At 61.5% G+C, this 57,671-nt stretch carries 50 protein-coding genes and 1 pseudogene (2 of these 51 cut by a window edge); 27 read left to right on the top strand and 24 right to left on the bottom strand.

What is annotated here, in order from left to right; all coding sequences use genetic code 11:
- Nucleotides 1-901, top strand: partial view of a 2-hydroxyacid dehydrogenase gene (locus PR017_RS26135; protein ID WP_111221012.1) — the 3' portion only. Its footprint begins 26 nt before the window's first position; the window shows 901 of its 927 coding nt (coding positions 27-927); its start codon lies off the left edge, out of view; it ends in the stop codon at nucleotides 899-901.
- A 182-nt stretch (nucleotides 902-1,083) separates the two neighbouring features.
- Nucleotides 1,084-2,085 carry a sulfate ABC transporter substrate-binding protein gene (locus PR017_RS26130; RefSeq protein ID WP_111221011.1) on the top strand — a complete coding sequence of 334 codons (1,002 nt, stop codon included), beginning with the start codon at nucleotides 1,084-1,086 and terminating at the stop codon, nucleotides 2,083-2,085.
- A gap of 68 nt (nucleotides 2,086-2,153) precedes the next feature.
- On the opposite strand, the gene PR017_RS26125 is transcribed toward PR017_RS26130, so the two are convergent.
- From PR017_RS26125 to PR017_RS26080, 10 genes are all read right to left on the bottom strand, one after another.
- The gene (locus PR017_RS26125) at nucleotides 2,154-2,480 is read right to left on the bottom strand and encodes a DUF1236 domain-containing protein (RefSeq protein ID WP_111221010.1); all 327 of its coding nucleotides are present in this window, start codon (nucleotides 2,478-2,480) and stop codon (nucleotides 2,154-2,156) included.
- Between the two features lie 156 nt (nucleotides 2,481-2,636).
- Nucleotides 2,637-3,587 (bottom strand): ADP-ribosylglycohydrolase family protein, encoded by a 951-nt coding sequence (locus tag PR017_RS26120; protein ID WP_240539024.1) that lies wholly within the window; start codon nucleotides 3,585-3,587, stop codon nucleotides 2,637-2,639.
- A gap of 174 nt (nucleotides 3,588-3,761) precedes the next feature.
- On the bottom strand, nucleotides 3,762-5,477 hold the full coding sequence (locus PR017_RS26115) for a glycerol-3-phosphate dehydrogenase/oxidase (protein WP_111221009.1): 1,716 nt from the start codon (nucleotides 5,475-5,477) through the stop codon (nucleotides 3,762-3,764).
- Nucleotides 5,474-6,247, bottom strand: coding sequence for a DeoR/GlpR family DNA-binding transcription regulator (locus PR017_RS26110; protein WP_111221227.1), 774 nt, complete (start codon nucleotides 6,245-6,247; stop codon nucleotides 5,474-5,476). Before PR017_RS26110 ends, PR017_RS26115 begins: the two co-directional genes overlap by 4 nt.
- Nucleotides 6,244-7,776 carry an FGGY-family carbohydrate kinase gene (locus PR017_RS26105; protein WP_111221008.1) on the bottom strand — a complete coding sequence of 511 codons (1,533 nt, stop codon included), beginning with the start codon at nucleotides 7,774-7,776 and terminating at the stop codon, nucleotides 6,244-6,246. Before PR017_RS26105 ends, PR017_RS26110 begins: the two co-directional genes overlap by 4 nt.
- A gap of 172 nt (nucleotides 7,777-7,948) precedes the next feature.
- On the bottom strand, nucleotides 7,949-8,842 hold the full coding sequence (locus PR017_RS26100; protein ID WP_111221007.1) for a DeoR/GlpR family DNA-binding transcription regulator: 894 nt from the start codon (nucleotides 8,840-8,842) through the stop codon (nucleotides 7,949-7,951).
- Between the two features lie 307 nt (nucleotides 8,843-9,149).
- On the bottom strand, nucleotides 9,150-10,109 hold the full coding sequence (locus PR017_RS26095; RefSeq protein ID WP_111221006.1) for a D-ribose ABC transporter substrate-binding protein: 960 nt from the start codon (nucleotides 10,107-10,109) through the stop codon (nucleotides 9,150-9,152).
- 69 nt (nucleotides 10,110-10,178) lie between these two features.
- Complete coding sequence (locus tag PR017_RS26090) at nucleotides 10,179-11,279, bottom strand: ABC transporter permease (RefSeq protein ID WP_111221226.1); 1,101 nt, start codon at nucleotides 11,277-11,279, stop codon at nucleotides 10,179-10,181.
- 23 nt (nucleotides 11,280-11,302) lie between these two features.
- Nucleotides 11,303-12,847, bottom strand: a complete 1,545-nt coding sequence (locus PR017_RS26085; protein WP_111221005.1) for a sugar ABC transporter ATP-binding protein — start codon at nucleotides 12,845-12,847, stop codon at nucleotides 11,303-11,305.
- A complete protein-coding gene (locus PR017_RS26080) occupies nucleotides 12,844-13,500 on the bottom strand; it encodes a DUF2291 family protein (RefSeq protein WP_111221004.1) in 657 nt (218 codons plus the stop codon). The genes PR017_RS26085 and PR017_RS26080 overlap by 4 nt, the downstream gene beginning before the upstream one ends.
- Nucleotides 13,501-14,187: 687 nt before the next feature.
- On the opposite strand from PR017_RS26080, the gene PR017_RS26075 reads away from it, so the two are divergent.
- The 11 genes from PR017_RS26075 to PR017_RS26025 all read left to right on the top strand — a co-directional run bounded on the left by PR017_RS26075 (nucleotide 14,188) and on the right by PR017_RS26025 (nucleotide 25,228).
- On the top strand, nucleotides 14,188-15,153 hold the full coding sequence (locus PR017_RS26075; protein ID WP_111221003.1) for a sugar-binding transcriptional regulator: 966 nt from the start codon (nucleotides 14,188-14,190) through the stop codon (nucleotides 15,151-15,153).
- Nucleotides 15,154-15,227: 74 nt separating this feature from the next.
- The gene (locus PR017_RS26070) at nucleotides 15,228-16,796 is read left to right on the top strand and encodes an FGGY-family carbohydrate kinase (protein WP_111221002.1); all 1,569 of its coding nucleotides are present in this window, start codon (nucleotides 15,228-15,230) and stop codon (nucleotides 16,794-16,796) included.
- 82 nt (nucleotides 16,797-16,878) lie between these two features.
- Nucleotides 16,879-18,390, top strand: coding sequence for a glycerol-3-phosphate dehydrogenase (locus tag PR017_RS26065; RefSeq protein ID WP_111221225.1), 1,512 nt, complete (start codon nucleotides 16,879-16,881; stop codon nucleotides 18,388-18,390).
- A gap of 64 nt (nucleotides 18,391-18,454) precedes the next feature.
- Nucleotides 18,455-19,387 carry a sugar phosphate isomerase/epimerase family protein gene (locus tag PR017_RS26060; protein ID WP_111221001.1) on the top strand — a complete coding sequence of 311 codons (933 nt, stop codon included), beginning with the start codon at nucleotides 18,455-18,457 and terminating at the stop codon, nucleotides 19,385-19,387.
- An 81-nt stretch (nucleotides 19,388-19,468) separates the two neighbouring features.
- Nucleotides 19,469-20,236 carry a triose-phosphate isomerase gene (locus PR017_RS26055; protein ID WP_111221000.1) on the top strand — a complete coding sequence of 256 codons (768 nt, stop codon included), beginning with the start codon at nucleotides 19,469-19,471 and terminating at the stop codon, nucleotides 20,234-20,236.
- 39 nt (nucleotides 20,237-20,275) lie between these two features.
- Nucleotides 20,276-20,728, top strand: coding sequence for a D-erythrulose-4-phosphate isomerase (derI, locus tag PR017_RS26050; RefSeq protein ID WP_111220999.1), 453 nt, complete (start codon nucleotides 20,276-20,278; stop codon nucleotides 20,726-20,728).
- A 110-nt stretch (nucleotides 20,729-20,838) separates the two neighbouring features.
- Nucleotides 20,839-21,339, top strand: a complete 501-nt coding sequence (locus PR017_RS26045) for a hypothetical protein (protein WP_111220998.1) — start codon at nucleotides 20,839-20,841, stop codon at nucleotides 21,337-21,339.
- Between the two features lie 234 nt (nucleotides 21,340-21,573).
- A complete protein-coding gene (locus PR017_RS26040; protein WP_111220997.1) occupies nucleotides 21,574-22,236 on the top strand; it encodes a PI-PLC domain-containing protein in 663 nt (220 codons plus the stop codon).
- Entirely contained in the window at nucleotides 22,233-22,958 is a 726-nt protein-coding gene (locus PR017_RS26035; protein ID WP_111220996.1) for an HAD family hydrolase, read from the top strand. The genes PR017_RS26040 and PR017_RS26035 overlap by 4 nt, the downstream gene beginning before the upstream one ends.
- 18 nt (nucleotides 22,959-22,976) lie before the next feature.
- A complete protein-coding gene (locus tag PR017_RS26030) occupies nucleotides 22,977-24,503 on the top strand; it encodes a glycosyltransferase family 2 protein (protein ID WP_111220995.1) in 1,527 nt (508 codons plus the stop codon).
- Nucleotides 24,504-24,508: 5 nt separating this feature from the next.
- Entirely contained in the window at nucleotides 24,509-25,228 is a 720-nt protein-coding gene (locus PR017_RS26025; RefSeq protein ID WP_206423189.1) for a glycosyltransferase family protein, read from the top strand.
- A 58-nt stretch (nucleotides 25,229-25,286) separates the two neighbouring features.
- Here PR017_RS26025 and PR017_RS26020 read toward each other — a convergent pair whose 3' ends face one another.
- Nucleotides 25,287-25,496, bottom strand: a complete 210-nt coding sequence (locus PR017_RS26020; RefSeq protein WP_133255608.1) for a hypothetical protein — start codon at nucleotides 25,494-25,496, stop codon at nucleotides 25,287-25,289.
- 138 nt (nucleotides 25,497-25,634) lie between these two features.
- Between PR017_RS26020 and PR017_RS26015 the strand changes: the two genes are divergently transcribed.
- Nucleotides 25,635-25,943, top strand: coding sequence for a DUF6074 family protein (locus PR017_RS26015; RefSeq protein ID WP_111220993.1), 309 nt, complete (start codon nucleotides 25,635-25,637; stop codon nucleotides 25,941-25,943).
- 114 nt (nucleotides 25,944-26,057) lie between these two features.
- Nucleotides 26,058-26,495, top strand: a complete 438-nt coding sequence (aroQ, locus tag PR017_RS26010) for a type II 3-dehydroquinate dehydratase (protein WP_111221224.1) — start codon at nucleotides 26,058-26,060, stop codon at nucleotides 26,493-26,495.
- A gap of 44 nt (nucleotides 26,496-26,539) precedes the next feature.
- Here aroQ and PR017_RS26005 read toward each other — a convergent pair whose 3' ends face one another.
- On the bottom strand, nucleotides 26,540-26,857 hold the full coding sequence (locus tag PR017_RS26005; RefSeq protein ID WP_111220992.1) for an ArsR/SmtB family transcription factor: 318 nt from the start codon (nucleotides 26,855-26,857) through the stop codon (nucleotides 26,540-26,542).
- Between the two features lie 334 nt (nucleotides 26,858-27,191).
- Here PR017_RS26005 and PR017_RS26000 point away from each other — a divergent pair, with 334 nt between their 5' ends.
- Nucleotides 27,192-28,415, top strand: coding sequence for an amidohydrolase family protein (locus PR017_RS26000; RefSeq protein WP_111220990.1), 1,224 nt, complete (start codon nucleotides 27,192-27,194; stop codon nucleotides 28,413-28,415).
- Between the two features lie 7 nt (nucleotides 28,416-28,422).
- Here PR017_RS26000 and PR017_RS25995 read toward each other — a convergent pair whose 3' ends face one another.
- Nucleotides 28,423-29,523, bottom strand: coding sequence for an RHE_PE00001 family protein (locus PR017_RS25995; RefSeq protein ID WP_111220989.1), 1,101 nt, complete (start codon nucleotides 29,521-29,523; stop codon nucleotides 28,423-28,425).
- 159 nt (nucleotides 29,524-29,682) lie between these two features.
- Here PR017_RS25995 and PR017_RS25990 point away from each other — a divergent pair, with 159 nt between their 5' ends.
- The 4 genes from PR017_RS25990 (at nucleotide 29,683) to PR017_RS25975 (ending at nucleotide 35,466) form a co-directional block, all read left to right on the top strand.
- Nucleotides 29,683-32,202 (top strand): heavy metal translocating P-type ATPase, encoded by a 2,520-nt coding sequence (locus PR017_RS25990; protein ID WP_111220988.1) that lies wholly within the window; start codon nucleotides 29,683-29,685, stop codon nucleotides 32,200-32,202.
- Nucleotides 32,199-32,606 (top strand): Cu(I)-responsive transcriptional regulator, encoded by a 408-nt coding sequence (cueR, locus tag PR017_RS25985; RefSeq protein ID WP_111220987.1) that lies wholly within the window; start codon nucleotides 32,199-32,201, stop codon nucleotides 32,604-32,606. Before PR017_RS25990 ends, cueR begins: the two co-directional genes overlap by 4 nt.
- 94 nt (nucleotides 32,607-32,700) lie before the next feature.
- Nucleotides 32,701-34,248: a cation:proton antiporter gene (locus PR017_RS25980; protein WP_111220986.1), complete on the top strand. Its 1,548-nt coding sequence runs from the start codon at nucleotides 32,701-32,703 to the stop codon at nucleotides 34,246-34,248.
- Between the two features lie 342 nt (nucleotides 34,249-34,590).
- Nucleotides 34,591-35,466, top strand: coding sequence for a DUF5677 domain-containing protein (locus PR017_RS25975; protein ID WP_111220985.1), 876 nt, complete (start codon nucleotides 34,591-34,593; stop codon nucleotides 35,464-35,466).
- A 28-nt stretch (nucleotides 35,467-35,494) separates the two neighbouring features.
- Here the strand turns inward: PR017_RS25975 and PR017_RS25970 are convergent, their stop codons facing one another.
- The 5 genes from PR017_RS25970 to PR017_RS25950 form a co-directional block, all read right to left on the bottom strand.
- On the bottom strand, nucleotides 35,495-35,920 hold the full coding sequence (locus PR017_RS25970; protein WP_240539023.1) for a DoxX family protein: 426 nt from the start codon (nucleotides 35,918-35,920) through the stop codon (nucleotides 35,495-35,497).
- Nucleotides 35,898-36,674 (bottom strand): molybdopterin-dependent oxidoreductase, encoded by a 777-nt coding sequence (locus tag PR017_RS25965; protein WP_111220983.1) that lies wholly within the window; start codon nucleotides 36,672-36,674, stop codon nucleotides 35,898-35,900. The genes PR017_RS25970 and PR017_RS25965 overlap by 23 nt, the downstream gene beginning before the upstream one ends.
- Nucleotides 36,671-37,528 (bottom strand): cytochrome b/b6 domain-containing protein, encoded by an 858-nt coding sequence (locus PR017_RS25960; protein ID WP_111220982.1) that lies wholly within the window; start codon nucleotides 37,526-37,528, stop codon nucleotides 36,671-36,673. Before PR017_RS25960 ends, PR017_RS25965 begins: the two co-directional genes overlap by 4 nt.
- A 132-nt stretch (nucleotides 37,529-37,660) precedes the next feature.
- Nucleotides 37,661-38,284 carry a hypothetical protein gene (locus PR017_RS25955; protein ID WP_111220981.1) on the bottom strand — a complete coding sequence of 208 codons (624 nt, stop codon included), beginning with the start codon at nucleotides 38,282-38,284 and terminating at the stop codon, nucleotides 37,661-37,663.
- A gap of 727 nt (nucleotides 38,285-39,011) precedes the next feature.
- Nucleotides 39,012-40,433: an ISNCY family transposase gene (locus tag PR017_RS25950; protein WP_111218748.1), complete on the bottom strand. Its 1,422-nt coding sequence runs from the start codon at nucleotides 40,431-40,433 to the stop codon at nucleotides 39,012-39,014.
- A 179-nt stretch (nucleotides 40,434-40,612) separates the two neighbouring features.
- On the opposite strand from PR017_RS25950, the pseudogene PR017_RS25945 reads away from it, so the two are divergent.
- The 7 genes and pseudogenes from PR017_RS25945 to PR017_RS25915 form a co-directional block, all read left to right on the top strand.
- Nucleotides 40,613-40,854, top strand: a pseudogene (locus tag PR017_RS25945) (PTS sugar transporter subunit IIC); the annotation flags it as partial.
- A 152-nt stretch (nucleotides 40,855-41,006) separates the two neighbouring features.
- On the top strand, nucleotides 41,007-41,519 hold the full coding sequence (locus tag PR017_RS25940; protein ID WP_111221222.1) for an RNA polymerase sigma factor: 513 nt from the start codon (nucleotides 41,007-41,009) through the stop codon (nucleotides 41,517-41,519).
- A 40-nt stretch (nucleotides 41,520-41,559) separates the two neighbouring features.
- Nucleotides 41,560-42,513: a FecR family protein gene (locus tag PR017_RS25935; protein WP_111221221.1), complete on the top strand. Its 954-nt coding sequence runs from the start codon at nucleotides 41,560-41,562 to the stop codon at nucleotides 42,511-42,513.
- 92 nt (nucleotides 42,514-42,605) lie between these two features.
- The gene (locus PR017_RS25930; RefSeq protein WP_164498251.1) at nucleotides 42,606-45,071 is read left to right on the top strand and encodes a TonB-dependent siderophore receptor; all 2,466 of its coding nucleotides are present in this window, start codon (nucleotides 42,606-42,608) and stop codon (nucleotides 45,069-45,071) included.
- A gap of 5 nt (nucleotides 45,072-45,076) precedes the next feature.
- Entirely contained in the window at nucleotides 45,077-45,961 is an 885-nt protein-coding gene (locus tag PR017_RS25925; RefSeq protein WP_240539040.1) for an ABC transporter substrate-binding protein, read from the top strand.
- Nucleotides 45,962-45,972: 11 nt separating this feature from the next.
- Nucleotides 45,973-47,937 (top strand): Fe(3+)-hydroxamate ABC transporter permease FhuB, encoded by a 1,965-nt coding sequence (fhuB, locus tag PR017_RS25920; protein WP_240539039.1) that lies wholly within the window; start codon nucleotides 45,973-45,975, stop codon nucleotides 47,935-47,937.
- A gap of 52 nt (nucleotides 47,938-47,989) precedes the next feature.
- The gene (locus PR017_RS25915; RefSeq protein ID WP_111221253.1) at nucleotides 47,990-48,799 is read left to right on the top strand and encodes an ATP-binding cassette domain-containing protein; all 810 of its coding nucleotides are present in this window, start codon (nucleotides 47,990-47,992) and stop codon (nucleotides 48,797-48,799) included.
- A gap of 64 nt (nucleotides 48,800-48,863) precedes the next feature.
- Here the strand turns inward: PR017_RS25915 and PR017_RS25910 are convergent, their stop codons facing one another.
- The 6 genes from PR017_RS25910 to PR017_RS25885 all read right to left on the bottom strand — a co-directional run.
- Nucleotides 48,864-51,212 (bottom strand): xanthine dehydrogenase family protein molybdopterin-binding subunit, encoded by a 2,349-nt coding sequence (locus tag PR017_RS25910; protein WP_111221219.1) that lies wholly within the window; start codon nucleotides 51,210-51,212, stop codon nucleotides 48,864-48,866.
- Entirely contained in the window at nucleotides 51,205-51,687 is a 483-nt protein-coding gene (locus PR017_RS25905; RefSeq protein WP_111221218.1) for a (2Fe-2S)-binding protein, read from the bottom strand. The genes PR017_RS25910 and PR017_RS25905 overlap by 8 nt, the downstream gene beginning before the upstream one ends.
- Nucleotides 51,684-52,535: an FAD binding domain-containing protein gene (locus PR017_RS25900; protein ID WP_111221217.1), complete on the bottom strand. Its 852-nt coding sequence runs from the start codon at nucleotides 52,533-52,535 to the stop codon at nucleotides 51,684-51,686. The genes PR017_RS25905 and PR017_RS25900 overlap by 4 nt, the downstream gene beginning before the upstream one ends.
- Before the next feature lie 148 nt (nucleotides 52,536-52,683).
- Complete coding sequence (locus PR017_RS25895; protein WP_111221216.1) at nucleotides 52,684-54,651, bottom strand: hydantoinase B/oxoprolinase family protein; 1,968 nt, start codon at nucleotides 54,649-54,651, stop codon at nucleotides 52,684-52,686.
- 3 nt (nucleotides 54,652-54,654) lie between these two features.
- Nucleotides 54,655-56,682 carry a hydantoinase/oxoprolinase family protein gene (locus tag PR017_RS25890; protein ID WP_111221215.1) on the bottom strand — a complete coding sequence of 676 codons (2,028 nt, stop codon included), beginning with the start codon at nucleotides 56,680-56,682 and terminating at the stop codon, nucleotides 54,655-54,657.
- A gap of 147 nt (nucleotides 56,683-56,829) precedes the next feature.
- Nucleotides 56,830-57,671, bottom strand: partial view of an AraC-like ligand-binding domain-containing protein gene (locus PR017_RS25885; protein WP_111221214.1) — the 3' portion only. 139 nt of this gene lie beyond the right edge of the window; the window shows 842 of its 981 coding nt (coding positions 140-981); its start codon lies beyond the right edge, outside the window — the gene reads right to left on this strand; the stop codon is at nucleotides 56,830-56,832.

Genomic DNA, 57,671 nt, shown 5'->3' with positions numbered 1-57,671 from the left:
AGGCAGCGAAGACCTGGCTGCCCTCTTCAAGGCGGCACTTCCCGCCCACGAGATCCTCATCGACATGCCGCAACCGGGCGAAGCGCCGATCGACTATCTCGTCGTCGGCCGCCCGAAGGCGGCCCTGATGGCCGCATTGCCGGAGGTGAAGCTCATCCTTAGCCTCAATGCAGGCATCGAGCACCTGTTGCGTTCCGGCGAAATCGCCGCGGAGACGCCGATCGTGCGCATGGTGGACGATGGGCTGGCGGAAGGGATGACGGAATGGGTGCTGGCGGAGGCCCTGTCCTGGCACCGCAACATCCGCCTCTACGAACGGTTCCAACGCGAATTGCGCTGGCAGCCGCAGGCCGAAAAACTGGCCCATGAGCGTGTCGTGACCATCCTTGGCGCCGGAGCACTGGGAACACCGGTTGCAAGACATTTCGTCGCTTTCGGCTTTAACACGCGCGTCTGGAGCCGCAGCGGACGCACTGTCGAGGGTGCGCAATCCTTTGCCGGGAGGGATAGCCTGGTGGCTGCCGTCACCGGCGCCGATATTCTCGTCAACCTTTTGCCCCTGACGTCAGAGACGGAAAACATCGTCGGTGCCGAGCTGTTCAACGCCCAGGCCAAAGGTGGCTTTTTCATCAACGGCGCCCGCGGCGGCCATGTCGTCGATACCGACCTGATTGCTGCTGTCGACAGCGGCCAGCTCAGCGGCGCCGTCCTGGACGTCTTCCGCATCGAGCCGTTGCCGGAGAGCGATCCGTTCTGGCAACATCCCGATATCCGGGTCAGCCCGCATGTGGCAGCGCCCACCCATCCGCGCATCGCCGTGCTGGAAATAGCCCGCAACGTCATGCGTTTCGAGCGCGGCGAGGCCATTCCGCATCTCGTCGACAAGACGCGCGGCTACTGACGCGCGTCAACCTGGGTCGGACAATCGCTCCGGACTGGAGCGCTGCAGCATAGCCATCCCGTTTATGTGAATGCGTGAGCAATATATTCCAAGTCACTGCCAGCGATGCCAATCCATACCTCGTATCGCGAGGTGGGTTGGCATAATTTTGCGGCATATTTCAGTATTTCCCGGGGGTTTTCATGTTTCGGTCCTTGATCTTCGGCGCGGCCTTGGCCGCTGCTCTTTCCGGCGCGGCGATGGCCGAAACGCCGGACAAGATCCTCAACGCATCCTACGATGTTTCGCGCGAGCTCTTCGTCGCGGTCAACAAGGCGTTTGTCGCCAAATACAAGGCCGATACCGGCCGGGACATCACCATCAAGCAGTCCCATGCCGGATCCTCCGCACAGGCGCGTGCCGTGATCGAGGGGCTGGATGCCGACGTCGTGACGTTCAACCAGGTGACCGATATCGACCATCTCGCCGAAAAGGGCGCTGTATCAGCCGATTGGAAGCAGCAGTTTCCGAATGGCGCCTCGCCCTTCTACTCCTTCCCGTCGTTCCTGGTGCGGGCCAGCAACCCGAAGAACATCAAGAACTGGGACGATCTGGTGCGTGACGACGTCAAGGTCGTCTTTCCCAATCCGAAGACATCGGGCAATGCGCGCTATACCTATCTAGCGGCCGTCGCCTTCGCCAAGCAGGCCTATGGCAACGACGATGCCAAGGTCGCTGCCTTCACCAAGAAGCTGTTCAGCAACGTACCGGTCTTCGACACTGGCGGCCGCGCCGCAACCACGACCTTCGTCGAACGGGACATCGGCGACGTGCTGGTGACTTTCGAGGCGGAGACGCGCGGCATCGCCAAACAGTTCGGAGCCGACAAGGTTGCCGTAGTCACGCCGGCGGTCAGCCTGCTGGCAGAATTCCCGGTCGCCATCGTCAACAAAGTTGTCGACAAGCGCGGCTCCCGCGAGGTGGCCAAAACCTATCTCGACTTCCTCTACACAGCCGATGGCCAGCGGATCCTGGCGCAAAACGGTAACCGCGTGAACGATCCCGCCGTCAGCGCAGAGTTCAAGGCCGATTTCCCGGAGGTCAAGTTGTTGAAGGTCGAAGACGTCTTCGGCTCATGGGAAAAGGTTCAGAAAGAACATTTCGCCGATGGCGGCCTGCTTGACCAGTCCTTCGGCAAACACTGAAACACCTCCAGAACGAACAAACCCGCCGGGCAACCGGCGGGTTTCTCATGACTGTTGGTAGCAGCCACTCATGGAATGATCTGCACCACCTTCCGGCTCGAGGGCTCGACGATGACCCTCTGGTTGTTGACGATCGCATAGGCGTAGTTGGCATTGTCCGGCACCGGCACCAGGATCACATGCGACGAGAGCGCCTGCCCAACGACCACGGGCTCCTCCACAAGCGCTGTCGACACCGGGTTAGGCTGCCCCTCGACAAACGAGACCACGGCACCCGGAGGCGCAGCCATCGTCTCGACACCAGCCGCACCCGCGCCGGATGCACTCGCTGCGTAGCCGATAACGGTAAAAGTTGTAAGCGCAAGAGCGCCTGAGACTATCAGGGCCTTAACCATCGTATGCTCTCCAAAATGGAATTGTCATAACGAAAACGGTTGTGGAGCCCTGTACGTTCCACCCGGGAGGCGCAGGAGTCATCACGCTTTGCGATGCGTGTTATAGGAGGTGAAGGGGTGGGGCGATGACAAATTCCCGCGAATCCCGGCCGTAACTCACGCTCCCAACAAACGTCCAGCGACCTCGGTTGCGTCGATGGGCCAATAAATGGCGGGACGCGGGCGGAATACACGAGGATCGCCATCTTCTGGACGACACAATAGGAGAGTTTGGCGCCAGCGCTGAGGAACTGAACTTTCCCCTTCTAATGCACCTATCAATGCCCCTGCTATCGCGGCGTTTGTATCTGTGTCACCTCCCTGCGAAATTGTATCAACGAGACACTCCTCCAGCGAACTTGCATGCAGCAACTGAAAAACGGCATTCTGAAATGCAATCAACACCCACCCTTGTTGCGTGATGAAATCTCTGGGCCGCTCGGTCTTCGCGTCAACGAGCGCCTTCCGTACCATGAAATCCACATCGAGTTCTTCAGCCCAAATTAGGATGTTCTTATATATTTCTTGTGGATCGGAGCCGTACGCAATCGCGTGCGACAACGCGCGCGTAAATAGGTTATTTATCTGCCGGCAAATCGGGTTCGGATGCGTGATGATTGCGTCTTGCTCGGCAAATTTCCCAACTAATTCGGCTGAGAAGCGGGAGCCAAATATTCCGAGTGGTGATACCCGCATCAAGGCCCCGTTGGCCTGACTCGCGTGATCGGGATCATAATTGATTCCCCGATAGACGGTGTTCCCGAAGTCAAACGGCTTTGAGGCAAACCACGTTTCGTAAGCCGTCCTCGCACTGTCTTGTATGTATTTCCCCTCAGAGATGATCGATCTTGCCAAAGCTAAGGCCATCTCGGAGTCATCCGTGGGCTGGCCCGCAATCGTGCACCAAGTTCCACCGTCATGCATTTCGCGAACACCGTTGGGGTAATCGCGGCGTATCTTTTCAGGTTTTTGGAACTCGACCAAGGACCCGAGGGCATCGCCGCAAAGCTGGCCAAGGATGCAGCCCGACGCCCGTGATCGCATTCCCTCGTTTACAGGTCCGTTCATTCGCTGAGCACTCCCGTTCCCACCAACCGGCTATCGTTAGCAGCACGACCCGGTAGAGGGAAGTCGGCACTTTTAGGTCTGCATTGCATCCCGCCAATCAACCAATCAGCAAGCAAAAAGCATCGATCTCTCTTATGATGTAGCAAAATATCCGACACTGACGCGCCACCAACTTCACTTAACCCGCATATGGTTCCTCTTGGCGAGCTGTGTCGTTACCGCCTCAATCTCGGCTGATACCCGTGTCTCATCCCAGCCGCGCATGACGGCTACGTCAGCTGCGATCCGTTGCAGGTCGTTGAGCGTCAGCGATCCGGTGATGGCGAGCGTGGTGCGGCGCATGACGATGTCTGAGAGGTGCTCTACGCCCTCGTTCTGGAGGATGTAGTCGATTTCCGCGAGGCTGTGATCCGTTGAATCCGGCAAGCGGTCGCGGTCCGTCCACTTGCCGCGGTGGCGGGCGATCTCCCTGGCCTTGGTGCCGTAGCGCGTCAGGAGCTGGTCGAGGCGGGGGATGTCGAGGCCGGTCTCGGCGCTTTCCCGCTTCAACCATTCGGCACGAGCCGTGGCGGTGGTCGGAAAGTCCTTGCCGCCGCCTATCGGCATGGCGCGCGTCGTGGTCTTGCGGCTGGCGCCCATGCGCTTGAGGATGGTGTCGGTCACCTCTTCGGCAAAGCCGCGAAAGGTCGTCCATTTGCCGCCTATCAGCGAGATGATCGGGAAGGGGCGGCCCGTATCGGGTTCGGCGACAGGTGCGGAATGGTCGCGGCTGATCAGACCGGGGATGGATGCGTTCGAGGCCGGCAGCGGGCGGATGCCGCTATAGGCGTAGACGATCTGGCTGTGATCGAAGGTCATGCCCGGCAGCAGGCCCCGGAGGCTGTTTATCATATAGTCGATTTCCTGCGGATCGGAGACGACGCTGTCCGGGTTGTCTGCCGGGATATCGGTCGAGCCGACCAGCGCAAGTCCGAGATAGTCGTAGACGAGGCAGATGCGCCCGTCATCGGCCTCGAAATAGATCATCCGGCCGTTCAGCGCCTTCAGCAATTCGTCGTGCTTCAACAGGATATGCGAGCCCTTGGTGCCGCCGATCATCTTCGACGGCGCGCCGAGGGCGGCGTTGACATGGTCGATCCACGGCCCGGCGGCATTGACGACGAGCTTCGGCCGAACGGAAAAGGCTGGGCCGTTCTCCGGCTGGAAGGTCAAAACACCGTCTTTGGCGGATGTCAGCGTCGTGTAGTTCGCCATGGCGGAACGCGGATTGGCCTCGAGGCCATCGGTCACCAGCTCCAGCACCAGCCGTTCCGGGTGGCTGATCTTGGCGTCGTAGTAAGTGCCGGTGGCGACGATTGACTTGGTCATAGCCGGGATGTCGCGCAGGGCCTGCTTTCGGCCGATGAGCTTGTGGCGCGGCATGACCCGGTCGCGCGAGCCGTAGTAGTCGTAGATGGAAAGGCCGATCTTGATGAGGATCGCGCCTCGGCTGCGGGGTGCGCTGGTTGAGCCGAACAGGGTACGCAATGCGGCGAAGATGCCCTTGGTCCAGGAGAAGATCGGAATGATCGTCGGCAGCGCGGTGACGCAATGGGGAGCGTTCTTCAAAAGCAGATTGCGCTCGAGAGTCGATTGCGCCACCAGGCCGAATTCGCCGGTTTCGAGATATTTGAGCCCGCCATGGATGAGCCTGGAGGGTGCTGCGCTGGTGCCTGCGCCGAAATCTGTCTTTTCGACGATCAGGCAGCTGATACCCTGGGCGCAGAGATCGCGGAAGAGACCGGCGCCGTTGATGCCGGCCCCAAGGATGACGACATCGACACTACCATCGGCGGTCATCGTCGCAAGGCGGCTGGCGAAGTCGACCGATGCTGTTTCCGGGGGAGTCATGATGCCATCCTTACGATTTTAAGCCGTACACCGGCCTGTTCAAGCTTTTGCGCTGTTGCATCGGCGATGCCGTCGGTAACCAGCACGGCGTCGAAGACCGTCAGCTCGTCAAACACGTGCAGGGCCATCCTGTCGAATTTGCCATGGTCGACGAGCAGCAGCCTACGGCGGGAAGCTGCCATCATCGCCTGCTTGACCCGCACGACCTGCTGGTCCTGGATGAACCCGGTGGTGCCGGTGATAGCCGAGGTGGAGCAAATCAGGATGTCGGCGCGCAGCCGCGAGATCGCATTCTCGGTGACGAGACCTATGAAGGCGTTGTAGGTGCGGTGATACTGGCCGCCGAGGGAGATGAAATCCATGTCCTCGACATGGATCAGCATCTCGGCGGTCGACACGCTGTTGGTGATGACCGTCAACGGCTTGATCTCGGCCAGCAGCGGCGCCACGGCGCTGGCCGTGGTGGAATCGTCGAGCATCACCACCTGTCCGGCCTCGACATAGTCCAGCGCGGCGCGGGCCAGTGCATCCTTCTCGGCACGCCCGACCGTCATGCGGTAGCGGAACGTGCTCTCATAGATGCCGGAGGGCTGCACGGTGACAGCCCCATGCAGCTTTCGCAGCACGCCCTGCTGGGCCAGCTGCTCGATATGGCGGTGAATGGTCATCCGCGACACGCCGAAATGCGTCACGAGATCATCGATGCGGACCTGCCCGCACTTGATGACATAGTTTGCAATTTCCTCGCGCCGCTCGTCGGCCTTGATCACGCGACGGTCTCCGTCGGCATGCCCAGCCGCTCGATAGCCGGCCATTCCGATTTCAGGGCTTCGGCAAGGCGTGAGTAAAGGGCAAAGCGCTCGTTGAACACGGCGCTGCGGGCGGCATCCGGCTGATAGGTCCGGCTGGTGGCGCCGACGGTCAGATGCGGTTGCTGCGGCGAGGCGTAGACGCCGATGGCCGTGCCGGCACAGAGCGCGGCGCCGAAGGCCGCCGGCTCGTCCGTCGAGGTGACGGTCACCGGCAGGTTCAGGATATCGGCAAACATCTGGGCGAACGCCGGGTTGCGGGAGGCGCCTCCAGTCAGCCGCACCTGGCCGAAGGGGAAGCCGTCGCGGAGGGCATCCACGTGAGTACGGTGATTGAAGGCGATCCCTTCCAGCACCGCCTTCAGCATGTCGCCCCGGTCGTGCCAGCCGTGCAGGCCGAGGAAGCTGCCGCTGGCAAGATTGCCGTAGGGCGAACCGAACAGGTAGGGGTGGAAGAGGATCGTCGAGGGCCGCTGCAGCGCCGCGTCGATCTCGGTTGCCAGCAGCGCATGAATTGAGCCACCCTCAGCGGCTGCGGCGTCCTGCTCCTTCCGGCAGAAGGTGTCGAGAAACCAGTCGTAGTTGGCCGTCGAGGCCGGAGAAATCGACATGGCATTCCATTGGCCGGGCGCAATGGCGTTGCGGCAGAACCAGCGGGGATCGGTGAGCGGCGCTGGCGAGACGACCTCGTTGATCGAATAGGTGCCGGCAACGATGCTGATCACGCCTTCGACATGGCCGCCGATGCCGAGCGCCGAAGCAGTGACATCGTGCAGGCCACAGGCAACGGGTGTGCCCTCGACGAGCCCGGTAAGAGCTGCGGCCCCGGCCGTGACATGGCCGACGATATCACTGGAATCTGCGATGGGCGGCAGGGCACTTTCCACCTGCTCCAGCCCGTAGATGCGCAAGGCCTCGGTCGAATAGGCTTGCGTCCTGACATCGGTGAAGGATGTGCTTGCTTCGGTCCGGTCCGTGCCGATCGTGCCGGAGAGGCAGAAGCGCAGCCAGTCCTTGCAAGCGAGGACGTAACCGATGCGGCCGAACCGCTCAGGATCGTTTTCCTTCAACCAGGCAAGCAGGGCCGATGGCGCGGATGCATGCGGCACCTGGCCGGTCAGGGTCAGCGCTTCGTCGAACAGCGAGCCTTCCGACCAGAGGTCGACAATCCCTCCAGCGCGGCTATCGAGCGAAAGGATGCCGGGGCCGAGCGGCTGGCGGTCGTGGTCGAGCAGATATATCCCGTCGCCGTGGGCAGTCGCGGCAACGGCCTTGATGTCGCCGGACGGCCGGCCGGAAAGGGCTATCGCCTCCGATATCGCCTCTGCTGTCGCCTGCCAAAGGCCTGCCATATCGCGCTCGACAAAGCGCGCGCGGGGTATCGACTGCGGCACCCGGCGTCGCGCCACCGAAAGCTGCGTTCCGTCGATATCGAAGATGACTGCCTTGGTGACAGTCAGGCCGTTGTCGATCCCTAGCAAGCTGGGCATGGTTTTCGCTCCCTTTTACGACCGGGTGCGGGAGCGTCAAGACGAGCGCTCGTACCACAGCTGCAACATCACTGGATCATATAAAAATGGTAAGTTCACGTCAAGTGATGTTACATTTAGCGAAGGTCGAAAAGGTGCATGAGCCGCCTCGTTCCAGCGAAGTGAGTGAAAGCTATCGGGCCTGGGGATCGTATCGCTTCAGCGCGGATGCATGGCTTGAGCCGCGCGTCGGAGCCACCACGACATTGATGCCCTTATCGCGCATGCGGGCGATATGGACCGGCGGCGTACCGTCGTCGACGATAACGATGTCGAAATCGGTAAGCGGCGAGAACACGTGCAGGGCACGCCGGTCGAATTTGGTATTGTCGGCGAGAAGGATGCGGGTGGAGGCGGAATCGAACATCGCCCGCTTGGTATCGACCATCTCGAGAAACTGGTGAAAGACGATATCGTCGGTGATGGCAGACATCGACATGAACAGCGTGTCGGCCCGCAGTTGCGAAATCTCATGGGTCGTCATGCGGCCCATGAAGGCATTGCACCAGTTGTAGTACTGGCCGCCGAGACCGAGCAACGTCAGGTCGCGGATACCCTTGAGATCGTTCATCAACGTCAGCGAGTTGGTGATGACGGTAAGCGGCACGGCAGAGGGCAGGAATTGCGCCATCTGCAGCACAGTCGTGGAATCGTCGAAGAAGATCGCCTGTCCTGGCTCGACGAAGCGCATGGCGGCTAGCGCCAGCGCACGCTTTTCGACCGACTGGCGACTGGAGCGGTAGACGTCGCTGGATTCGATCAGGCTTGTCGGCGCCGCCGAGGCGATGCCCCGCGTCTTGCGCAGGATACCACGGCTGACGAGTTCGTCGAGATCGCGGTGGGCGGTCATCAGGCTGATGCCAAAGCGCTCGGCCAGATCCTCGATGCGTACCGAGCCTTCGGCCATGACGGTCTCAGTCATCTGCTGGCGGCGGGCCAGCTGGCGCGCCAGCCGCGTGTCGCTCGGAACCTGCTCCTGCATCAGCGGATTTTCTGGCGTTTCGTCGGTATCGTCGTGGTCAGCCATGGTCACCGGCCCAGGCCTGTCATGCCGTCGGATGCGGCTACGGGCAACGTCGCAGAGGCAGCACGTACAGCACCCGTCGTCTTCAGCAAATGCGAGGACATTGTCATCACGTTCGGGCCGGCATGCTCGAGTTCAATTGGGCGGTTGTCCCGCCCGGCCCACTATCTATGGCGCGAACAGGACGCCGTCACAAACGGTAATGCGTCGCGACCCGACATGCCAACGGTCTAGGGTGTGGACAAGTCAACCTATTCGCGGGCTTTGGTCATGAAGAGGAGGCGGCCCGAAGGCCGCCCCCGAAGTCGGATTACTCGGACAGGGTGAAGGGTGCCGTGTACTTGGCGATGTTGTCCTTGTTGATGATCAGGCAATCGAAGAGCTGCTTCTCGGTTTCGACACCGGTCTTGCCCGTCTTCAGGAACGAATCTGCCTGGTCGACAGCCTTTGCCGAGAACACGGCGACAGGCTGCAGAACGGTGTACTGCAGTTCTCCGGCCTTGATGGCAGCCACAGCATCCGGCGAACCGTCGAAGCCGCCGACCTTGATGCCCTTGAGCTTGCCGGCTTCCTTCAGCGCAGCGATCGCGCCGAGAGCCATTTCGTCGTTGCCGCTGATGACGCCGGTGATGTCCGGATGGGCCTGCAGAAGGTTCTGCATCTTGTCGTGACCCTGGGTACGATCCCAGTTGCCAACGTCGGAACCGACCTTTTCGAGATCGGGATACTGCGTCAGCACCGTTTCATAGCCGTTGGAACGGGTCGCGGCGTTGTTGTCGGAAGGCGCGCCGAGAAGTTCGACGTATTTGCCCTTGTCGCCAACGGCCTTGATCCATTCCTGCGCACCGAGGGCAGCGCCCTGGGCGTTGTTCGACACGAGCTGTGCCTTGGCAAGACCGGCCTGGTTGATTTCAGCATTGACCAGGAACACCGGAATGTTGGCGGCAACGGCCTTCTTGACGGCACCGACGGAACCGCTGGCATTGGCCGGATCGAGAATGATCGCGACCGACTTGTTGGTGATCGCGGTATCGATCAGGTTGCTCTCGGTGTTGGTGTCACCCTTGTGGGCGCCGACATTCGAGGTGTAGCCGAGCTTCTTGGCTTCAGCCGCAGCAACGTTGCCTTCGGTCAGCCAGTAGGGGTTGGCCGGGTCGTTGACGATGATCGAGATCAGGCCGTCGGCGAATGCCGAAGTAGACGATGCGGCCATAAGCGGTCCGGTGAGAACGACAGCCGACAGCATGAGAAGTCTTGTCTTGTTTAACATGGAAACTTTCCTCCTTGGTTGATGGTAGTGCCGGTTACCCGGAATTCTTCTCGGCTGCGGAACAAGCCTTCACGCTTTACCTCCCAGTTGCGGAGAAGTGGTCTGGCCGCCCGTCGAGACGGGTTTCTTGGCGCGGCGGCTATACTGGATGGCATTGAGCAACACCGCGAGCACGATGACCGCGCCGGTGAAAACCGTCTGCCAGTAGGACGAGATGCCGATGATCACCAGACCGTCGGACAGGAAGCCGATGACGAAGGCGCCGAGCAGCGTGCCACGGATATTACCGCGTCCGCCGGTGAGCGCCGCGCCGCCGATGACGACGGCAGCAATCGCAGTCAATTCGTAGGATGTCCCGGCCGTCGGCCCGGCCGACGTCAGCTGCGAGGACAGGATCAGGCCGGCAATCGAGGCGCATACGCCGGAAAGCACGTAGACCAGGATCTGCACACGCTTGACCGGAACGCCGGAGAGTTCGGCTGCCCGCTCGTTGCCGCCGGAAGCATAAAGCCAGCGACCGAAGGCGGAGCGATTGAGCATGACACTGACGAGGAACGCGATAACGACAAGCACGACGACGCCGAGTGGCACGCCGGCCAACCGGTTGAAGCCGAGCCAATCGAAGCCGGTGTTGCCGAGTTCGGGCTTGCCGCCGAGGTTGTTGTAGGTGAGGCCGTTGGTCATCAGCAACGCCACGCCGCGCACCATGTACATGACACCGAGCGTCGCGACGAAGGCTGGAACCTTGAAGCGGGCAATCAACACGCCGTTGACCAGCCCGACGAGCGCGCCGAGGCAGCAGGCCAGCACGGCGACGACCCAGACCGGGGGAAACAGGATGACGCCGAACACCTTCAGCGTGATGCCCTGCATCATGAAGCCGGCGATGCAACCGGACAGGCCGAGCGTCGACCCGACCGAAAGATCGATGCCGCCGTTCAGGATGACCAGCAGCATGCCGACCGCGAGAATGCCGAAGATGGCGACGTGCGAGGCCATCGTCAGGAAGTTGGCGGTCGAGAAGTAATAGGGCGAAAGCATCGAGAAGACGACGATGATGAGGATCAACGCGAAGAAGGCGCGCCCCTCGAGCAGCAGGCGGCCAAGGTCGAAGCCGCCGCTGAAGAGGCCTGGCTTGGTGGTTGCGCGGGATGGACCAGCTTCGCTCATGGTCATGGCTCCGTTCTTCTTCGTCATTGTTCGATCACCGCTTCGCCAGAGGCGGCCATGATCTGCTCTTTTGTTGCGTCGGACCCGAACTGCGCCGAGATCCTGCCCTTGCTCATCACGATGATGCGGTGGGCGATGCTCAGGCATTCCGAGACTTCCGAGGTCGAAAACACCACTGCAAGACCCTGCGCTGCCCGTTCGGCGAGCAACTTGAAGACCTCGGCCTTGGCGCCGATGTCGATGCCTCGGCTGGGCTCGTCGAGGAGGATGACGCGGGGATGGGTGGCGAGAATTTTGCCGATGACGACCTTCTGCTGGTTGCCGCCGGACAACGAGCCGATCGGCGCGCCGCCGCCTGCCGTCTTGATGTGGACATTGCGGATGGAATCGTCGATCAGCGTCTTTTCGCGGCTGTGCGACAGCAGCATGCCCTTGACGAAAGTGCCGATGCTGGCGAGCGACAGGTTGGTACCGACCGACATCGTCTGGACGAGACCGTCCCGCTGGCGATCTTCGGGAACGAGCGCCAACCCGCGACCGATGCGATCTGCGATGCTGAGCTTCGACACGTCTTGGCCTTCGAGCATCACCTTACCGCCGGTTGACGGGACGCGACCTGCAACGCATTCGAGCAACTCGGTACGACCGGCGCCCATCAGGCCGTAGATGCAGACGATCTCGCCGGCACGCACGTCCAGCGACAGGTTGTCGACCACGGAATAGCCGGTACCCGAGGCATCAGCGACGCTAACGCCGCTGACCGAAAGCGCGACATCGCCAAACTCGTAGCCCGATGGCGGCGAACCGAGATCGAAGTTTTCGCCGACCATGTTGCGGACGATCCATTCGAGGTCGATGTCCTTGACGTCAGCCTTGGCCGTCATCGCTCCATCGCGCAGCACCACGGCATAGTCGGTAATCTGCAGCGCTTCCTCGAGATGATGGGAAATGTAGACGATGGATACGCCACGGCTGGTAAGATCGCGGATGACCTTGAACAGCACTTCGACCTCGGTTGCGCTCAGCGCCGATGTCGGCTCGTCCATGATCAGGATGCGGGAATCGACGGAAAGGGCACGGGCGATCTCGACGATCTGCTGTTGCCCGAGCCTGAGCTCCTCGACGCGGGTCATCGGATCGATATCCTCGTTGAGATCCGCCATCAGCGCCTTGACCTGGCGGGCTTCCTCGGCGAAATCGACACCCATCGGGCCTCTGATCTCGCGACCCATGAAGATATTGTCGCGGATGCTCAGATTGGGCGCCAGGCTGAGTTCCTGGTGGATGATGGAGATGCCACGGTCGCGGGCATCGGTCGAGGAATTGAACACCACGCGTTCGCCATCGAGCACGATATCGCCGGAGGTCGGCGTCACGACGCCTGACAGGATCTTCATCAGCGTCGACTTGCCGGCGCCGTTTTCGCCGAACAGCGTCGTCACCTTGCCGCGACGAATATCGAAGTTTACACCCTTGAGGGCATGAACGTTACCATAGGACTTGGCGACGTTATGCGCCGAAAGAACGATGTCTCCGTTCTGCGGTGCGGGCTTGAGTGCGGCGCTCATTGGACATCCAGCTTGGCCGGCGTGACAAGCCAGCTATTAGGGTTGATGAGCTGGAAGACGCCGACGACCGACACGGTTTTGCCGGTAAGATTTGCTGCGTCGATCTTGGAAAGCACCTGCGCCTTCATTTCCTTGTTCAGCGCCGAGCCGGCATTCTGGTACTCGATCTGGTTGGTAAACTGGTCGAAGGTCACGGTACCAGTGGAATCGCGCAGGTCGGTGCCGTTGATCGCCGGGCCAGTCTGGACACGGATCGTCACCGTGCTCGGAACACCGGGAACCGCAACCGTATAGATGCCGGATTTGGCAGCACCGACGACGCCGGTGAATTTGACTGAAATCTCCGGCCCTACGCCACCGGGCACGCCATACTGCTTGGCCGCCGCGTCCTTGTTCGCTGCAATTGCGGTCGCCAGGGTGTCAGCGCTGACTGCCCGCTTCTCGATCGCCGCCTGGATCTTCGGAAACTCGGTCGAACCGAATGTCTCGGGCGAGAACGCATTGGGCTGCGCGCCCGCCTCGGAGCCGATCTTCACAACCTTGGTATCGAACGCCATGGCAGCGACCAGCACGACAATGGCGACGGAACCGATGATCAGGCCGAGGCGGGGCTTGGGAGGATTGGGTATCGAGGTACCGACCAGATTGCTCATGGTGTGACCACCTTTGACTTGACGATGCGGGAAGGGGAGAGGCTGCCGCGCCAGAGCGCACTGCCAATGGCGACAGGGACAGCGAAACGATGAAGACGAACGGGGTGAGGCGCTGAAACTTGCATGGTCGCCCCTCCTCCAAGCGGCGGATTGCGTCAGGCTCCGAATGGACAGCCCTCTGCATTATGAATGTCACTTGAAGCGGAGTTTCCTCAACCCGCCGGTTCCGGCTGTGGTATAATTATGTTATCAGCCACTTTCAATATGTGATATACCCTGGATGTTGTCAATTACCTCGGAGCTGTTTCAGAGCACAAAAAACAAAGCCCGAGGCCGATAGAGCAACATGAAAGCATGAAGTGAAGACCGCGGATAGAGCGGACCTAAACCGCATTGTCCAATACCTGAGTCTATTCGGTATGCAAAAACCGTCAACTCGCGGCCATATCTAGCTTAAAATGCTCAATATTGCGGCAGTTTTCGGCAAATTCGGGTTAGTGCGGCCTGTTTAAGTCTGCAGACCGCCTCTTGAGGTCACGGAGACCTGCAAGGGCAATACCTCTCCCACTCCATCCGAAATTCCCCCAAATACGACATGTGATAATGTTGACTTATGTTATAAAAACGTGCAAAAAATTACATTGACCGACAATAATTTCAGTTGAATCCAGAGGCTTCGGAAAGCACATGGCGCGATTTGCCGACAAGCGCGACAATGAAGACAGCCTCGCCGTGCGCGCGGCCTGGCTTCATTACGCTGCCGGCCTGACGCAATCCGAAGTCGCCAACCGCCTCGGCATCACCAGTGTTAAAGCACATCGGCTGATCGCGCGCGCAAACCAGAACGGTGCCGTGAAGGTGACGATCGAAGGCGACATCGCCGAATGCGTGACACTCGAGCGCCGGTTGGAGAGCGACTACGGCCTCACCTACGCGGAAGTGGTTCCTGATCTCCATGAACAGGGGTTGCCTCTCAAGGCACTCGGCATGGCCGGGGCCGGCTTTCTGCAGCGCGAGATCGAGAACTTCCACGGCGGCGTGATAGGCATCGGCCATGGCCGGACGCTGGCGGCGGCCGTGAAGGAAATGGCCCGCCTCGATGCCGGCCGGGTACGGTTCGTATCGTTGCTCGGCGGGGTGACACGAAACTATGCGGCAAACCCGCATGATGTGATGCATCGCCTGACCGAGAAGACGGGGGCAGCTGCCTACGTCATGCCGATCCCGCTGTTTGCCAACACCATGGAGGATCGCGAGGTTCTCCTGTCGCAACGCGGCGTGCGCGAGATTTTCGAACTTGCGGCAGGCGCCGATCCGATGGTCGTCGGCATCGGCACCGTCGAGCCGGACGCGCAGCTGGTGGCGTCGCATATGATCGAGGCGGCGGAGATCGCTGAAGTCCGCGAACTCGGCGGCGTCGGCGAGGTGCTCGGGCATTTCTTCGACAAGACTGGCAAGGCGTTGGAGACATCGCTGTCGGCGCGAACATTGTCGCCGGGTCTTGATGCCATGAAGGGCCGGCGTATCGTCGCGATTGCCGGCGGCAAGAACAAGGTCGGGGCGATCGCGGCGGTGATGAAAAGCGGATTGCTGAGCGGACTGATCACTGACGAACGCACGGCGCAAGCACTGCTGCGAGATAACCTGGCCTGAGGGGACGGGTGAGGGGGAGAGTTCTATGGATAACAGCATGATATCGAGCAGTACCGAAACGGGAACCAGATTCCATGGCTGATGCCGGACAGGACATCCTCGTCGGCATCGATGCCGGCACCTCGGTGATCAAGGCCGTGGCGTTCGATCTTGCCGGACGGCAGATTGCCTCGGCATCGGTCGCAAACCGCTATAATTCGGGACAGGACGGTTCGGCGACGCAACCGCTTGCCCGGACCTGGGACGAATGTGCCGCCGCACTCCGGGGACTTGGCGAAAAGGTGCCGGAGCTTGCCGCGCGGACTGCTGCAGTCGCCGTAACGGCACAGGGGGATGGCACCTGGCTGGTGGGCGCTGACGATGCCCCGGTCGGAGACGCCTGGATCTGGCTCGACGCGCGCGCCGCGCCGACGGTCAGAAAGCTGGTCGGCGCATCCGGAGAGCGGACGCGCTTCGAGACCACCGGAACCGGCCTCAACACCTGCCAGCAGGGCGCACAGATGGCTCACATGTCTGCCACTGCGCCGGAGCTGCTCGACCGCGCCGAAGTGGCTCTGCATTGCAAGGACTGGCTCTATCTCAATCTCACCGGCGTTCGTGCCACGGACCCATCCGAAGCTTGCTGGACCTTCGGCGATTTTCGAAGCCGCTCCTACGATGACGGGGTAATCGCGGCGCTGGGGCTTTCATCGCGACGGCATCTGCTGCCGGAAATCATCGACGGGACCGAGGTGACGCATCCGCTGACGGTAGCAGCCGCCGCCGCAACCGGCCTTAGGCAGGGCACGCCCGTCAGTCTCGGCTATGTCGACATGGTGATGACCGGCATGGGTGCAGGCGTCTGGACCGGCGACCTCTATGCCGCCTGCACGGTCATCGGCTCGACCGGCGTCCACATGCGCCCGGTCAAAACAGCCGATGCGCAACTGAATGCCGAAGGAACGGGCTATATCATGGCGCTGCCGGTGCCGGGCATGGTGACGCAGATGCAGACCAACATGGCAGCGACGCTCAACCTTGACTGGATCCTGCACGTGGCCGCCGACCTGATCGGCGAGGGCGGCACTGCACCTTCCCACGCAGAGATGGTCGCCCGCATCGACAACTGGATGGCGGCGAGCCGGCCGGGAGCCGTTCTCTATCACCCCTACATTTCCGAAGCCGGGGAAAGAGGCCCGTTCGTCAACGCTAGCGCACGCGCCGGTTTCATCGGGCTGAATGCCGGACATCGTTATCCCGATCTCCTGCGCAGCGTTATCGAGGGTCTCGGCATGGCAGCGCGCGATTGCTACGTGGCGATGGGTGCACTGCCGCGCGAGTTGCGGCTGACGGGCGGTGCTGCCCGTTCCAAGGCACTGGGCGGCGTGCTTGCTGCCGCTACCGGCGCTAGTGTCCGCGTCTCGGCGCGCGAGGAGGCCGGGGCTGCCGGTGCGGCGATGATGGCGGCGGTGGCCGTCGGCGTCTACCCTGACATGAACGCCTGCATCGCCGAATGGGTCACGCCCTTGCTCGGTGCGGGTACAGCACCGGACCCGTCGCTGGTGCCGGTCTACGACCGGACGTTTCCAGCCTATAGGCAGGCGCGCGAGGCACTCGAGCCCATATGGGACATGCTCGCGGCCCAGCAGGCGCCGGCTGCATGATCCCCTTCAGACTGACCCCGATCGACAATCACATCCGGCAGAACCGGAAAAAGACACTGGCACATGCCGCAGGAGAATGCAGATGAGCGATATTCAAACGGTAGACATGTTCATCATCGGTGGCGGCATCAATGGCGCCGGCATCGCGCGCGATGCTGCGGGCCGTGGGCTGTCGGTGATCCTCTGCGAAAAAGATGACCTTGCGCAAGGCACGTCGTCGCGCTCCGGCAAGCTGGTGCATGGTGGGTTGCGCTACCTCGAGTATTACGAATTCCGTCTGGTCCGCGAAGCCCTGATCGAGCGCGAAGTGCTGCTGAATTCAGCGAGCCACATCATCTGGCCGATGCGCTTCGTGCTGCCGCACAGTCCCAATGATCGGCCCGCCTGGCTGGTGCGCCTAGGCCTGTTTCTCTACGACCATCTCGGCGGCCGTAAAAAACTGCCGGCAACCCGCACGCTCGACCTCAGGCGCGATCCCGAAGGCGCGCCGATCAAGGACAAATACACCAGGGGCTTCGAGTATTCCGACTGCTGGGTCGACGATGCCCGACTGGTCGTGCTGAACGCCAAGGACGCCGCCGAACACGGCGCCGAAGTGCTGACGCGCACCGTCTGCAACTCCGCACGGCGCGAGGGCGATCTGTGGCGGGTGCAGATGACCGACACGCGCACCGGCGCCAAGCGCGTCGTCATGGCGCGGGCTCTGGTCAATGCCGGCGGCCCCTGGGTCAACGACATCATCGGCCGCGTCGCCGGCACCAATTCCAGCCGCAACGTTCGGCTAGTCAAGGGCAGCCACATCATCACGCCGAAATTCTGGGACGGACCGCAGGCTTATCTGGTGCAGAACCACGACAAGCGCGTGATTTTCATCAATCCCTACGAGGGTGACAAGGCCCTGATCGGCACCACCGACATCCCCTACGAGGGTGCGCCTGAAGCCGTTTCGGCCGACGAGAGCGAGATCGAATACCTGCTCAACGCCGTCAATCGATACTTCAAGCAGACGCTCCGCCGCGAGGACGTGCTGCAGACGTTCTCCGGCGTCCGGCCGCTCTACGACGACGGCAAGGGTAACCCTTCCGCCGTTACCCGCGACTACGTCTTCGACCTCGACACGACGGGCGGCGCGCCCTTGCTGAATGTCTTCGGCGGCAAGATCACCACGTTCCGCAAGCTCGCCGAACACGCTATCCAGAAGCTCCAGGCGACCTTCCCGAAGATGGGACCAGACTGGACGGCCAAGGGCATCCTGCCGGGCGGCGACATAGAGGGCGCCGACGTGCCTCGCTTTCTCGAAAAGCTGCAGCGCGATTATGCCTGGCTGCCGCGCGGGCTCGCCCGCCATTATGCCCGCCTCTATGGCGCCCGCACATCGAAGCTGATCGGCGGTGCCACATCGGTGGCAGCCCTCGGCCAATGTTTCGGGCCCAACTTCTATGAGGCAGAAGTGCGCTACGTGATCGAGCAGGAATGGGCAGAAACGGCGGAGGACATCCTGACCCGCCGCACAAAGCACGGCCTGCACATGAGTGCCGAAGAAAAGGCCGCTTTCGGCGCCTGGTTCGATGGGCAAATGGCGCGCTCGGCCTGAGCCACTGCGATTTTTACAGGCGTAGTCGACGAGGTCGGCCACGCACCGTTTACAGGAGCTACCGATGGGGCTGACGCTGTCGCTTAACACCAACCCGCTGGTCAACCGCTATGCCGAGCCGGCCGACCTGATCGGCGCTATCGCGCGTGACCTGAAGATCCGCGATGTGCAGTTGACGCACGAGTTCATCAACCCCTCCTGGCCCGCTGCCGTCATCCGGCGCCTGACGCGCGACATGCGATCTGCATTGACCCGCACCGGCGTACGCGTCACCTCCGGTATGACAGGGCCCTATGGCCGCCTCAACCATTTCGGCCATCCGGATGCGGATGTGCGGCGCTACTATGTCGAATGGTTCAAGACCTTCGCCGACATCACCGCAGATCTCGGCGGCAGCTCCGTCGGCACGCAGTTTGCCATTTTCACCTACCGCGATTTCGACGACGCGGCGCGGCGCGAGGAGCTGATCAAGATCGCCATCGATTGCTGGGCCGAGGTGGCCGAGCATGCCAAGGCAGCGGGTCTGAGCTACGTGTTCTGGGAGCCGATGTCGATCGGCCGCGAGTTCGGCGAAACCATCGCTGCCAGCTTTGCCCTCCAGGATCGCCTGACCGCGGGCAATATGGCAGTGCCGATGTGGATGATGGCCGATATCGACCACGGCGATGTCACCAGCAGCAATCCGGACGATATCGATCCCTATGCCTGGGCACGGGCGGTGCCGCCGGTGTCGCCGATCATCCACATCAAGCAATCGCTAATGGACAAGGGCGGCCACCGGCCGTTCACGGCGGAATTCAACGCCAAGGGGCGTGTCCAGCCGGAGCCGCTGCTTGCCGCTTTCGCCGAGGGCGGCGCCAAAGACAATGAAATCTGCCTGGAGCTGTCGTTCAAGGAGCGCGAGCCCAACGACCGGCAGGTGATCGAGCAGATCGCCGAGTCGATCGCCTTCTGGGCGCCGCACATCGACACCGGGATTTCCGACCTTAACCTCTAGCCGCCAGCCGCCTTGGCGGCGCCGGTTGTCATCGTAGCAGCATGAATTTGGGCGCAGCCCTGAGCGCCGGGAGAGAAGACCATGACCGAGACGCCTTTCTGGATCGGCACGAGTTGGAAGATGAACAAGACGCTCGCTGAAGCGCGCAGCTTTGCCGAGGGACTTGCCAACGCGGAGATCGTCAACGATCCGCGCCTGCAATGTTTCGTCATCCCGCCCTTTACTTCTATCCGCGAAGTTAAGGCGATGCTGAAGGACAGTGCCGTCAAGGTCGGTGCCCAGAACATGCACTGGGCTGAATCCGGTGCCTGGACTGGCGAGATTTCACCGCTGATGCTGGTCGACTGCGGCATGGATGTCGTCGAACTCGGCCACTCCGAGCGACGCGAATTCTTTGGCGAAACCGATGAGACAGTCGGCCTCAAGGTCGAGGCGACCGTGCGTCACGGAATGATCCCGCTGATCTGCATCGGCGAAACACTGGCCGACCGCGAGAGCGGCCGCGCTGACGAGGTTCTTGCCGCCGAAGTGCGCGGCGCGCTGGGCAAGCTTAGCGAGCAGCAGCGGACAGCACCGCTGCTGCTCGCCTACGAGCCCGTCTGGGCAATCGGTGAAAATGGCATCCCGGCGAAAGCCGATTATGCGGATGCCCGCCAGGCCGAGATCATCAAGGTTGCGGAGGGAATCCTCGGGCGCCGTGTGCCGTGCCTCTATGGCGGTTCCGTCAATCCCGGCAACTGCGCCGAACTCGCGGCCTGCGACCATATCGACGGCCTTTTCATCGGCCGCTCGGCCTGGAATGTCACCGGCTATCTCGACATCCTGGCCCGCGTTTGTGCCGTTCTCTGATCGACCCCATATCCAGTTCACACACGAAGGAGAAAACCCATGAAACTCGCAATCGCTGGCGATAGCGCCGGAAACGGGCTCGCCCACGTCCTCGCCGAATACCTGAAGGACCGCCACGAGGTCTCCGAAGTCTCCAAGCCCATCGATGGCTCGGACGAATTCTACGCCAATCTGTCGGCTCGCGTCGCCGCCGATGTGCTGGCCGGCAAATACGACCGCGCCATCCTCGTCTGCGGCACCGGCATCGGCGTGTCGATCTCCGCCAACAAGGTCCCCGGCATCCGCGCCGCCCTTTGCCACGACACCTATTCGGCGGAGCGCGCAGCTCTATCCAACAACGCCCAGATCATCACCATGGGCTCTCGCGTCATCGGCAGTGAAGTCGCAAAATCCATCGCCGATGCCTACCTCGCGCAGACCTTCGACGAAAACGGCCGCAGCGCCTCCAACGTCGCCGCCATCAACGAACTCGACAGCAAGTTCCGCGACTAAAGCATGACCTCCACGGCTTCAGCCCACCGAGGCCGTGGATGCCCGTCCAGGCGTCAGTTGAACCAAATCCTTTCGAATGCGTTAACGAGCGAAATCGGAAGGATTTACAAATGGAACTCCATGACAGAACGCTCGAGCAGTGCACGTCGGAAACACCAATCGACACAGCGCCGCTGCTCCACGCCGGTCACATTGTCCGCGAGTTTCTCGTCTACCTGAAATCCAACCCGATTACCGAGACAAGGCTTGTAGACATCGAAGAACTGCCTTCACCGAAGAGCACTTTGGTGAACGCCTTCCGACTGCTGATCGCCAACGAACGCCGGATGCAGCAGCGCTCCCAGTTACAGAAAATCGGCCTCCTGATCGCCCAGTTCCAGCCGATTGACAAACCGTCCGACCAGGAAGAACCACGCGACCCCCTCGCGTCATGGATAGACGATGCCGCGGAAGCAAAGGCTGCCAGCGAGCAGAACTGGTTGTCGGCCTACCGCGAGCACCAGGAACTGACAGAACTCTTCGATCTCTCGGCGCGAATGGCCGAGCAGGGTACAGCTTCAACGGACGGAGCGGCGGCTGCGGAGCAATCGATGGAACTGCGGCCGCACTGATCGCGCTAAGCGCCCGGCGTCATGCTCACACATTGTGCAGACGCATTATTGCCTCAGCCTACAACTTTGACTTGATGACCATCGGACGATTTTCCCCGCATATTGCTCGACCATAAGGCTGGCACAAGCTGCAGCCCCTCCAATGATCTGGACAGCGCGACTCAGGGTTTTGCTGCGGCACGGCCATGCAGGGACGGCATGTGCTGATCGATGATCTCGGGCAGGGGCGGTAGAATGGGCAAGATTGCCAGAAGCAGCATCCTTGCTCATCGCGGCAGCTGGAACGACAACGTCGCTAAAAATTCGCGTACTGCCCTTTGCAGCGCTCTTCTCGCCGGGTTCGGCCTCGAAACTGACATTCGCGATCTCGACGGCACACTCGTCATTTCCCACGATCCGCCAACCCGTTCCGACGACATCATCACCCTCGACTGGCTACTCGATTTCTATGCCGTCAACGGCTGCACGGGAACGCTGGCGCTGAACATCAAGGCCGACGGTCTTGCCGAAATGACCCACCGCGCATTGCGCGTTCACGGCGTCACTTCCTATTTCGTGTTCGATATGTCGATCCCGGATATGCTGGCCTACATCAGGGCCGGAATGCCGGTGTACACCCGTGTTAGCGAATACGAGCCGACGCCCGCGCTGGCGGCAGAATCTTCCGGCATCTGGCTCGACAATTTTACTGGCGAATTTCCCCAGGTCGACGTGGCAGCGGGACTGTCCACGAATGGCAAGCCGATCGCGCTGGTTTCGCCCGAGCTGCACAAGCGCCCGCACGAAACCTTCTGGTCGTCGCTGCGGGATCGACCAAACCTGGATCTCGCCTCCATGCTGCTCTGCACGGATTTTCCCGATGCCGCAGCTGTTTATTTCGGGAGTGAAGCAGCATGATCAAAGCCGTTCTATTCGATATGGATGGTGTCCTGATCGACGCCAAGGACTGGCATTACGAGGCGCTGAACCGCGCGCTCGAGCTGTTCGGCTACACGATCAGCCGCGAATCCCATCTGTCCACCTTCGATGGACTGCCGACACGTCGCAAGCTCGAGATTTTGACCGCAGCCCACGGCCTGCCGCGCGGGCTGCACGATCTGCTGAACGGGTTGAAGCAGAATTACACCATCGAACTCACCCACCTGCGTTGCAAGCCGGTCTTCCATCACCAGAAGGCCCTGTCACGACTGCACAAATCAGGCCGTAAGATCGCCGTCTGCTCAAATTCGATCCGCAATTCCATCGAGGTGATGATGCGCCTCGCAGCGCTTTCGCCGTTCATCGACGCCATTGTCTCCAACGAGGACGTCGCCAAGGCAAAGCCCGATCCCGAAATGTATCTCTCGGCAATGCAGCGCTTCGGCGTCGAGCCGCATGAGTGCCTGATCCTAGAGGACAACGAGCACGGCATCCGGGCAGCGCGCGCAAGCGGCGGTCATGTGCTCGTGATCGGCACGCCCGCCGATGTGACCTATGAGCGGATCATGCAGCGCATCAGCGAGATCGAACTCGCGGACATGGGCCGCATGCTGGGGCAGGGCTCCACGGGTTTCAACGCAACAAGGCCTGAAGCGGCAAATGCCGGTACATCCGCAATCTCCCATCGCAAGACAGCGTAACACCGATCAGGATCCTCCATGCAGATTCTCATGCCGATCGCCAGCCGCTCGCAGTTCTTTCCCGAGCAAGAGTATTTCTTTCCCAAGCCGCTGATCGAGATCGCCGGCAAACCGATGATCGACTGCGTCGTCTCGGCCCTGCGGTCGACGATTGCCGACGCCCGCTTCTGCTTCATCATCTCGGCGGACGATGCGCGACGCTTCTCGCTCGACGAGACACTGATGATTGTCGGCGGACAGGGGACGAAGGTCATACAGCGCGTCGGCGAGACCAAGGGCGGCCTCTGCTCCGCGCTGCTTGCCGGCGACGAACTGGATCTGGAGGCGCCTCTCGTCATCTGCAATAGCGACCAGATCATCGATGCGCCGCTGATGGAAATTCTGGAGAAGTTTCGCCACGACGACGTTGCCTCCGGCGTCGTCACCTTCCGCTCCGTCCATCCGCGCTGGTGCTACATCGTGCCCGAAGGCGACGGACGGGTCGCCCAGGCGACGGAAAAACGGGTCGTCTCCGATATCGCCGTTGCCGGCTTCTATTACTTCCGGCGGGCAGGTGACTTCTTCGCAGCGGCACGTCGCGCAATCCTCAACGGCGATGACGTCGAGGGACAATATTATTTCTCCGCCGCCCTCAACCAGATCATCCTGAGCGACGAAGAGGTCGCCTATGTGAAGATCGAGGCCTCCAGATATTACAGCTTCTATTCGCCGGAAAAGATCGCCGAATTCGCCGCCACTGAGCTCGCCGCAAGCCTGCGCGACCAGTCACAGGACGAGCGACCGATCAACGTCCTCATCCCGGCGGCCGGCGAGGGCAGCCGCTTTGCCCGGCAGAACTGGCGCAAGCCGAAACCGTTCATCGATGTCGATGGCCGGATGATGCTCGAACATGTCATCGGCAATGTATGCCCGCCAAACGCTACGCCCACGGTGCTGCTGCGCGCCGAGCACATGAAGGCATGCGATGGAGACGTACAGCTCTTGCGGGCAATGGGCACGACGATCCGGCCCGTGGACCGCCTGACGGAGGGTACCGCCTGCACGGTGCTGCTTGCCCGAAGCAGCTTCGACAACGACCGGCCGCTGCTGATTGCCAACTCGGATCAGTGGGTCGATTTCGATTGCAGCGCCTTCATCGAGGATTGCCTGCAGCGCAAGCTCGACGGCTCGATCCTGGTCTTTCGCGATGCGCAGATGGACCCGAAATGGTCCTTCGCCAAGGTCGATGACCGTGGCCTGGTCACCGAGGTGGCCGAGAAGAAGCCGATCTCCGATCTCGCCACCGTCGGCATCTATCTCTTCCGTCGGGGCTCCGATTTCGTCCGCGCCGCCGTCGACATGATCGCCTGTAACGACCGGGTGAACAACGAGTTCTACACCTGCCCGGCCTACAACTACATGATCCGCAACGGCGCAAGGATCGGCGTCTACGAGGTCAGCCCGGATGCCATGAAAGGCCTCGGCACACCGGAGGACCTGAACGCATACCTCGCCACCAGCGGCTTACCGTCTTCGGCCGATGCCCCCCTTGCCATGGCCTCGTAACGCCGATGACCATTGCCGGCCTCAATATCGTCGTGCCGCTGGCCGGCCCGGACTTCGTCTCCGCCGATGGCAGTCTCAAGGCACTCATCGATATCGGGCAAGCCGAGCCCTTCCTCCACGCCACGTTGAAGCAGCGGCCGTGGGCGAGGGGCACTGCGCCCTCCAGCTACGCATTCGTGCTCCACGATCGGCCGGCAACACGCGCCTTTGCTAGCAACTACCTCCAAGCCTGGTTTCCCGGTTGCCGCGTCGTCTTCCTGTCGCACTTCACGGCCGGCGCAGCGTTCAGCAGCCTTGCCGGCGCAGCCCTGCAACTCGGTTCGCACAACAGTCCTGTCGTCATCGATCTCGCCGACATCCTCTACTCGACCGCCCTCGATCCAGCCTTCCACTTTGCCCGCCACCCAGAAGCCGGCGGCCTCGCGCTGACCTTCCAGAGCCAAAATCCGCTCTACAGCTATCTCCGTAAAAACGACGAGGGCAACGTGGTCGAGGCGGCCGAGAAAAAGGTCATCTCCAGCGAAGCCTCGGCTGGAACCTACGCGTTCCGTTCTGGATCCGTCCTCCTGAAAGCGCTAGCCCACGCCCTCGAAAACGCCTCCACCCAGACACACCGCGACCTCTTCTTCGTCTGCCCGCTGTTCAACGGCATCCTCGCCCAATCACTCACTGTCACAACCACCAAGGTCGAAAACGTCAGGGATATGAAACAGGTGGATGGCTAAGACCTGTGGAAGGGGAGGCGATACTGTCGCATCTCTAACTGGCCCAACTGGCGCATTGCTAAATAGCCGCTACACGGTGCTCCTGCATAAAACAGGAAAAGAGATTGCCGTTGACGAAATGCAGATGCCTGAGTTCGGGATATTGCTTCAGATCGCTGACGACGAGCACCACGCCGCCTGTCCAGCAATGCAGCCAGCCCTCCTCGACGATGTTGATGGTCGCAAAGGCAGTTCCGAAAACGCTGCGAGCAGGTCCTGCGATCCTCACGTTCCGGTCTTCGCGCCATCGCGCGGGATGACTCATGGAAAGGCAAAGGGCGCGGTTGTGCCATTCCGGTTACCTCGCCAAGAGACCGTTAACCAACTGCGCGTAAACAGGGAGCAGTAAACGAGGGTTTTGAGTCGCATGGCGTCGAAGTTGAGTGAACTGCTGAGTGTCGTTGGCAATGGCAATATCGTGGTGTTTCCTGTGGCAAGTCGTGCGGGTGATATCGAGCGTTGCGCACGGGAACTGGACGATAAGCATGGCACCGACGCTGTCGATTACTGGAAAACGGAATGCCGCAGGTTGGCAGCGCAGCTGACGGCGGTGGGCCTTTCCGAAGATGACGTCCGCCGGCAGGTGATGTTGTTCCAGGACGAGGTACAGGCCGAGCTTGTGCGGCGTCACCAGGATCGCCAGCAGGACGAAGCACTGGCCGAAAAGCAGGGCTGATCTTGGCTGACAGTTTAACGTGTCGTCGTGCCGGTGGTCGACAGCAACGGCTATGATGCTGTAGCCTTGCCGTTGGCAGTTGGCAAAAGCCGTCGCGACAATCGAGAAAACACCATGAGCCTGATCTACGTCCTGAACGGCCCCAACCTGAACCTGCTCGGCAAGCGCCAGCCGGACGTTTATGGCCACGAGACCCTGTCGATCGTGGAAGCCGATTGCCGCCGCGTGGCGCAGGAATACGGCCATGCGATCCGTTTCGAGCAGAGCAACCGGGAATACGAGATCATCGACTGGATTCACGCTGCCCGCGAAGAGGCAGCTGCGATCGTTATCAATCCGGCCGCTTTCACTCACACCTCAATCGCGATTCTAGACGCGCTGAACGCCTATGACGGCCTGGTGATCGAAGTGCACATTTCGAATGTTCACAAGCGCGAGGCGTTTCGACACCATTCCTACGTGTCGAGCCGGGCAGACGGGGTTATCGCCGGTCTCGGCACGGAAGGTTATCAACTGGCTATCCGCAGGATCGGCTCGCTGCTGAAGAGCTAAATCTTGCTGCAGCAAGCCGGAAACAGCCGGGGCTGTGCTGGAAATCAGCCCGCCTTTAGGCCTTCTGCCTTCACCTCCGGCGCTTCGAAGATCTCCTCGAGCAGCGCCAGGACCTTGCGGACACTTTCCGAATTGACAGTGTAGTAAACCGTCTGCGCATCGCGGCGGGTTTTCACCATGTGGGCAGAACGCAACTTCGCAAGATGCTGCGACAGCGCCGACTGGCTCAGACCGATCATGTCGGCCAATGCGCCGACCGGCATTTCGCCCCGCGTCAGAATGTCGAGGACGCGCAAACGCTGCTCGTTGGCCATAGCGCTCAGGAACGCTGATTTTTGCTCGAAGATAGGGTTTTCCAACATGAAATTCCTTGAAAATTTTGTCCGAAAATTAACATTTTAGGTAGGTGAAGTCCAATCTAAATTCTGGACTAATAAAGTCAAATCTAAAATGTTAAACTCGTTAACGCGAGTGAGTTATCTCTCTGACGTGCGTCCGCGACGCGTGGTACCACGATCCCCTTATAGAATTCGCCCAATTGCCGAGAAGCGGCTGATATTTCTGCCAAATACTCATCGCCGAAAGGGCCGGCTGTGAGGAACCATTTGCACTCCCGGATGAATTCGGTGGCGGCGCTCTTGCTTCCTCCTGCCCCGCGCCGGTAAATCTCGGCGACAGTCTTTTCCGGGGATGCCCATGCCATTCGACTTCGTCATCGCCAACGCACGCCTGCCCGGTTATCGGACCAAGATGGATCTCGGGATATCGAAGGGGCTTGTCGCTGCGATAGATCGAGCCATTCCCTTCGGCGGCATGGTCGAAGACGCCGGCGGGGGCTATCTTTGCAGCGGCTTTGTCGACAGCCATATCCATCTCGATAAGGCCGGCATCCTCGGCAGATGCTCGATCTGCGAGGGAACTCTTGCCGAAGCGGTGCGCGAAACGGCGCGGGCGAAAGCCGGTTTTACCGTTGAAGATGTCTATACCCGCGCGTCCACCGTTCTGGAGCGGGCCATCCTTCAGGGCACGACGCTGCTGCGTACCTTCGTCGAGATCGACCCTCGCGCCGGGTTTCGCTCTTTCGAGGCTATCCGTCAGCTGAAGTCGGACTATGCGTGGGCCATCGATATCGAGATCTGCGCCTTTGCGCAGGAGGGGCTGACACAGGAGCCGGAAACCGATGCGATGCTGGCGCAGGCGCTTGCCGACGGCGCTGATCTGGTCGGTGGCTGCCCCTACACCGACCCCGAACCCAAGGAGCATATCCGCCGTATCTTCGATCTCGCCGAGCGTTTCGGCACAGCGGTGGACTTCCATCTCGATTTCGATCTGAACCCGGAGAACTCCAACCTTCCCGCGGTGATTTCAGAGACGGTGGCGCGCGGTTACAATGGGCGGGTCTCGGTCGGCCATGTGACCAAGCTGTCCGCCCTGTCGCCACATGCGGTTTCCGAGATCGGTAGCCGGCTGGCCGACGCCGGTGTGGCAGTGACGGTACTGCCGTCCACGGACCTCTTTCTGACCGGCCGCGACCGGGATCATCTGGTGCCCCGCGGCGTCGCCCCGGCCTTGGATCTGTCGAAGCTTGGCGTGGTGACATCGATCGCCACCAACAATGTCATGAACCCTTTCACCCCCTATGGCGACGCGTCGCTGATCCGCATGGCCAATCTCTACGCCAATGTGGCGCAGGTTTCGCTCGATGCGGACATTCTGGGCGTCTTTGCAATGGTCACCAACGGCGCGGCGCGGCTGATGGGGCAGGAGCGTGATATCAAACTCGGCGCGCCGGCCGACATGATCCTCATCGATGGGGCCGATCCGGCCGCGATCGTCCGCGAAATCAGGCCGGTGCTGGCAGGCTGGAAAGGCGGTCGCAAGACTTTCGAGCGGCCGCGCGGACGGCTGATCAGGCCTTGAACTCAGCTCAAAGCACGCCCCATCCTCGGTAGCGCCCGCGCCCGGTCATTTCGCGGATGCCGAGATCGGCGACAAGATTAAGGGCGCCGCGCGGGGTTATACCGGCATGGCGGGCGACCATGCCGGCTGAGACGATCGGTCGCGACAGCACGAGGTCGATGGTTGCCGGTAGGCTGCTGTTGGAGCGGCGATCCTTGATCCTTCTCTCCATCTGCGTCCTTGCCAGCGTCAGCCGGTCCAGTTCCTTCAGCCCCGCCTCGGCCGCCTCCGCCATCGCCTCGAGAAAAGCGGTCAGCCGCGTGAGGCGGTCGGGTGCGCGCCGGCGCTCGAAGCGGATGGCCTTCATCCCGACATTGAGGCAGAACAGGTGCGAGGTCACCTTGCCGCGCGACCGCAGATAGCTGGCCGTCAGAAGCCCCCCAAGCCAGTGCTGCCGACGCAGCGGCTCAAGGCGTTCCCAAGCATCGTAAAGCACCGCTGCGCCCAGTACAGGTGGCATCCCGTCTGCATCGCCAATCACGGCACGCCATTCGCGCAGGCGCTCGCTTTCATCCCATTCATCGTCGTGGATCAGGCCCAGAGGATCGTGATCCACGGCTGCCTTGGTTTCCGGCGCGCGGCCTTTGGTCTCCTCCAGAAGCCGGTCCGAGCGGGCCAGAACCGCGTCGATTGCCGCCATCTCCAGGCTGAAGGCATCTTCGGCCCCGGTCTCCGACTCGGCTGGATCGGCGGTCGCAGTCGAGGCTTCGCTGCCGCCCGTCTCGCCCGATCCGCGCAAAGCTGCAATGCCGGCTGGATCGAGCCCCCAGCCGGGCTCCGCCTGCCACAGCCGGCGCCGCGTGCGAAGCAGCGCGTGGGCGATGGTCAGTTCATGGGTCGGCGTGCGGGCATCCATATGAGCGTCGTGCAGCACGAGATCCTCGACATGCACCAGTTCACCGCCAACCCAGAGAGCCGCAACGGCTTCGAAAAAATGGCCGCGCTCGCGAAATCCGTCGCCGATGGCGTGGCGCAGCACCCGTTCGTCCAGCCGTGCCAACCGGTCTTCGGCATGAATGATGGCCGGCAGGAGAGCGGACATCTGCGCCGCGGAAAGCTCATATCGCATTGGAATCATTTCGCACGTGTCGATTGCCTGAAGCTAACACACGGGCTGGCTTCCAGGTAGCTGCCGGGTCGCGATTGTCCAATGCGAAAAAACTGCTTGACCCTCCAGTCGCTGGAAGGTTCATAAAGCGAAAACCTCAACGGGGTTTGGAGTAGTGCCATGGCATCGAACGACCACCATCGCGACGCGCATCATGGTCACTCCCACGCCTCTGGCAATGGCATGGAGCATACCCCCGTCACCCGCGATCCCGTCTGCGGCATGATCGTCGATCCCGATGCCGGTAAGCCGCATCTGGCTTACGAAGGCCGCACATACCATTTCTGCTGCAACGGATGCCGGGCAAAATTCGAGGCTGACCCCGGTTCGTTCCTGACGGCGCGGGACCCTGTCTGTGGCATGCGTGTCGACCGGGCGACGGCGGTGCATTTCCTGCGGCACGAGGGCGCAAAACATTATTTCTGCTCCAGCGGTTGCGAGGCGAAGTTCAAAGCCAATCCGGCAGCCTATGTCGCTGGAGCGCCCACTACCGCTGCGGCGATGCCCGCAGGCACCCAGTACACCTGCCCGATGCACCCGGAAGTCGTCAGCGACAAGCCCGGCGATTGCCCGAAATGCGGAATGGCGCTGGAGCCTATGGGCGTTCCGGCGGCAGACGAGGGCCCGAACCCGGAGCTCGCCGATTTCATGCGCCGGCTTTTTGTGAGTGTGGTCCTCTCTGTGCCACTGCTCGTTCTCGGCATGGGGCCGATGGTGGGCCTGCCCTGCGACACTCTGGTCGGCGAGCGCCTGACAGGCTGGATCGAGTTGTTGCTGGCAACGCCGGTGGTGCTATGGGCTGCGCTGCCCTTTTTCCGCCGGGCCTGGAATTCGGTGCTCAATCGCAGCCCGAACATGTGGACCCTGATCGGTCTCGGCGTCGGCGCCGCTTATCTCTACAGCGTCGTCGCCCTGCTTGCCCCCGGTCTGTTTCCGATGACCATGACAGCCCACGGCACGGGTGTGCCGGTCTATTTCGAGGCGGCGGCCGTCGTCGTGGCGCTGGTCTTTGTTGGCCAGGTGCTGGAACTCAAGGCACGCGAACAGACTGGCTCTGCCATCCGCGCCCTGCTGGCCCTCGCGCCTGACACGGCACAGCGGGTCGGGCCAGATGGCACGGACCAGACGGTGGCGCTCGATCTTGTGCGCGTCGGTGATCGCCTGCGGCTGCGTCCTGGCGAACGGGTGCCGGTGGATGGCGCGGTTGCCGAAGGCAGCTCGACGGTCGATGAATCGATGATCTCGGGCGAGGCTCTGCCCGTCGAAAAGCAGCTCGGCGCAATGCTCACCGGCGGCACCATCAATGGTAACGGCACCATGGTGATGGTGGCCGAGAAGGTCGGCGCCGATACGACGCTGTCGCGCATCGTTGGTATGGTGGCGCTGGCGCAGCGCACGCGAGCGCCGGTGCAAGGCATGGTCGATCGGGTCTCGGCGGTCTTCGTGCCGACTGTCGTGCTGGCCGCACTTCTCGCCTTCGGCATCTGGATGGCGGTCGGGCCGGAACCTCGGCTTGCCCATGCGCTGATGGCGGCGGTCGCGGTACTGATCATCGCCTGCCCTTGCGCTCTGGGCCTGGCGACGCCGATGTCCGTGATGATCGCCACCGGCCGCGGCGCGCGCGAGGGGGTGCTCATCCGCGATGCCGAAGCGCTGGAGCGCTTTGCCGGAGTCGATACGCTGGTGATCGACAAGACGGGCACACTGACCGAGGGCAAGCCCGAACTCACGGATATCATTGCCGTCGAGGGTATGACGGAGGATCGGCTGTTGCAACTGGCCGCCGGTCTCGAACAGGGCTCCGAGCATCCGCTTGCAGCAGCCATCCTCGAGGCCGCTAATCGACGGGGCATCATTGCCGTGGCCACCACCGACTTCAAGGCAACGACCGGCATGGGCATTGGCGGCACCATCGAGGGGACATCCGTCGGCCTCGGCAATGCGGCTATGATGGAGGCGCTGGGTGCCGATCCGGCACCGCTTCGCGACCGGGCAGAGAGCCTTCGCGGCGACGGCAGGACTGTGGTTTTCCTCGCCATCGACGGCAGGCTTGCCGGTCTGCTCGCTGTGGCCGACCGGATCAAGCCGACAGCCGCAGCGGCGATTGCTGCCCTGCATAGGAGCGGCCTGAAAATCATCATGGCGACGGGCGATGCGGCGGCGACGGCCGAGGCTGTTGCCCGGCAGCTCGGCATCGACGAGGTTCATGCCGGGCTGTTGCCGGAGGGCAAGAAGGCGCTGGTCGATGCGCTGCACGCCGCAGGCGCCCGGGTGGCGATGGCGGGCGACGGTATCAACGATGCGCCGGCGCTGGCTGCAGCCGATGTCGGCATTGCCATGGGCACCGGCGCAGATGTGGCGATGGAGAGCGCCGGCATCACGCTGGTGAAGGGCGATCTTGGCGGCATCCTCAGGGGCCGACGCCTGTCGCAGGCGACGATCCGCAACATTCGCCAGAACCTGATCTTCGCCTTCGGCTACAATGCGCTCGGCATTCCTCTCGCCGCAGGCATTCTCTATCCGGTGTTCGGCTTGTTGCTGTCGCCGATGATCGCGGCGGCGGCCATGAGCCTGTCATCCGTCTCGGTGATCGCCAATGCCCTCCGGCTGCGCCACGAAAAGCTTCAGGAGGCGACATGAACATCGGCGATGCATCGGAGCGTTCGGGCCTGCCCGCAAAGACCATTCGCTACTATGAGGAGATTGGCCTTGTCAGCCCCGACCGCAGCGGCAACGGTTATCGCGACTACCGCGAGGCCGACATCCACAAGCTGCGCTTCCTGCAGCGCTCCCGGGGCCTCGGCTTCTCCGTCGAGGAATGCCGCCAGCTGCTGGCACTCTATGGGGATCGCGACCGCGCCAGCGCCGACGTGCGCCAGATCGCCAGCGCCAAACTTAGCGAGATAGACCGCAAGATCCGTGAATTGAGCGAACTGCGCCGCACCCTTGAAACGCTGGTTCACGCCTGCCACGGCAACGACCGTCCGGATTGCCCGATCCTGGAAGAGCTGGCCGAGGGACCGGCCGACGGGCAGCCCTCCTAGAGCCAACGTCTAACGTCTCCAGACGATTTCTCCAGCCTGACGCTTGCCGAATGCTGCTTTCGACCAAGATAGCGCGATTGGAGAAATTTAGACCATGGCGTTTTTCGAGAGCCTGCTGACGCTGCTGCTGGTGGCGATCGTCTTCCTGCAGCCATCGCGCCGGCTGATGATTCCCTATCCGACGATGCTGGCTGTCGCCGGCCTGCTGGTGGCGACCCTTCCCTGGGCGCCGACGATCTCGATCGACCCGCAGCTGGCGCTCGCCATCTTCATCGCGCCGGCCCTGTTCGATGCCGCCTACGACCTGCCGCCGAGAGCGCTGCGTGAAAACTGGGTGCCGCTGATTTCGCTTGCCGCCATCGCTGTCATCCTGACGACGGCAGCCGTCGCCTTCGTCGGCGTGGCCTTTGCCGGGCTGCCTGTTGCCGCTGCCGTTGCGCTCGGAGCCATCGTCGCGCCGCCGGATGCGGCGGCGGCAAGCGCGATGCTCAGTCGGTTCGCATTGCCGCGCCGAACATTTGCGGTGCTGAAAGGCGAGAGCCTGCTCAACGACGCCGTGGCGCTGCTGATCTTCGGCGCTGCCGTGGCGTTTTCCACAGGTGGAAATTCGGCATCCGTCGTCATCCCGGAACTGGCGCTGGCAGCCCCCGGCGGGCTGGTGCTCGGCATAGCGCTCGGATTTCTCTACATCTTCATTGCGCCGCGGCTGGCAGGCACGCTGGGCGGCTCGCTGTTCGAATTCGTCGCGACGTTCGGCACCTGGGTGATTGCCGAGCGGCTGCATCTATCGGCCGTGCTTGCCATCGTTGCCTACGCCATGGTGATCGCCCGCTACATGCCGGAACGCCAGACGGCGCGAAATCGCATCCATTCCTATTCGGTCTGGGAGGCGACGATCTTCATGTTCAACGTGCTCGCCTTCCTGTTGATGGGCATGCAGGCGCGCGAGACGATCCAGCAGCTTTACCCGAAAAACATCGAATTCGCCTTTGCCTTTGGCGGCGCCATCCTGCTTGTGGTTGTTCTGGTTCGGCTCGGATGGGTGATGCTCTACAACCGCGTCATCAATTATCTGGCACGTCGCAAGCTCGTCTCACAGGAGCCGCCGACCGTCGGCATGAGCCTGGTCGCGGGCTGGTGCGGCATGCGCGGCCTGCTGACGCTGGCAACGGCGATTGCTCTTCCGGCGGATTTCCCGTCTCGCGACCTCATCGTCTTTGCCGCCCTGACCGTCGTCCTCGGCACCTTGATACTCCAGGGACTGACGCTCGGGCCGCTGATCCGCATCCTGAAATTCGGCAACGACGACTCCATGCGCGAGGGCATCACGAATGCCCGCATGACGCTGCTCGACACCGCCCTTGCCGACCTCGATACGCTGGAGGAAACAGACGAGGTACGGACGCTCCGGGCGATCTACGAGGGGGACCGCAAGCTCACCGCCAACGGTATCCACCCGCGCGAAAAAAGCGAACTCGACAGTCTACGGCGGCGCTCCATCAAGGCCAAACGCGTCAAACTCGCCGAACTCCGCCGCACCGGCTCCATCGACGACGACGTCTTCCACGCCCTCGAGCAGGAGCTAGACTGGGCCGAAATGGCCGCCTCGCCACCGGACAGGTTCGAGATTGTCGAGGGGTAGCGGTCTGTCGCTAGCGGTCTCGGGGTTGATGATCTCGATGGACGGAAAGTATGTCCAATAGCGCGCTTGTCAGCGAATGAATCGGATTCCATCGCGGCATGGGCGCTTGTGAAAAAGTCGGTAAGCACCGAGGCGCCTGCACGCCTTTGCAGACTTTGCGCGGCAAGGGTCGTGGCAGCAGGGCGCCGGCCTACTTTTGCCGACGTGCAAGAGCCATATAGGATCGTGCGCAGTTTAATGGCGCGCATTAGAGGCTGTTTCGAGCAGCCTGCATTAGTTGCGCTTAATAGGAATGGTGCGCTCGCTATTGTCACCCAGCTTTGCACGATGGTATGATTTGAAATGGAAGAATTTGAGAGAATAACCAATAAGTATAAGCCGGATTATATCGAGAAGAATTTTGAATCTCTCGAAGAAATACACGTATTTTCGCTTCAATTTTTTAAGGACATTGCAGATATCTATGATGGTATAACGCGGCTGCGCAATCTGGACCGCAACCCATCGGGATTTTCAATCGATGACGCCCCAATCCTCGGATTGCTGGTAAGAGTGTCAAAACTCCTCAAGGAATGCGTGAAATCTCACAAAGCTGAAAATGCTGAGGTGATTGCGATTTTCGAACGGCCTTTGATCGAGGCAACAACGATCGCGACCTATCTCATGCGTAACGATGGTGCAGTGATGGAGGACTATCGCAAGTGCTCCTATAAAGATCGCCTAAGATTGCTAAGAAAGCTAGAGGAAGGATCGCCCTTCTCTGATACCAAAGCGGGCAAGCGTTTGCTTGCTTCCGTTCAAGACAAGTTGAATTTTGAAGGTCTTACGAAAGACGATTTTGCCGAGCAGAGGAAGAATAAATGGCGGTTGCAAGGAAAGAGCTTCCGCGACATTTTCGCGTCGGTCGAACGCGATTCCCTTTATCCGGCAACTTACGGCATGATGTCGGAGTCCATACACGGCTCCTGGAACGAGTCGATGGATTGGGGCTTAGTGCGAAATGAAGATGGCACCTTCGCAGCTTTCACAGACTATCATCCAGCCGATATTCGATCAATCACGCCCGTTGTGAAGTTCACGATCACGCCTTTCCGTCTGTGGCTTCAACGGATCGACTGCTATGACGATAATTTGCAACGCACGATGGGCTGGATCGAACGCCTGAACATCCGGCTCTTCCAAAGCTTCGACAATCTTTATGCCGGCGAATACGACTGAAAGATACCAAGCCGGCTTAGCGCCCCCATCACCTGCGTCCGCCAAACGGCCACGTCACCACGCCGCCGGCATACAGCGCCCACCAGACCAGTACCGGCTGCAAGACGAGCCTTGGGGCGTGGTACCACCAGCCGAGAACGGGTGGGGTGGGGGCGGAGAGGCTGTCGATGGCGTGTTTGATGTTGGCGGGGTAGACGCAGACGGCGTAAGCAGCGAGAGCGATGCCGGCGATGGTGCGCGTGCGGCCGCTGAGCAGGGCTGCGGCGCCTGCCAGTTCGCAGATCCCGGTGACGATAATCACCTCGTGCGGCTTGGGGACCCAGGCCGGGGTGATGGTGACGAACACGTCGGGCACGGCAAGATGAAACGCACCGGCGACCGCGTAGATCACGGCGAGCGGGATGCGGGCCCCCCAGCGCTGCGGCTTTGCCTCAGATACCAGCATACCATTCATAGCCCCTGTCCTCCCAGAATCCGCCCTTGCCACCCCAGAGATCGTCGAAGCGGTCGCGGATTTCGATGCGCATGAGATATTTCGCGTGCTTGTAGCCGAGATGGCGCTCGACGCGCAGCCGTAGCGGCGCTCCGTGTTCCACCGCCAGATCCTTGCCATTCAGCGAATAGGCAAGGATCGACTGCGGATGGAAGGCGTCGATGAGGTCGATGCTTTCGTAGTAGACGCCGCTGCCGTCGAGCGTCTGCTCCAGTTCATCGGCACAATGCAAAACGGCATAGCGGGCGCCCGGCTTCAGCCCAGCCGTCTGCAGGATCAGCCCGAGCGGCACGCCCTGCCATTTGCCGATGGCGCTCCAGCCCTCGACGCAGTCGTGGCGGGTAATCTGGGTGCGCGACGGCAGCTTCTTAAGGTCGGCCAGCGAGAACTCCATCGGCTGGTTGACCATGCCGTCGATCTTCAGGCGCCAGTCGACGAAGCCGGTCTCTGTCATCCTGGCATATTCGGGGCTGCTGGGCTGCGTCGAGCCGTTTGGATGAAAGCTCGGCGATATCTCGGCTTCGGTGAACTCTGGCGCCAGCGCCTGGCGCGATACCAGCAGGCGCTGGCTGCCCATGGTCAGCTTTTCCGCCATGGCCAGTACCTTCTGGACCTGCTGGTTGCCGGCGACATCGTCGCAGCCGGTGAGGCCAATGGCGCCGAGGCCGGCGGCCGAACCGATCAGGAAGCGGCGACGGGAGAGAATATTGCTCATGGCTTCGTCTCCCCGGATATCGCATAGCGGCCGGTCACCATGGAGCGCATGTTGTTCCAGAGGCCGGACAGAATGACCATGACGACATGGACGACGACGAAGAGCACGAGGCTCCAGGCGGCAATGAAATGGATGCCGCGGGCGGACTGGCGGCCACCGAATATGTCGAGCAGGAAGGGATAACCGGCATCCATCGCCGGAGACATAGTGAGCCCCGAGCCGATCATCAGCGGCAGCAGGATGAAGATCACGAGGATATAGGTCAGCTTCTGCAGCGCGTTGTAGCGGCGCGCTTTCTCCCCCTTGGGAAAACGCAGGCGGGCATGGTCCTTGACCTCCTGCCAGACATTGCGCGGGGCTATGTCATGGGCAGTCGGTGCTAGGTCGCGACGGAAGTGACCGCCGATCAGGCCATAGAGGACGTAGAGCAGGCCATTGATGACGAACAGCCAGGCGAAGAAGAAGTGCCAGCGGCGGCCGGTTGCCAGATCCTGGAAGCTCGGAATGGTGGCCCACGCCGGAAAGGCCCTCGCTGTCATCTCGCCGTCCACCCGGGACGCGCCGAGCAGGCCGGTGGTGGTCAGCGTCAGGCTGCCGATGCGGGTGGTGCCGATGACCTTGTCACCGTCCTCGGCGCTGGCAATCTCGAACCAGGATGGGTCCTCGACGGCGCCGTATTGTCCCCAGTGAAGTTGCGGGTGGGCATTGAAGATCTGCATGCCGCTCATCAGCAGCAGCGTCAGACAGAGAACGTTGATCCAGTGGGTTACGCGGGTTACGACCGAGTGGCGCCTGATGTAGATCTTTGCCGGCGCTGGCGGCGGAGCGATCCCGATGTCTTCGATGCTGGCCATGGACAGTCCTCGTGCGATGCCGCTGACGCAGCCGGGTCATTTTCGAATGGCGACGGTGCTGTGGCGGACGAACAGAACAGCCCGACTGCATGATGCAGCCGGGCCGTATGACAATAGCGCATGAGCGCTGGATCACATAGGCGGAACGACGCCGTTGATGCCGACGACGACGCGGTCGGCTTCGACCATGTTGTCGCCTGCCGTGGTGCCGTTGATGATCACGCCGGCGCCGGCCTTGATGTCGCTCTTGGTGGCCGGGGCGATGGTGACGACAGGCGTGCCTGGCGGAATGGAGATCTTCTTCTCACCGCCCTTGTAGGTCAGTGACAGCGTCGGACCGTTAACGGAGGTCACGGCGCTCGCAACCGTTGCATTGGTCATCGAGCTTTTCGGCTTCAGGTCCCAGCCGTAGTCGCCTTCGCCGGTGCCCTTCATGGCGGCCGGGAAGATCAGCACTTCCAGCGCGCCATTGACGCCGCTGTCAGTCGGCATGGAGGCAATCCCGACGAAATCGCCCGGCTTGATGTCGCTGACGTCTGCCTTGACGATGCCGTTGACGGCCCAGCCGGACTTCAGCATGATCATCACATCCTTGCCCTCGCGCGACTTCACCTTCAGCGTATCGCCGCTCAGGCTTTCGACCACGCCGCGAACGCGGATCTTGTCGGCAGCCTGCGCACCCTGCAGGCCGATAGCGGACACCATCAGGCCGGCGGCCAGCGCCAGAACGCCTGTCTTCATCTGTTTGCTGTTCATGATTTTCTTCCTTGATTGACCGCCCAACCGGGCGGACTTCCGGCAATCGAGCACCTGCTCCCATGCCAATTTCGGGTCGCATGGCCAAAAAAAGCAAATTCGGTCGTGCGCAATACAAATACCGTATCGGTCAAGTCCGGGAGCAGCCAATCAATCTATAGTGAGACAGGAAGGCGAGTTTTACTGAAACTCCCCGCCACCGTCCGCCGTTACGTATTTCTGTTTTTCACTGGTGAAGCGAGCGTCGGGCCAGATGGCCGAGAACATGGCAGACGAGGCGACCGACCACGATGGCAGAGATGTCGTCGATATCCGCCCGTGGCTGAAATTCAACGATTGAAACCCCGCCAGCCGGCGACCTCGTAAAGCTTCGGCGATCAGCGCAGATGCAACAGTTTGCCGGTGGCGTCATTAATGTAGACGAGCAGGGCGCATTTGGGGCCGCTCATCCAGGTCGATCTGCGAGTAGGTGCGTTCCATGTCTCATTCCTTGCAAGCGATAAGCCATTGTTATCTATCGCAAGTCGTACTTCATCCTTGAACCCACACGCGCTACATAGGATGTCAAAGCTGGTTAGAGACGCGACGGTGTCAGCCATTTAGAAATGCGACACTGGCTCTGCGGGTCAGCCCCCGATCCGCCCGGCTGGTCCGGGTTGCAAGGGCGGAGCGGGGGCGGTGGAGAACACCGTTTCGGCTTTAGCTTTGAGACGATGTGCGCTTCTGTTCATTCGGCAGCCTCCATCCGCGCCAGCGCCTTCTGCCGCTTTGCAATCACCGCCGGGTCGTTCATGTAATCTGTCCTCGGCTTGCGACCGCGCTTCTGATAGCCATTGCCCTGGCTGCCGTCGCGAATGCCGAACATGTGATCCGTCTGGCCGGTGCGGCGGGGACCGCTCTTGCTACGGTGCAGTTCGCGCCCGGCCTGCATCTCGGCGACAACAGACAGCATGTCGTCCAGACGCTTGTTCTCAACGACGTCCGGCCGATGGACCGACCGCAGCTTGTCGAACGTTCTGTAGGGCAGGGCAAAGCTCTCGTGCATGATCTCGAGGCGACCGTCGGGATAATCGCAGACAACAACCTTCTTTCCCGAAAGTGGCCTGGAGAGGTCAGTCGGATCGAGAATGAACAACACCTTGTCGTAGCGCAGCGTCAAAGCTTGCGACAACGTGCGGACTTCCTTCCGGCACATAGCGCCATCAAGGTTCTCATGATCGGCCAGCGACCGGTGCATGTCCTTCGGATTGCGTGGTGACTTGCCGAAACGACCATTGAAGTCGGCGATAAATTCCGGCGCATAGGCATTGGCCGCCGCGATCGTATCGATGCCGTGTAGCCGTAACTCCTTCACCAGCCGATCCTGCAGCGTCTGGTTGGCGCGTTCAACCCGGCCCTTGGCTTGCGGGGTGTTGGCGCAGATGATGTCGATGTTCAGCTCATAAAGCGCGCGTCCAAACTGCGTCAGGCCGCTCGTCCGGTCTTTCTCCGACGCATGGGTCGCCCGAAAGACACCATGCTTGTCGCTGTAGAAAGCCAGCGGTTTGCCCCATTGCTGCAGATAGGCCTTCGTCGCATGCAGGTAGTCGAATGTGTTCTCCGATCCGGCAAAGCGCAGATGCAACAGTTTGCCGGTGGCGTCATCAATGTAGACGAGCAGGGCGCATTTGGGGCCGCGGCTTTCGAACCACCAGTGATGCGAGCCGTCAATCTGGACGAGTTCACCAAAACAGTCGCGCCGGCCGCGCGGTTGGAACACGCGCTTCTTGCGGGCTCGGCGCGAGGTCCAGATACCAGCCTCGGTCATCCATTGGCGCAGCGTCTCCTTGGCCACCGAGATCTGATGAAGCTCGATCAGCTTCTCACGCGCCAGCGTCGGACCGAAATCCAGATAGCGTTCCCGGATCAGATCCAGCGCCGCATTGCGAAAATCTTCGCTGTGGCGGCGATTGCTGGGTCGTGATCGCTTCTTCGACACGAGGCCGGCCGAACCGGCACTGTCATAAGCCTGCAGCAGCCTGTGGACCTGGCTGCGACAGAGATCAAGCAGTTCGGCCGCCTGAACGACACTCAAGCGATGATCCCGGATCTTCTGGATGACTTCGAGGCGATGCAATTCTTTCTGTGACATGGTGATCAAACAGGACATGACGACTCCGTTCGCTCCTGGTCTCCACCAGGCTGGACGTCGTCATCCTTGCTCCCAACGTTGATGTTGACCAGTGCATCGAAAGGCGAGACTGTCGCATCTCTAACTGGCCCAACTGTCGCATTACTAAATAGCCGCTACATAGGAAAAATGCGTAATCATTATTATGGAACTTATTATTCATCGTCGCTCTGATGGCTCCGATGCTCAGGGCGATGTGTTCCGCATGGTCGCGGTTGGAACAGTGACGCTGGTAAACGGATTTATGTGGCCAATGCGTTTGCACCGCTGTTTACCAGCGCTGCTGCCTCATCCGGCTTCAAACTACGGCGAACGCCTTGCGATCACGTCCGCTATCAATGGCTTCCTCTGGATCACTCAAGTCATTATCAATGCGATGCAGGGTCTCGGCGTCTTCGGCACGGACGAGGTTCTCGACGAGATAGAAAACAGTCCCGGCGGCATCCTGTCAGAGACGTAAAATATTGCCAGCCCCACGCTCGACTACAAAAGATGACTATTATTATCATCTTTCTCTTGCGCCCGATTGCCATGCGATGATAGCAGCAATTTATGGACAGCGCGGATCACCCAGACATACTTGGTACCTTCATGGACGTGCGTTCGCGCTTGGCACACGTCATCTACCGTCGGGTGCAATGTTCAGCGACCACGGCAGATCTTCTGCAGGACACATTTTTACGTTTCTGGGAAAGGCCGGGCCTGTTGCGCGAGGTTGCCGACCTTGCCGGCTATTTCGTCACGACAGGTCGGAATCTCGCTCTCGATCATCAGCGCCGCAAGAAACTCGCGCCCTTTGTCGACGGCATCGACGGTTTGGAAAGCATATCCGATCCCAGGCAATCGGTTGAAGCGACCACGATCAACCGCCAGGAACTGCGGCATGTGCAGGCGGCACTCGGGCGCATGCCGCCTCGCGCCAGACAGGTTTTCTTGCTTTCACGCATCGATGGCCTCACCTACGTCGAGATCGGCGACCGTCTCGGCATTTCGCCGAAGACGGTCTTCGGTCACATGGTTGTCGCGCTTGAACGGTTGCGGGCGGAGATGAAGGCACAGGGCTGAGGGCTCCCTGCTGCTTTATTTTCTCAGAGCGAGGCGGCGAATGCAGGACATCTCCCGGAAAGAAAACTGTCCCGACGAAGATGCGAACGTATCGCGGTGCGCGGCCGAATGGTTTGCGCGGCTTCTCGATGAGAGCGCCACCGCCAACGACCGCGCATCATTCCGAGCTTGGCTTGAGCGCAGTCCCGAGCATGTCAAAGCCTATTCCGAACTCGAGCGTCTGTGGCAAGGGGCTTCGGCCCTCCCCGAGATCCCGGCGCCCTCGTCCATCAAACGCAGGAACTTCCTCAAGTCCGGCGGCGCACTGATGGTGCTTGCCACGGCTGGGCTCAGTGCCACTGCCTATCTGCGGTCGGTCGCGGCAGACTACCGAACGGGCGTCGGAGAAACTGCCCGTATCACCCTTCCCGACGGCACAGTCGCGGAGCTTTCTACCGCCACGGCCATATCGCTGGACTTCACGACAGGGCAACGGCAGGTGCATTTGCTGGAAGGCGAGGCATTCTTCACGGTTGCCCCGGACATGCAGCGACCGTTCGTCGTCGACTGTGGATTGCTGAGAAGTGCGGCGCTGGGGACGCAGTTTTCCGTCGGAATAGAGGAGCAAGGCATCGTCGTGGCGGTAGCCCAGCATTCAGTCAGGGTATCGTCTCCGACGCAGGAGCAGGTTGTCCAGGAGGGACAGTCCGTTCTGTATGCCCGCGACAGAATATCCAGCCCGGTGCGCACGGATGATGGTTCACAGCTTTCGTGGCGCGATGGAAAGCTGGTCTTCATTTCAACACCGTTTGAAAATGTGGTGACCGCACTTTCCAGATGGCGTCACGGCAAGATGATCGTCATGGACAGGGCCTTGGCGCGCCGGCCGGTCAGCATCATCGTCGATGTTCGCCGAGCCGGTAGAATACTCGAAAACCTTGAAAACGGCCTTCCCATCCGCATCGCCAGCTACTCTCCCTGGCTGACATTGATCTATCCGCAAGAAAAAAGTTGAAAAACGACCGAGGTTTTTTGCGACCTGATGCGTCCCCTTTTCAGAAGCCCGGAAATGCCCGGGCCGAATTGCGTTTGCAGGGGGCAATGCGAATGACGGAAAATCAAATCGGCGGCAGTCGTCTTCGGCTGCTTTGCAGCGTGCTGTTGGTAGCCTGCGTCGGCTTCGCACCGCTTTCCATATCGACAAATGCGGTAGCCGAAAGCGGCAAGAGCTACGCTTTCACAATCAGCGGCCAGCCGCTTTCCGCCGCACTGGTCCGCTATTCCTCCGTTACGGGCATCGACGTCGCGTTCGACGGTAATCTGCCCGCCAATCTGCGCACGAGCGGCATCAGTGGCAATCTCCCCGCCGAAGCCGCGCTGTCGCGCTTGCTGGCCGGGACTGGCCTGACCTACCGTTTCACGACGCCGACGACGGCACTGCTTGTCAATTCAAAGGCAGTCTCTCCGGATGCGGCAGCGGACGGTGCCACATCCTTGCAACCCATCGTTCTCAAGGGGGAGCGAGGCAGAGGGCCGGTCGTGGGGTTTGTTGCCACGCAAAGCGCAACGGGCACGAAAACCGACGCTGCGCTCAAAAACACGCCACAGGCAATCAATGTCGTCACACGCGACCAGATGACGGCACAGGGATCGGCCACGCTGACCCAGGCGTTCCGGTATACACCCGGCGTCATCAGCCAGTTCGGCGACGACAGCCGTTACGACTGGTTCACAATTCGCGGCTTTCGCCCCGGCCGTTATCTCGATGGCCTCCGGCTGCCGTTCGGTGCCAGGGGCTATGCCCAGCCACGTGTCGAGCCCTACAGCCTCGAGCGCGCCGAAGTTCTGAAAGGTCCCGCCTCGGTTCTCTATGGTCAGAGCGAGCCCGGCGGCCTGATCAACATGGTTTCGAAGCGCCCCAGCGCCACTGCGAAGAACGAGGTGGAAACACAGTTCGGCACCGATAATCGCATCCAGACTGCATTCGATCTGAACGGCAACATCAATGACGACGACAGCCTTCTCTACCGCCTCGTCGGCGTCGGCCGCCTGACCGACACGCAGTATGACTTCGTGAAGGAGAAGAAGGGCTACATCGCGCCATCCTTCACCTTCAAGCCGGACGAGGGAACATCCCTCACGATCTACGGCAGCTACCAGCGGATCGACTCCCCCGGCGGTGGCGGCGCGCCGGCACTTCCGGCCAATGGAACGCTCTATACCGGCAAATATCCGGAACTGCCGCGTAGCACATTCCCCGGGGAGCCGGGATACGACCATTACAAAAGCGAGCAGGCCTCGGTGGGCTACGAGTTCGAACACGAACTCGACGAGACCTGGACGGTTCGGCAGAACCTTCGCTATTCCTATGTCAGCACGGACACCCAGCGCGTCCAGCCCTACTGCCCTTCGGCTTGCAACCCTGCTGGCTTCTACCGTTACGCCTGGGCATTTCCGGAAAGCTCTCGAGCCGTCACGGTCGACAACCAGGCCGTGGGACATTTCTCGACCGGAGATCTGGCGCATACGGCCCTTTTTGGTCTCGACTATTCCTATGAAAGCAGCCGGTACGAAGAATCCGCGCTGTCGCCGATCTTTAAACTGTTCAATGGATTTGATCCCGTTTACGGGGCTACCAGCGTTACCCGCCCTGCGATTGCCACCAAGATCAACCAGCAGCGCAGTCAGACAGGACTTTATGCGCAGGACCAGGTCGAGTGGGATCGTTTCGTGTTCTCGCTTGGCGGCCGATACGATTGGGCGAATACCGACACCAGAACCCGCACCAGCGTAGCCGACAACAGTATCAACCAGAGGGACGGCCATTTCACCTGGCGCGCCGGCCTCGTCTACAATTTCGACAACGGCATTTCGCCCTATGCCGGATATTCGACGTCGTTCAATCCTGCCAGTGGCACGGACCGCGCAGGCACGGCATTCGACCCCACCACCGGCGAACAGTTCGAAGTCGGCGTCAAATACCAACCGGTCGGCCGCAACAGTTTCGTTACCCTCTCGGCCTTCGACCTGACGCAGGACAACGTTCTTTCGCCGGACCCGGAAAACACCAGTTTCAACGTTCAGACCGGCCAGGTCAGGATGCGGGGCGTCGAGCTTGAGGGCAAGGCAGAACTTACCGATGCCTTCTCCGTTTTGGCATCCTACGCCTACACGGATAGCGACATCACCAAGGCCAACGCCAACGCTGCCGGCGTCAGCAACCAGGGCAATCGTTTCGCCTTCGTGCCGCGACACCAGGCATCGCTATGGCTCGACTATACGCTGCAGACATCCACCGCATGGGATGGCCTGAGCCTTGGTGGCGGCGCGCGTTATACCGGACAGACATATGGCGACAACGCCAACCTGTTCGACATACCCTCCTACACAGTCTTCGATGCCGCCGTGCGCTATGATTTCGGCAAGGCCAACCCGAAGATGGAGGGCCTGAAGGCATCGCTCAACGTGAGCAACCTGTTCGACCGGAAGTATGTCTCGACCTGCATCGCGGCCACGGGATGCTACTGGGGCGAAGGCCGTAGCATCTATGCAACCCTCAAATACAGCTGGTAAAAGCCTTGGCATACCAGTCCGACCACAATAACCACTGGCTGACGCGGCGGCAGTTTGCCGCTGCGTTGACGGCTGCCTTTCTGCCAGCCCAGGCGATGGCGGAACCAACGGCGCCAAGGATCGCGGCGCTGGACTGGGGATGGGCGGAAAGCCTTCTCGCCCTCGAGTTTCCGCCGTTCGCAGTGGCAGAGGCGCCGCTCTACGGCGCCCGTGTCGTCGTGCCGACACTCCCGGATGTGACGATCGACCTCGGCTTGAGGTCGTGGCCCAACATGGAGCTGCTCCGTGCCCTCAAGCCCGACCTGATCCTTTCCCAGGCCGGCTATGGTGCCTCCGCTGCACGCCTCAATGACATTGCTCCAACTCTTGCCATGCCGCTCTACAGCGCCGGGCGCCAGCCATTGAAGGCCGCCGAGACTGGCCTCCGCACAGTCGCCGCGCATATCGGCAGAGACCGGATTGCAGCGGATTACCTGCAGCGCTGCTATGCCCGGCTGGACGCCATAGCGCTGAAGGCAAAGATCTACGACGGACGGCCGCTGCTGATCGTCAAGTTCGCCGACGACAGGCTTGTCGACATCTATGGCGCCGGCGGCCTGTTCGACGATGTTCTGAAACATATCGGCATCGAAAATGCATGGGACGGCCCGACAAACAACTGGGGCTTTGCCACGGCGGGGCTGGAGGCGATTGCCCGATATCCGGATGCACGCGTGATCATCATCGAGCCGGGACCGCCCGGAACATTGCTGCACAGTGCGCTGTGGCAATCCCTGCCGGCGGTGCAGAGGGGCCATGTCGCGATGTTGCCACCCACCTGGGTTTTCGGAGCATTTCCGTCGGCGATGCGATTTGCCGAGGTCATTCAGCAAAGCATCGGCATCGCATGATATCTCCCCTGATGACACCTGCCCGCCTGAGCCTCATAATCGCCTTGGCAGCACTTTTGCTCTACGTCAGTGCCATACTTGGCTATGTTCCGGTTGACGACCTGCGGCATGCGCTCTGGCAGCCAGACCCCGCCTCCTTCGGCGAGGTCTATGTCCACTTCTCGCTTCTGCCGCGGATGATCGTTGCCCTCCTGGCCGGTTCCTCTCTCGCCTTTGCCGGCACGATCTTCCAGCAGCTCCTGAAGAACCCGCTCGCCGAACCTTCGACGCTGGGCATCCTTTCAGGCGCGCAGCTCGCCATCACCATCGGCTCGCTGTTAGCCGTCACCGTATCGGCAAGCGAGCGCGAAATAGCCGGTCTTGCGGGCGGTCTCGCAGCCGTGGCGATTGTTGCCAGCCTTGCGAAGAAGGCGAACTTCGCACCGATGACACTGCTGCTCTGCGGTATGATCATAAGCTTTTCGGCAGGCTCGGCCTCCGTCATCCTGGCACTGTTTCACCACGAATATCTGCGGGGAGTATTCATCTGGGGCAGCGGCTCGCTGATCCAGAACGACTATTCCAACGCGGCGGCTCTGGCGGTGCGCCTGATCGTACTTATCCCTGCGCTGCTGCTTTTCTATAGACCGCTTGCGGTCGCCGGCCTCGACGATGCGAATGCCCGCAGTCTCGGCCTTTCCGCGGGCAGGCTCCGCGCCGTGATATTGCTGATTGCCACCATTCTCTCGGCTGTCGTCGTCGCCCGCGTGGGCGTCATTGCCTTTGTAGGCCTGACGGCCACCAGCGCCGCGCGGATTGCAGGCGCGAGGACATTCCGCCAGCGCCTATTCTGGGGGTCGCTGATGGGTGCCCTGCTGCTGCTTCTGGCCGATGGCATCGTTCTCGTCAGCGCTCCACTTGTGGGAGAGGTCCCGACAGGCACGGTGACGGCGATCACCGGTGCTATCCTGATGCTTGTCCTCCTAAAGGGCGTGCCGCATTCTATCGACGAGGTGACCGCGGTGGGAAGCATGCAAGCGTCGCCTTCGTTATCGAGTCGTTTCCTCATGCCTGTATGTCTCGTCATCGCCGTGACGATCGCTATCTCTTCGCTGACCGAGCAGATCTTCACACACGGCATCGATCCGACAATTCTCTTCGCAGGGCGATGGCCACGTGTCCTCACCTCCGCCAGTGCTGGCGCCATGCTCGCTCTTGCAGGCGCCATAATCCAGGTCACGACTCGCAACCCGATGGCGAGCCCCGAGGGCCTCGGGGTCAGCGCCGGCGCGGGGCTGGGGATTATTGCGGCGTTTTTCCTCAACGGGATGGCATCGCCGCTGGTGCCGCTCGCCGGCGGCATGATTGGCGCAATGCTGTCCTTCGCACTCGTGCTGGCAGTTGCAAGGCAAAGGAACTATGCGCCGGGACCGGTCCTGCTGGCCGGCATCGCCGTCAGCGCGCTCGCCACCGCCATCATCTCCTTCATCGTCGCCAGCGGCGATCCCCGTGCAAGTTACATCCTCGCCTGGACGATGGGGCCAACGTTTCGCGCAACGGGCATCGTCGCGCTCATCGCCTCCGGTTTCGCCGTCATCGGGCTGGCCTTGGCACCGCTTTTTCGCCGTTGGCTGCAAGTCCTGCCACTCGGCGATGGCGCGGCACGCTCGTTCGGTGTCAATCCGGGTCGGTCGCGTGCCGTTCTGCTGCTGTTCGTCGCCACCTTGACGGGTGCAGCGACGATGATGGTGGGGCCATTGAGCTTCGTTGGACTGATGGCGCCGCATATCGCCCGGATGGCCGGCATACGCGGTCAGGTCCACACGCTTCTCACGGCCAGCGCGATCGGCGCGACGCTGATGATGGCGGCAGACTGGCTGGGTCGATCTGCCGACTTCCCTTATGAAATCCCGGCTGGCGTCATGGCGGCCTTCATCGGCGGGCCATACTTCCTGTGGGTCATCCGGCGGCAGGGCAGGGTCACGTCCCGTTCATGAAAAAGAGGAATATGTGATGATTGACGGGCGCCAAGACCGTGGGACCGACCCGATGTCGGAGGCACCATTGCCCAACGGTCGGAGTACCTCCACCTTGTTCACACTCGTTAGCGCCGGTTTCTCCGTCGACAAGCGCGCCCTGCTGGAACCATTGACAATAGATCTGCCGGCGCGGCGGGTGATTGGCCTGCTCGGCCATAACGGCTCCGGCAAATCGACCTTGGTGAAGCTGCTGGCGCGCCAGCAGGCGGTATCGACAGGCGCGATTTCCTTCGAAGGCATGAACCTTACGAAATGGGGAGGCCGGCCGTTTGCCCGCAAGGTCGCCTACCTCCCGCAACAAACGCCAAGCGCTTCCGGCATGCTCGTCAGCGAACTGGTGGCGCTCGGACGCTATCCGTGGCACGGCGCTCTGGGCCGCTTTGGACCGGACGACCGCCGCAGGGTGGAAGAGGCTATGGAGTTGGCCGACGTTGCCATCTACCGGGACCGCCTCGTCGATACACTTTCGGGCGGGGAGCGGCAGCGTGCCTGGCTCGCCATGCTGATCGCGCAGGAGACCGAATGCCTGCTGCTGGACGAGCCGATCTCGGCTCTGGACGTCGCGCACCAGATCGAAGTGCTAACGCTCGTTCGCCGGCTTGCAGAGGAACGTGGGCTGGGTGTCGTCATGGTCCTCCACGACGTCAACATGGCAGCACGCTTTTGCGACGAGATCCTCGCACTTCATTCAGGAAAGCTCATCGCGCGCGGTACCCCAGAACAGATCGTCACGCCGACCCAACTGCAGGCTATTTACGGCATCGAAATGGGCGTAACGCGCCACCCCGACACCGCCACTCCCCTCGCCTACGTCCGATAGGCGAAATCAGGATAACCCTGTGAAAGATCGGGATGCGTTCAATCCTCCATCGGGGCATCAGGACCTAGCCCAGCGTGTTGGTCGCCCAATCTGCGGCGATGTGTGGATGGGTGGGGGTGGGTTCGAGATCGTTGATCAGACGCAGGACGCGCGGCGGCGTCAGCGGCAAGCTGGAGACCCGCTTGCCGGTTGCGCGCGCAACCGCACAGGCGATGGCCGAGCCGACGGCAAGGATCGGGACTTCGCCTGCTCCCTTTGTGCCGAGCGGCCCCATGGATGGCGCGCCCTCATAGAGATCCGCGACGACAGGCACGACGTCTCCGGCCAGCGGTACGCGGTAAGTCTCGAAGCCGTCTTCCGCGATCCGGCCGTCAGCGGTGATCGTCACTTCCTCGTGCAGCGCATAGCCGAGGCCCTGGACGACGCCGCCCTGGATCTGGCCCATGATGGCGCGGCGATTGAGCGCGCGTCCGACATCCTGCACCACCCGGTAGGCCAGAACCTCGACATGCCCGGTATCTGGATCGACAGCCACTTCGGCCTCGTGAACCACGAAGACGGGAATATCGAGCGCGTCGATAAAGTGGCCCATCGCACAGCCTGTCATCGCCGGCGTGTTCTTTGCGGTGAAGCTGCCCGTACCGCTGATCGGGCCTGTGGTCGATTGCGCATGGGCGACCACCGTCGGGATCGAGACGCCGGTCCCGGGTCGCCCGGAAATTTCCACCCGCCCTTCACGCAACACCAGATCGCTCGCGGCTGTCTGAAACATCTCGCTGGCCGTCCGCAGAAGCTTTTCGCGGACCTCGGCCGCCGCACCCACACTCGCCGCACCGATGGAGACGGTCGTCCGCCCGCCACCGACCCCGACATCCAGCCCCGCGGAATCCGTGTCCGCCTCGCGCACCACGACCTGCTCCGGTCGCAGCCCAAGCTGGCCGGCAACGGTCTGCGGCAGCGCCTGCACCATTGTTCCCGAGCCGATCTCGACGCCGGACGTCACCAGCGTGGCGCTGCCGTCGGCATTCAGATTGATGGTCGCAGCAGACGGCCCGACGAAGATGAACCAGGTTCCGACGGTTGTGGCGCGGCCGTAAAGGCGACCGTCGGCCCGGGCTTCCGCCGTTCCAGTATTTTCTCGCAGCGCCTCCATCCGCTCCAGCATCGGACGCAGGACGTCACCCTCGAACACCTGCCCGGTCGGGCCGAGATCGCCGTCGCCAAGCACATTGCGTTTGCGGAACTCCATGGGGTCCATGCCGATTGCGGCGCATATCTCGTCGGTATGGCGCTCCAGGGCAAAGCCGTTATAGACGCCGTTGCAGGCCCGGAAGGCGCCGTTCGGTGGCGTGTTGGTGTAGACGGCCCGGCTGACGAGGCGGGCAGCACCCAGCCGATAGCTACCTCCGAGGGTATGGGAGGTCATGGTGGTGAGAAAGACCTGCTCGCCACCATAGGCGCCGCAATCCATCAGCACGACGGCCTCGCGCCCGACGATCTCGCCCTCGGCCGACACGGCAGAGCGAATTTTGATCTCTGCATTCTCCCGGCAGAGGCAGGTGGCCATCTCTTCCTGCCGGGTGTTCTCCAGCATGACACTTCGGCCCGTCATACGAGCCAGCAGAGCTGTAATGGGCTCGATCGACGCATCGAATTTCAAGCCGAATGCACCGCCGACCGGTGGAACGGTGACGCGAACGCGGCCTGGCGGCAATTGCATGACGCGACCGGTCACATTGCGCACGGTCCAAGGCACCTGCGTCGATGTCTGGATATGCGCCCGGCCATCCTCCCAGCTGCCGATTGCGACACGCGGCTCGAAGGGAACATGGCTCTGCCTGCCGACGACGAAATTGCTTTCGACGATCGTCACATCAGGGCGAGCAAAGGCGGCATCGACATCGCCGCGCACCGATTTCGCTTCCCACGCAATGTTGCCGCGTCGCGCACCACCCTCGGTCAGCACGTCATATGTCCGCCAGTCCTCGTGCAGTGATCGCGCGCCGGGCGTCAGCGCCTCCGCCATCGTCAGTACGGGCGCAAGCGGTTCGATCTCCAGAATGATTGCCGCCAGGGCCGCCCGCGCCTCGGCCTCGCTTTCGGCGGCAATGGCGGCGAGCGGCTCGCCATTGTAGCGGATCACATCGACGGCAAAGAGCGGGTGGTCGGCGATACCGATGCCGTAATTGCCGGGCGCATCAGCTGCGGTCGCAATTCCCAGCACACCGGGGCACTCGAGAGCAGCGGACACATCGAGCCGGGTAATGCGGCCGGCGGGCACGGAGGACCGCAACAGGACAGCGTGCAGCATATCCGGACGGGCCCTGTCATTGGTGTATTTCGTTCGTCCACGCAGCTTGTCGCGGGCGTCTCGTCGGGGAAGATCCATCACGGTCGTCGAAGCGTCAGTCATGGACGCGCTCCCCGGCCGGCTGTCCGAGGTAGTCCATCACCGCATCGATAATGCGTTCATAGCCCGTGCATCGACAGATATTGCCCACCATTGCCGATTTCACATCGTCCCGGCTGGCTGCCGGATTGTCGCGGAGGAACGGCGCAAGGCTCATGACCATGCCCGGAAAACACATTCCGCACTGGACCACATCCGCCGCCTCGAACGCGGCCTGGAGAGGATGCAGCGGTCCATCACCGGTCGCCATCGCCTCGATCGACAACACGTTGGCACCATCGAGCAATCCTACAGGGCGGAGACAGGACATGATGGCCTCTCCGTCGACAGTCACAGTGCAGGCGCCGCAAAATCCCTCACGGCAAACGGCCTTGGTGCCTGTCAGGAAACGTTCCCGCCGAAGTATATCGACCAGCGGCGTCATTGGATCGCCGTTGAAACGATAGGGGAAGCGATTGATGTGAAGCGTCACGGTCATCGGGTGGCCTCCGTCTTCAGAAGTGCTGCCATGCATCGGCGAACAAGCGCCGGCAACACCTGCCGCCGATACCAGCCATCCGTCTCTTGTCCGTCGCGGCCCTGGAAGTCGTTGCAACCGATGGCAAGGTTATAGGCCGTCTCGGCGTCGGGAGATCGGCCCGGCTCGGTGGCAAGCGCGTGTTCAAGCGAAAGCCAGCGTCGCGCCAGGTGCTCGACCGAGCCGACGGCGACGAGAACTCGTCCATCGGGGCGGCGCGCCATCGAAACGATGGCAACCGGATAGTCGCCTGCCCGGCGCAGCGGCAGCCTAACATGCGCGCTGCCGGCGCTGTCGCGGTTGATGATCACCCTGACGAGGATCGCATCGGCGAGCAGCCGCTTCCGATCCGTGAGAAACGACACCATCGGCACAAGCATTGCCCCTTGGTCGCCGTGCAGCTCAACCTCCGCCTCGACGGCCAACAGCGGGGGCAGAAGATCGGCGGCGGCGAACTCTTGCGTACAAAGATTGCCGCCGACAGTCGCCACCCGACGGATGGCCGGGTTGGCAGCACCGGACGCAGCCTCCGCCAATGCCTCAAGGCCGCTTATGCCTGCAAGTGACCGGGCGAGCGCATCATGGGTTACGGCCGCACCGATCGTCACGCGATCGGTTTCGATGTGGATGCTGGTCAGCCCGGCAATCTTGTGGAGCGACACCAATGCATCCGGCAACGCGTGGCCCCGACGCGGATCGCGCATCAGCCACGTTCCGCCGGCTAGGATCGCCGCACCCTGCCGGCGCGCGGCAAGCGCTTCCTCGAAGCTGCCGGCAACGGTCAGGGACCGCTGCAGATGTTCGGACATTGACGTTTACCCCTTCAATCGCCGTCTTTGCGGCTTTCCAGCATCATTTCAGAGGCAAGCCTTCCCGTGAAATAGAAGTTTCCTGGATGTAATATCGTAAAAAGAGATACGCCCTTCCCAAGCGCAACCGAGGCAAGGCCGCTGGCGCTCACTTCCAGTGTGCTACGCTGCGCCTCTCGAAGCTCTCGCGGAATTGCCGGGTCGTGTTCTCGAGCACGTTGCCGCTCTCCCAATCGAGAATGACGGCAAAGCGACGAACCGCATCCATGGCGTTGATCTCGCCCGACTTGTAGCGACTAGATACCATCGCCGGATCCGAACGCGCCCATTCCTTGCGGTTTTGGCGGATTTCGGTGCGGGCAGCTTCTGTTGCGGGGAGATCGATTTCGTACTCGCAGAGATCGCGATCCATGACCTTCAACACGACGCCGTAGTCGACCTTGGCGCGCTTGATGGAGACATAGTCGTCGATCACGTCCTCCAGCACATGGAGGGGATCGCGCTCCAGCGGATCGCCGAAGCCGCCACCACCCGCTGTCGGTCGGGCGAATTGATCGCCCGTGAAAACCGGATAGTCGGAAAAGACCGAACCGAGCCAGGTGTCGACCTCCTCGCCCGCGCGGCGGATCGTCAGCCCGTGCGGCATAGAGGGGAGCCCGCCCTCGACACCCCAGACAACGGCGCGCTCGCGATCGCAGATATAGGACATCACGGCATCTTCGGCCGCCAGCAGCACCGAGGTCTTCTGCACGCCGACACCGCCGCGCCATTTGCCCGGACCGGCGGAATCCTGCTTGATCTGAAACTCCGTCGTCCGCGTCGGGTTGACGCGCTCGTTGCCTTCGTTCGGCTGCGACATCAGGCCGGTTCCAAAGCAGGCGGTCGTCACGTCGGCACCGTCCTTGCCGTTGCGCCCACCCCATCCGCCGGGAAGCCACTCATAAAACATGAAAATCGGCTTTTCCGGTTTGCGCGCGTCGCGACCGCCGGCCAGCAGGTATTCGAGGTTGAAAGCGCATGCGATGGCGCGTTCCGGCATGATCTGCGACCACATCTCGAAGATTGAATTCATAATTTTCTCGAACGGCATCAGGAATCCTGTCACCGCCACCGGCCACTCGGCACTCACGACGCTGTTTTTCGGCGCGGTCACCTCGATCATGCGATAAAAGCCGCTGTTAAGGGGCAGATCCGGGAAGAACGTCTTCATTCCCGCGACAACGGCTGAAAAGGTAGCCCCCGGTGCGGAATTGTACATGGAGCCGATCGTCTTGTGGCTGCCGGTAAAATCGTAATGGATCGTGTCGCCCTTGATCGTCATTTTGATGTGGATGGGGATCATCCCTTCCCCGCCCCCGAGATCGCGGTCGATATAGTCGACGCTTTCCCACGTGCCGTCGGGCAATTCGGCAAGGCGCTTGCGGACGGCCCGTTCGACGTAGTCCTGAACCTCCTCCATACCGCGCACGACGGTCTTGCGGCCGTATTTCTTGACGAGACGCAGCAGTTCCCGTTCAGCTGCCTGGGTCGCCTGGGCCTGCGAATGGATGTCACCGATGATTGATGCCGGATCGCGGGTATTGGCAGCGATCAGATTGGCGACATCGGAGCAGAAGCGGCCGGCACGGAATAGTCTCACCGGCGTGATACGCATGCCCTCCCGGAACATGTCACGGGCGGTGACGTCGAAGGAGCCGGGGACGGACCCTCCAAGGTCCGACCAGTGTCCGTTCGACTGCGAAAAGCCGATCAACGTGTCCTCGTCGAAGATCGGGCGCACGAGCCGCACATCGCTGAAGTGGGTCCCGCCGGCGTAGGGATCGTTGATCGCGTAGACGTCGCCCGGCGCCATGTCGCCTTCGAATACACGGATGACTTCCTTGCAGGTATTGTGCAGCGTGCCGACATGGACTGCGATGTCGTAGTTGCCCTGCGCAACCGAGTTGCCGTCAGCATCATGCAACGCATTGGAAAAGTCGCGGTTGTAGATGACGAACGAATAACAGGTGCGCAGCATCTGTTCGGCCATCTGGTCGACCGTGGTGATGAAGGAATTCTTGAGCACCTCGAAGGTGACCGGATCGAGGCTCTTTTCAGTTTCCACGAAGTTGGTCATGTCTCAGCCTTTCGTTCCGATAAGAATATTCAGGAATGCGTCGACCCTAGCGCTCATGCCTGGCGGGACAACCGTGGTCGAATCAAACTGTTCTACGATTGCGGGGCCGGAGATGGTGGCACCCGCTTCGAGCACCTCACGCTGATAGATCGCCGCATCGTAGGATTTGCCGTCGAACCAGACCGCGCGTCGGCCGAGTGGCGCAGGCGCATGGTCGCGCACCGGATATTTCGGCAGCTCGGCCTTGGGCACGAGACCGATTGCCTTGACTGCGACGCGAAAGATGGCAACCGGGGCTTCGTCGCGGCGGTAGTTGAACTCGCGCTCATGCTCCGCGTGGAAAGCATCGATCAGGGACGCAATACTCACGATCCGGGCGGGTGCGCTGACGGCGAGCGAGCGCCACTGGCCCTGATACATCATCTCGACGGTCCGCTGGAGCGCCATATCCTGCGGCGCTATCCCTTCGTGCAGCAAGCGCTCGGACGCTTGCGCCTCCATGCGCTGGAACGCAGCCTCCAGCTCCGCCGGCGCAACGATGGAGGCGTCGGTCATGAAGCTCTCGGAGAAGTCGTGCTGCACATCGACAAGCAGGCAACCGAGTGCCGAGGTGACGCCGGGATTGGGAGGCACGATCACGGTCGGAATGGAAAGCTCCTTTGCGACAGCCGCCCCGTGCAGGGCGCCGGCACCCCCGAAGGCAACGAGCGCGAAGTCGCGCGGATCGTATCCACGGCTGATCGACATCAGGCGTACGGCATTGGCCATGTTTGCATTGGCGACGGCGACGATTGCCTCGGCAGCCGCGTGAAGCTCCATGCCGAATGGTGTCGCCACCGTTTCCTGGACGGCTTCCTCGGCAAGCGCCGGATCGAGCGTGATCTTGCCGCCTGCGAGGCTGCTGCCGAGACGGCCGAGAACGACATTTGCATCTGTGTTCGTGGCTATCCGATTGCCGTTTCGATAGCAGGCCGGCCCGGGATTGGCGCCGGCCGACTGGGGGCCGTTGCGTAGCGACCCGCCCTCGTCCCGCCAGGCCAGCGACCCGCCGCCGGCACCGATCGTCAGCACCTCGATGGAGGGAAAGCGGATGGGATAGCCGAATTCGATGTACCAGTCCTTGGTGATACGAGACTGGCCGTTCCAGGCGAGCGAAACATCCGTGCTTGTTCCGCCCATGTCGAAGCCGATCGAGTTCTGAAAGCCGCAGAGGTTGCCGATAAACCGGCTGGCGATGGCGCCTGCCGCGATCCCCGATCCGGCGAGCCTGGCGGAGAAATCTATGACACTCGCCGGCGTCATCACGCCGCCGCCGGAATGCAACAGCAGCAGGTCCCGCGTGTAGCCTGCGGCAGCCAGCTTTTCGCCAAGCCGGGAGACGTAATCGACAACCACCGGCGCGCAGACGGCGTTCGCCATCGTCGTCGAGAAGCGCTCGTGCTCGAAGATCTCCGGCATGACTTCGGAAGAAATCGACACCGGCACCTCCGGCATCGAGGCCTTGAGGATATCGCGCATGCGCCGTTCATTTGCTCCATTGACGTAGGAATTCATGAAGCAGACGGCGATGGATTTGATGCCGCGCTTTTTCAGGATCGCGGCAACACGGTGGGCATCGTCCTCGTTCAGAGCTTCGAGTATCGTGCCCTCGGCGTCGACACGCTCGCCGACCGTCAGCCGGTCGCGGCGTGGAATATAAGGCTTCGCGACGTCCTTGTAGGTGTCCCAGAGGTCCTCCTTGTTGGCGCGCCGGATTTCGACCACATCGCGAAAGCCCTCGGTGCAGACCATTGCCGTTCGCGGCAAACGCCGTGTGATCAGCGCGTTCGTCGCGACCGTGGTCCCGTGCGAGAACATGGTAACCTCCGAAAGCTCGATGCGGCCCTGCTTTATGCCGTTCATGATCGCCCGCATCGGATCATCCGGGGTCGACGCCGTCTTCTCGATACGGATCGCCCCGGTCTCCTCATCCATGATGCAGATGTCGGTGAAGGTGCCTCCCACATCCACCGCAACTCTCGTCTTCGCCATGATCTGTCCTCTGGATGGTTCGACCGGACAGCATTCTTCGCTCGCCAACCCGTCACGGAATGGCGCTTCGATTGTCCGGTAGTTGCGAAAGTCCGGATCGGTCGCCCGGACGGCGTCAAATGTCCCCTTGCCGCTAGGCCGAAGTGGCTAGTGCGGCTTTTTCCCCGGGTGGGTCCTGCCTGCCCGAAGCAAGGCCTCGCGGCGCGTCTCGCTCGGCGAACAGTCAAATTTCGATCTGTAGTGACGGCAGAACTGCGACTGGTCGGTAAAGCCCCATCGATAGGCGATTTCGGCAATCGTCGTGGTGACGGTAAGCGACATCAGTTCCTCGGCACAGCGCTCGAGACGGCTGTCGCGGATGAAACCGTTGATCGACTTGTTGCTGTCCTGAAAGAGACCCTGCAGATAACGCAGCGAAATGCCGCCCGCTTCCGCCACCGATTGCGGACCGAGATCCGCATTCTTGATATTGTCGCGAATGTACTGCTCGGCGCGATGCAGGTGCCCTGCCCGTATCGAGGAGATATTGCTATCGAGCACGCGGTCGTCGCTGACGATCGACAGGCAAAGCATTTCGAGAATGTGTCGGCCGGTCAGTTCACGCGCGACGTCGTCGATGTCTTCGACATGGTTGATCGTGGTCCGGACCGTATCGAGAAAGAGAGCGGCGACGCCGCGCGTGCCATCAAAACTGAGCGCGCTGAACCGATCCGTCGAGCCGATCCGCGATCGGACGCTCGCAGCCGGGACCTTCAGCACCCAGAGGGCATTCGGGCGGCCGTGCCAGAATTCATAGGGGGCATCGCCACGCTCCAGAATGAAGCCGCCCGGCTTGCAATTGACGCTGCGCGAGCCCTGCGAGAAGTCGACTTCGCTGACTTCCGGAATGGTAATGAGAAGACTGGCATCGCGTTCGTTGAGAAAGTGGCGACGATGGCGACGATAGCTGACGCCGTCGCACTCCATCCTCGACACACCGACGAGGCCTA

The organism is Rhizobium tumorigenes, assembly GCF_003240565.2.
Lineage (GTDB): Bacteria > Pseudomonadota > Alphaproteobacteria > Rhizobiales > Rhizobiaceae > Rhizobium > Rhizobium tumorigenes.
The sequence above is the reverse complement of the archived record's forward strand: the minus strand, read 5'-3'. Positions and strand labels throughout refer to the sequence as shown.

Bases quoted from the DNA above. Each gene is read 5' to 3' on its own strand.
- PR017_RS26130 (WP_111221011.1), top strand. From the start codon at position 1,084: ATGTTTCGGTCCTTGATCTTCGGCGCGGCCTTGGCCGCTGCTCTTTCC.
- PR017_RS26125 (WP_111221010.1), bottom strand. From the start codon at position 2,480: ATGGTTAAGGCCCTGATAGTCTCAGGCGCTCTTGCGCTTACAACTTTT.
- PR017_RS26120 (WP_240539024.1), bottom strand. From the start codon at position 3,587: ATGAACGGACCTGTAAACGAGGGAATGCGATCACGGGCGTCGGGCTGC.
- PR017_RS26115 (WP_111221009.1), bottom strand. From the start codon at position 5,477: ATGACTCCCCCGGAAACAGCATCGGTCGACTTCGCCAGCCGCCTTGCG.
- PR017_RS26105 (WP_111221008.1), bottom strand. From the start codon at position 7,776: ATGCCCAGCTTGCTAGGGATCGACAACGGCCTGACTGTCACCAAGGCA.
- PR017_RS26100 (WP_111221007.1), bottom strand. From the start codon at position 8,842: ATGGCTGACCACGACGATACCGACGAAACGCCAGAAAATCCGCTGATG.
- PR017_RS26095 (WP_111221006.1), bottom strand. From the start codon at position 10,109: ATGTTAAACAAGACAAGACTTCTCATGCTGTCGGCTGTCGTTCTCACC.
- PR017_RS26090 (WP_111221226.1), bottom strand. From the start codon at position 11,279: ATGAGCGAAGCTGGTCCATCCCGCGCAACCACCAAGCCAGGCCTCTTC.
- PR017_RS26085 (WP_111221005.1), bottom strand. From the start codon at position 12,847: ATGAGCGCCGCACTCAAGCCCGCACCGCAGAACGGAGACATCGTTCTT.
- PR017_RS26080 (WP_111221004.1), bottom strand. From the start codon at position 13,500: ATGAGCAATCTGGTCGGTACCTCGATACCCAATCCTCCCAAGCCCCGC.
- PR017_RS26075 (WP_111221003.1), top strand. From the start codon at position 14,188: ATGGCGCGATTTGCCGACAAGCGCGACAATGAAGACAGCCTCGCCGTG.
- PR017_RS26070 (WP_111221002.1), top strand. From the start codon at position 15,228: ATGGCTGATGCCGGACAGGACATCCTCGTCGGCATCGATGCCGGCACC.
- PR017_RS26065 (WP_111221225.1), top strand. From the start codon at position 16,879: ATGAGCGATATTCAAACGGTAGACATGTTCATCATCGGTGGCGGCATC.
- PR017_RS26060 (WP_111221001.1), top strand. From the start codon at position 18,455: ATGGGGCTGACGCTGTCGCTTAACACCAACCCGCTGGTCAACCGCTAT.
- PR017_RS26055 (WP_111221000.1), top strand. From the start codon at position 19,469: ATGACCGAGACGCCTTTCTGGATCGGCACGAGTTGGAAGATGAACAAG.
- derI (WP_111220999.1), top strand. From the start codon at position 20,276: ATGAAACTCGCAATCGCTGGCGATAGCGCCGGAAACGGGCTCGCCCAC.
- PR017_RS26045 (WP_111220998.1), top strand. From the start codon at position 20,839: ATGGAACTCCATGACAGAACGCTCGAGCAGTGCACGTCGGAAACACCA.
- PR017_RS26040 (WP_111220997.1), top strand. From the start codon at position 21,574: ATGGGCAAGATTGCCAGAAGCAGCATCCTTGCTCATCGCGGCAGCTGG.
- PR017_RS26035 (WP_111220996.1), top strand. From the start codon at position 22,233: ATGATCAAAGCCGTTCTATTCGATATGGATGGTGTCCTGATCGACGCC.
- PR017_RS26030 (WP_111220995.1), top strand. From the start codon at position 22,977: ATGCAGATTCTCATGCCGATCGCCAGCCGCTCGCAGTTCTTTCCCGAG.
- PR017_RS26025 (WP_206423189.1), top strand. From the start codon at position 24,509: ATGACCATTGCCGGCCTCAATATCGTCGTGCCGCTGGCCGGCCCGGAC.
- PR017_RS26015 (WP_111220993.1), top strand. From the start codon at position 25,635: ATGGCGTCGAAGTTGAGTGAACTGCTGAGTGTCGTTGGCAATGGCAAT.
- aroQ (WP_111221224.1), top strand. From the start codon at position 26,058: ATGAGCCTGATCTACGTCCTGAACGGCCCCAACCTGAACCTGCTCGGC.
- PR017_RS26005 (WP_111220992.1), bottom strand. From the start codon at position 26,857: ATGTTGGAAAACCCTATCTTCGAGCAAAAATCAGCGTTCCTGAGCGCT.
- PR017_RS26000 (WP_111220990.1), top strand. From the start codon at position 27,192: ATGCCATTCGACTTCGTCATCGCCAACGCACGCCTGCCCGGTTATCGG.
- PR017_RS25995 (WP_111220989.1), bottom strand. From the start codon at position 29,523: ATGCGATATGAGCTTTCCGCGGCGCAGATGTCCGCTCTCCTGCCGGCC.
- PR017_RS25990 (WP_111220988.1), top strand. From the start codon at position 29,683: ATGGCATCGAACGACCACCATCGCGACGCGCATCATGGTCACTCCCAC.
- cueR (WP_111220987.1), top strand. From the start codon at position 32,199: ATGAACATCGGCGATGCATCGGAGCGTTCGGGCCTGCCCGCAAAGACC.
- PR017_RS25980 (WP_111220986.1), top strand. From the start codon at position 32,701: ATGGCGTTTTTCGAGAGCCTGCTGACGCTGCTGCTGGTGGCGATCGTC.
- PR017_RS25975 (WP_111220985.1), top strand. From the start codon at position 34,591: ATGGAAGAATTTGAGAGAATAACCAATAAGTATAAGCCGGATTATATC.
- PR017_RS25970 (WP_240539023.1), bottom strand. From the start codon at position 35,920: ATGAATGGTATGCTGGTATCTGAGGCAAAGCCGCAGCGCTGGGGGGCC.
- PR017_RS25965 (WP_111220983.1), bottom strand. From the start codon at position 36,674: ATGAGCAATATTCTCTCCCGTCGCCGCTTCCTGATCGGTTCGGCCGCC.
- PR017_RS25960 (WP_111220982.1), bottom strand. From the start codon at position 37,528: ATGGCCAGCATCGAAGACATCGGGATCGCTCCGCCGCCAGCGCCGGCA.
- PR017_RS25955 (WP_111220981.1), bottom strand. From the start codon at position 38,284: ATGAACAGCAAACAGATGAAGACAGGCGTTCTGGCGCTGGCCGCCGGC.
- PR017_RS25950 (WP_111218748.1), bottom strand. From the start codon at position 40,433: ATGTCCTGTTTGATCACCATGTCACAGAAAGAATTGCATCGCCTCGAA.
- PR017_RS25940 (WP_111221222.1), top strand. From the start codon at position 41,007: ATGGACAGCGCGGATCACCCAGACATACTTGGTACCTTCATGGACGTG.
- PR017_RS25935 (WP_111221221.1), top strand. From the start codon at position 41,560: ATGCAGGACATCTCCCGGAAAGAAAACTGTCCCGACGAAGATGCGAAC.
- PR017_RS25930 (WP_164498251.1), top strand. From the start codon at position 42,606: ATGACGGAAAATCAAATCGGCGGCAGTCGTCTTCGGCTGCTTTGCAGC.
- fhuB (WP_240539039.1), top strand. From the start codon at position 45,973: ATGACACCTGCCCGCCTGAGCCTCATAATCGCCTTGGCAGCACTTTTG.
- PR017_RS25915 (WP_111221253.1), top strand. From the start codon at position 47,990: ATGTCGGAGGCACCATTGCCCAACGGTCGGAGTACCTCCACCTTGTTC.
- PR017_RS25910 (WP_111221219.1), bottom strand. From the start codon at position 51,212: ATGACTGACGCTTCGACGACCGTGATGGATCTTCCCCGACGAGACGCC.
- PR017_RS25905 (WP_111221218.1), bottom strand. From the start codon at position 51,687: ATGACCGTGACGCTTCACATCAATCGCTTCCCCTATCGTTTCAACGGC.
- PR017_RS25900 (WP_111221217.1), bottom strand. From the start codon at position 52,535: ATGTCCGAACATCTGCAGCGGTCCCTGACCGTTGCCGGCAGCTTCGAG.
- PR017_RS25895 (WP_111221216.1), bottom strand. From the start codon at position 54,651: ATGACCAACTTCGTGGAAACTGAAAAGAGCCTCGATCCGGTCACCTTC.
- PR017_RS25890 (WP_111221215.1), bottom strand. From the start codon at position 56,682: ATGGCGAAGACGAGAGTTGCGGTGGATGTGGGAGGCACCTTCACCGAC.